The sequence below is a fragment of the Aestuariibaculum scopimerae genome (genome assembly GCF_059428085.1).
Window position 1 is genome coordinate 2220200 of sequence record NZ_CM182089.1, and the last position, 57671, is coordinate 2277870.

40 protein-coding genes (2 of these 40 running past the window's edge) are annotated in these 57671 nt (G+C 36.5%); 29 read left to right on the forward strand and 11 right to left on the reverse strand.

Translation table 11 applies throughout. From position 1 onward, the window contains the following. Together AC5SR4_RS09630 and ric are read left to right on the forward strand one after the other, a co-directional pair. Nucleotides 1-449, forward strand: partial view of an ABC transporter permease gene (locus tag AC5SR4_RS09630; RefSeq protein ID WP_495356034.1) — the 3' portion only. The gene continues 334 nt to the left of window position 1, outside the view; 449 of the gene's 783 nt are visible here — the last part of the coding sequence; the start codon falls outside the window, past its left edge; it ends in the stop codon at nt 447-449. 66 nt (nt 450-515) lie between these two features. Then, complete coding sequence (gene ric / locus AC5SR4_RS09635; RefSeq protein ID WP_495356035.1) at nt 516-1238, forward strand: iron-sulfur cluster repair di-iron protein; 723 nt, start codon at nt 516-518, stop codon at nt 1236-1238. A 38-nt stretch (nt 1239-1276) separates the two neighbouring features. Here ric and AC5SR4_RS09640 read toward each other — a convergent pair whose 3' ends face one another. Then, complete coding sequence (locus AC5SR4_RS09640) at nt 1277-1864, reverse strand: RNA polymerase sigma factor (protein ID WP_495356036.1); 588 nt, start codon at nt 1862-1864, stop codon at nt 1277-1279. Nucleotides 1865-1975: 111 nt separating this feature from the next. Between AC5SR4_RS09640 and AC5SR4_RS09645 the strand changes: the two genes are divergently transcribed. The 11 genes from AC5SR4_RS09645 (at nt 1976) to AC5SR4_RS09695 (ending at nt 20682) form a co-directional block, all read left to right on the forward strand. After that, complete coding sequence (locus AC5SR4_RS09645) at nt 1976-3274, forward strand: FecR family protein (RefSeq protein ID WP_495356037.1); 1299 nt, start codon at nt 1976-1978, stop codon at nt 3272-3274. 297 nt (nt 3275-3571) lie between these two features. After that, nucleotides 3572-6892 carry a SusC/RagA family TonB-linked outer membrane protein gene (locus AC5SR4_RS09650; protein ID WP_495356038.1) on the forward strand — a complete coding sequence of 1107 codons (3321 nt, stop codon included), beginning with the start codon at nt 3572-3574 and terminating at the stop codon, nt 6890-6892. Nucleotides 6893-6904: 12 nt separating this feature from the next. Further along, nucleotides 6905-8278 carry a RagB/SusD family nutrient uptake outer membrane protein gene (locus AC5SR4_RS09655; protein ID WP_495356039.1) on the forward strand — a complete coding sequence of 458 codons (1374 nt, stop codon included), beginning with the start codon at nt 6905-6907 and terminating at the stop codon, nt 8276-8278. Between the two features lie 83 nt (nt 8279-8361). Further along, nucleotides 8362-11241 carry a M16 family metallopeptidase gene (locus AC5SR4_RS09660; RefSeq protein WP_495356040.1) on the forward strand — a complete coding sequence of 960 codons (2880 nt, stop codon included), beginning with the start codon at nt 8362-8364 and terminating at the stop codon, nt 11239-11241. A gap of 138 nt (nt 11242-11379) precedes the next feature. Continuing rightward, a complete protein-coding gene (locus AC5SR4_RS09665; RefSeq protein ID WP_495356041.1) occupies nt 11380-11718 on the forward strand; it encodes a cupin domain-containing protein in 339 nt (112 codons plus the stop codon). Between the two features lie 681 nt (nt 11719-12399). Further along, a complete protein-coding gene (locus tag AC5SR4_RS09670; RefSeq protein ID WP_495356042.1) occupies nt 12400-14187 on the forward strand; it encodes a DUF6119 family protein in 1788 nt (595 codons plus the stop codon). Between the two features lie 149 nt (nt 14188-14336). Then, nucleotides 14337-15608 carry a DUF6161 domain-containing protein gene (locus AC5SR4_RS09675; RefSeq protein ID WP_495356043.1) on the forward strand — a complete coding sequence of 424 codons (1272 nt, stop codon included), beginning with the start codon at nt 14337-14339 and terminating at the stop codon, nt 15606-15608. Nucleotides 15609-15977: 369 nt separating this feature from the next. Beyond that, nucleotides 15978-16709, forward strand: coding sequence for a hypothetical protein (locus AC5SR4_RS09680; protein WP_495356044.1), 732 nt, complete (start codon nt 15978-15980; stop codon nt 16707-16709). Between the two features lie 266 nt (nt 16710-16975). Further along, nucleotides 16976-17593: a hypothetical protein gene (locus tag AC5SR4_RS09685; RefSeq protein WP_495356045.1), complete on the forward strand. Its 618-nt coding sequence runs from the start codon at nt 16976-16978 to the stop codon at nt 17591-17593. A 457-nt stretch (nt 17594-18050) separates the two neighbouring features. Continuing rightward, entirely contained in the window at nt 18051-19175 is a 1125-nt protein-coding gene (locus AC5SR4_RS09690; RefSeq protein ID WP_495356046.1) for a Fic family protein, read from the forward strand. 682 nt (nt 19176-19857) lie between these two features. Then, on the forward strand, nt 19858-20682 hold the full coding sequence (locus tag AC5SR4_RS09695) for an RteC domain-containing protein (RefSeq protein ID WP_495356047.1): 825 nt from the start codon (nt 19858-19860) through the stop codon (nt 20680-20682). Nucleotides 20683-20784: 102 nt separating this feature from the next. On the opposite strand, the gene AC5SR4_RS09700 is transcribed toward AC5SR4_RS09695, so the two are convergent. Then, nucleotides 20785-21147, reverse strand: a complete 363-nt coding sequence (locus AC5SR4_RS09700; RefSeq protein WP_495356048.1) for an endonuclease domain-containing protein — start codon at nt 21145-21147, stop codon at nt 20785-20787. Nucleotides 21148-22240: 1093 nt separating this feature from the next. Between AC5SR4_RS09700 and AC5SR4_RS09705 the strand changes: the two genes are divergently transcribed. Continuing rightward, a complete protein-coding gene (locus AC5SR4_RS09705; RefSeq protein ID WP_495356049.1) occupies nt 22241-22942 on the forward strand; it encodes a DNA-binding domain-containing protein in 702 nt (233 codons plus the stop codon). Nucleotides 22943-23404: 462 nt separating this feature from the next. On the opposite strand, the gene AC5SR4_RS09710 is transcribed toward AC5SR4_RS09705, so the two are convergent. Further along, complete coding sequence (locus AC5SR4_RS09710) at nt 23405-25600, reverse strand: DUF3858 domain-containing protein (protein ID WP_495356050.1); 2196 nt, start codon at nt 25598-25600, stop codon at nt 23405-23407. 50 nt (nt 25601-25650) lie between these two features. Further along, entirely contained in the window at nt 25651-27573 is a 1923-nt protein-coding gene (locus tag AC5SR4_RS09715; RefSeq protein ID WP_495356051.1) for a transglutaminase-like domain-containing protein, read from the reverse strand. Between the two features lie 298 nt (nt 27574-27871). Here AC5SR4_RS09715 and AC5SR4_RS09720 point away from each other — a divergent pair, with 298 nt between their 5' ends. Continuing rightward, on the forward strand, nt 27872-28516 hold the full coding sequence (locus AC5SR4_RS09720; protein WP_495356052.1) for a sugar-binding protein: 645 nt from the start codon (nt 27872-27874) through the stop codon (nt 28514-28516). Here the strand turns inward: AC5SR4_RS09720 and AC5SR4_RS09725 are convergent. After that, nucleotides 28513-29550: a substrate-binding domain-containing protein gene (locus AC5SR4_RS09725; protein ID WP_495356053.1), complete on the reverse strand. Its 1038-nt coding sequence runs from the start codon at nt 29548-29550 to the stop codon at nt 28513-28515. The genes AC5SR4_RS09720 and AC5SR4_RS09725 overlap by 4 nt on opposite strands. A 212-nt stretch (nt 29551-29762) precedes the next feature. Here AC5SR4_RS09725 and AC5SR4_RS09730 point away from each other — a divergent pair, with 212 nt between their 5' ends. From AC5SR4_RS09730 to AC5SR4_RS09765, 8 genes are all read left to right on the forward strand, one after another. Further along, complete coding sequence (locus AC5SR4_RS09730) at nt 29763-30863, forward strand: mevalonate kinase family protein (protein WP_495356054.1); 1101 nt, start codon at nt 29763-29765, stop codon at nt 30861-30863. A 163-nt stretch (nt 30864-31026) separates the two neighbouring features. After that, entirely contained in the window at nt 31027-34338 is a 3312-nt protein-coding gene (locus AC5SR4_RS09735) for a SusC/RagA family TonB-linked outer membrane protein (RefSeq protein WP_495356055.1), read from the forward strand. Nucleotides 34339-34352: 14 nt separating this feature from the next. Continuing rightward, nucleotides 34353-35825 (forward strand): RagB/SusD family nutrient uptake outer membrane protein, encoded by a 1473-nt coding sequence (locus AC5SR4_RS09740; RefSeq protein ID WP_495356056.1) that lies wholly within the window; start codon nt 34353-34355, stop codon nt 35823-35825. A gap of 107 nt (nt 35826-35932) precedes the next feature. Next, nucleotides 35933-37285, forward strand: a complete 1353-nt coding sequence (locus AC5SR4_RS09745) for a Gfo/Idh/MocA family protein (protein ID WP_495356057.1) — start codon at nt 35933-35935, stop codon at nt 37283-37285. Between the two features lie 40 nt (nt 37286-37325). Continuing rightward, the gene (locus tag AC5SR4_RS09750) at nt 37326-38684 is read left to right on the forward strand and encodes a DUF4832 domain-containing protein (RefSeq protein ID WP_495356058.1); all 1359 of its coding nucleotides are present in this window, start codon (nt 37326-37328) and stop codon (nt 38682-38684) included. A 25-nt stretch (nt 38685-38709) separates the two neighbouring features. After that, nucleotides 38710-39606: a PKD domain-containing protein gene (locus tag AC5SR4_RS09755; RefSeq protein ID WP_495356059.1), complete on the forward strand. Its 897-nt coding sequence runs from the start codon at nt 38710-38712 to the stop codon at nt 39604-39606. A 108-nt stretch (nt 39607-39714) separates the two neighbouring features. After that, nucleotides 39715-40803 (forward strand): acyltransferase family protein, encoded by a 1089-nt coding sequence (locus AC5SR4_RS09760; RefSeq protein ID WP_495356060.1) that lies wholly within the window; start codon nt 39715-39717, stop codon nt 40801-40803. Between the two features lie 10 nt (nt 40804-40813). Further along, complete coding sequence (locus AC5SR4_RS09765) at nt 40814-41152, forward strand: hypothetical protein (protein ID WP_495356061.1); 339 nt, start codon at nt 40814-40816, stop codon at nt 41150-41152. Here the strand turns inward: AC5SR4_RS09765 and glmM are convergent. The 6 genes from glmM to AC5SR4_RS09795 all read right to left on the reverse strand — a co-directional run bounded on the left by glmM (nt 41126) and on the right by AC5SR4_RS09795 (nt 49936). Next, the gene (gene glmM / locus AC5SR4_RS09770) at nt 41126-42529 is read right to left on the reverse strand and encodes a phosphoglucosamine mutase (protein ID WP_495356062.1); all 1404 of its coding nucleotides are present in this window, start codon (nt 42527-42529) and stop codon (nt 41126-41128) included. The genes AC5SR4_RS09765 and glmM overlap by 27 nt on opposite strands. Nucleotides 42530-42624: 95 nt before the next feature. Then, on the reverse strand, nt 42625-44553 hold the full coding sequence (nagB, locus tag AC5SR4_RS09775) for a glucosamine-6-phosphate deaminase (protein WP_495356063.1): 1929 nt from the start codon (nt 44551-44553) through the stop codon (nt 42625-42627). A gap of 29 nt (nt 44554-44582) precedes the next feature. Beyond that, nucleotides 44583-46397, reverse strand: coding sequence for a sodium:solute symporter family protein (locus AC5SR4_RS09780; protein ID WP_495356064.1), 1815 nt, complete (start codon nt 46395-46397; stop codon nt 44583-44585). Nucleotides 46398-46401: 4 nt separating this feature from the next. Then, nucleotides 46402-47331, reverse strand: a complete 930-nt coding sequence (locus tag AC5SR4_RS09785) for an SDR family NAD(P)-dependent oxidoreductase (RefSeq protein ID WP_495356065.1) — start codon at nt 47329-47331, stop codon at nt 46402-46404. Between the two features lie 42 nt (nt 47332-47373). Beyond that, nucleotides 47374-48996: a glycoside hydrolase family 31 protein gene (locus AC5SR4_RS09790; RefSeq protein ID WP_495356066.1), complete on the reverse strand. Its 1623-nt coding sequence runs from the start codon at nt 48994-48996 to the stop codon at nt 47374-47376. Nucleotides 48997-49009: 13 nt separating this feature from the next. Beyond that, nucleotides 49010-49936 (reverse strand): sugar phosphate nucleotidyltransferase, encoded by a 927-nt coding sequence (locus tag AC5SR4_RS09795; RefSeq protein ID WP_495356067.1) that lies wholly within the window; start codon nt 49934-49936, stop codon nt 49010-49012. 364 nt (nt 49937-50300) lie between these two features. Between AC5SR4_RS09795 and AC5SR4_RS09800 the strand changes: the two genes are divergently transcribed. From AC5SR4_RS09800 to AC5SR4_RS09825, 6 genes are all read left to right on the forward strand, one after another. Next, on the forward strand, nt 50301-51611 hold the full coding sequence (locus AC5SR4_RS09800; protein WP_495356068.1) for a TolC family protein: 1311 nt from the start codon (nt 50301-50303) through the stop codon (nt 51609-51611). Continuing rightward, nucleotides 51608-52687, forward strand: coding sequence for an efflux RND transporter periplasmic adaptor subunit (locus AC5SR4_RS09805; RefSeq protein ID WP_495356069.1), 1080 nt, complete (start codon nt 51608-51610; stop codon nt 52685-52687). The genes AC5SR4_RS09800 and AC5SR4_RS09805 overlap by 4 nt, the downstream gene beginning before the upstream one ends. 19 nt (nt 52688-52706) lie before the next feature. Further along, on the forward strand, nt 52707-55901 hold the full coding sequence (locus AC5SR4_RS09810) for an efflux RND transporter permease subunit (RefSeq protein WP_495356070.1): 3195 nt from the start codon (nt 52707-52709) through the stop codon (nt 55899-55901). Between the two features lie 11 nt (nt 55902-55912). After that, nucleotides 55913-56218, forward strand: a complete 306-nt coding sequence (locus AC5SR4_RS09815; protein WP_495356071.1) for a hypothetical protein — start codon at nt 55913-55915, stop codon at nt 56216-56218. Nucleotides 56219-57023: 805 nt separating this feature from the next. Further along, complete coding sequence (locus AC5SR4_RS09820) at nt 57024-57209, forward strand: YgaP family membrane protein (RefSeq protein WP_495356072.1); 186 nt, start codon at nt 57024-57026, stop codon at nt 57207-57209. A gap of 166 nt (nt 57210-57375) precedes the next feature. Then, nucleotides 57376-57671 carry the 5' portion of an endonuclease/exonuclease/phosphatase family protein gene (locus AC5SR4_RS09825; protein WP_495356073.1) on the forward strand. The gene runs 646 nt beyond the window's last position, so 296 of the gene's 942 nt are visible here — the first part of the coding sequence; its start codon is at nt 57376-57378; its stop codon lies off the right edge, out of view.

Here is a 57671-nt window from a genome sequence, read left to right on the forward strand (position 1 = left end):
TTTATGGATTATTTAAGTCTAATGCCATTTGGGACTTTTCACTATTAATCACCACAGGCACCTTCCTTACATTTATTTTTACGGCACTGGCATTTAACATAGCCTTATCAAATGAAAATAAAATTAAAGGGTTTGGCTATGCTATCTTGTTATGGTTGTTTTTAGCCATTATATATGACGGTATATTTTTATTGTCGCTTATATTTTTTGAAGACTATCCTTTAGATAAACTGTCGTTAATAGGTACAATGCTAAACCCCATAGACTTATCAAGAACACTCATTCTGTTAAAGTTGGATATTTCAGCATTATTGGGTTACACGGGGGCTGTTTTTAAACAGTTTTTTGGAACAAGTTTAGGACTCATTGTGTCCTTTATAATGTTAACACTTTGGGTTATTTTTCCCATTTTCAGAATTGTTTACAAAGCAAAAAGAAAAGATTTTTAAAATCGTCCATTTAATAATTCAATAAAAATCAAAATAAAACAGTAAATCATTTAAAATAAATTAATTATGAATACAATAGATAACAAAACTGTAGCAGAAGTCGTTGCCGAAAACATTAAAACCGCCCATATTTTCAAAAAGTTTGGAATAGATTTTTGTTGTGGGGGAGGTATCACCATAGAAAAAGCTTGCCAAAAAAAGCAGCTAGATTATTCCCAAATTAAAGCAGCCTTATTAAATGTAGAAGAAGCTCCTAAAGCCTATAATTACAATTCATGGAAGCTTGATTTTTTAATCGATCATATTATAAACATCCATCATAGCTATGTAGAAGAATCAATTCCGTTAATTTTACAATATTCAAATAGAGTAGCCGAAGTTCATGGGCATCATTATACTGAAGTTATTGAAATTAATAAACTTTTTAGTGAAGTAGCAAACGAGCTAGCGGCTCATTTAAAAAAAGAAGAGCATGTTTTGTTTCCCTATATAAAAACACTACTATCGCATAAAGCCGAAGGAAAACCATTAAACACCCCGCCATTTGGAAACATTAATAACCCCATAGCTATGATGGAACACGAACATGAGTCTGCCGGAGCCATATTTAAGGAAATAGCCAGGTTAACCAATAATTATACACCACCGCAGGACGCATGCAATACATTTAGAGCGCTATATTCAAAATTAGAAGAGTTTGAGCAAGACTTGCACCAGCACATTCATTTAGAGAATAATATTTTACACCCAAAAGCTAAAAAGCTAGAACAAGAGCTTGGTATTATTTAAAAATGTTACTTAAGGATAGCGGTTGTAGCTTAAACCAATTATAGAGGCTTCTTCCCAAAAAGCAAAAACAAGATGGCATCCATGCGGTCACCTACGCGGCTACGTAAGGCCGCAAAGGCCCTGCCCATGTGCACCTCAACGGTATTAACAGAAATACCCAAATGTTTGGCCGCTTCAGGATAGGTAAGGCCTTCCTGCTTGCACAATAAAAACGTTGCCTTGCATTTTTTGGGCAAATTGTCTATTTCCTCCTTTACCAAGGCAATAAGGCGTTCTAAGTCATAATCGCTATCCTCATGGAACAGGCTGTCCAAATCGGCAATATATTTTTGTTCCAGGGCCGAGGTGGCCGTATCTTTTCGATACTGATCTATAAATTCGTTGTAAACCGACCGAAATAAAAACTTATTAAGCGCCATATTGGGGTTTAAAGTGGCGCGTTTTTCCCAAATGCGTACCATAACGTTCTGCACAATATCTTCCGACTTAAAGGTGTCGTGCGACAAACTATTGGCATAGCCACAAAGCCTATTGTAATAGGTCTTTACCAAGTAGTCATAGGCTTTCTCATCACCTTTAATAAGATGTTCAATAAGCGTTTTAGGGGTGGCAAATGCATTTTCCAAAAGAGCTTTTTTTAAGGGATTTCGAAAACAAAGATATATTTTTTTACAAAAAAATTAGTGGTGTTGCATTTTGGCTTCGTTATTAGGGTAAAAGTGTTTTAAATTTATAAGATGGATTCAAACATCGAACCAATAATAATAAAATTCCTTACCCGCAACATTTCTGGTGCGGAGCTTAAGCAGTTAGAGCATTGGCTGGAAACCCCGGCCAACGAGGCTCAATTTAAAAAATACTGTCGGGTTAACGCCTTAATTAATATGAATATAGGGCAGTACCAAACCGAGCAGGCCAGCAAAAATATATTACAGCGCATCCGCGAGCAAAAAAGTGTGTTCTACAAGCGCCGTATGCAGCGTCTTTACAAGTACACAGCCGCCGCTGCCGCCATTTTGCTAATAGCAGCAATCACCATTCTCTTAATTCAGAATTCAGAATTCAGAATTCAGAATTTGGAACCCATCATAGTAAATAACCAAATAAAAACAGGCAGTGATAAAGCCACGTTAACGTTAGAAGACGGCACCATAGTGCCTTTGGAAAAAGGCATCTCATACCAAACAGCATATGCCAGCAGCAATGGCGAAGCCATCACCTACACAGCTAACCGCAACAGTGAGCAACAAACGACTAACCGACAAACAACAAACACCTTAACAATACCAAGAGGCGGCCAATACCAACTAGCTTTGGCTGATGGCACCAAAGTCTGGCTAAACTCCGAAACCCAATTAAAATACCCGGTAGCCTTTATGGACGGCCAACCCCGCGAAGTCACCCTAGTATACGGCGAAGCCTATTTCGACGTCTCCCCAAGCACAGAAAACGGTGGCTCTAAATTTAGAGTATTGTCACCCCAGCCGAATGTCACTTCGAGCAGGTCTAATGTCAATGCAAGTGGAATGTCATCTCGAGCGCAGTCGAGAGATCTCACACAGATTGTTGAGGTACTAGGAACCGAATTTAATATAAAGGCTTACAAAGACGAACCCCACATATACACCACCCTTGTAGAAGGAAAAGTAGCCATTACGCCAATGGCCAATGGCCAAAACCCAACACCTAACACCCAACACCCAACACCCAACACCCAACACCTAACACCCAATACCCAATCCACCCTAAACAAAACCACCAATACCCTAAGCATAGCCACCGTAAACGTACGCAACGCCACTGCCTGGAAGGACGGCGTATTCTATTTTGAGGACAAACCCCTTAAAGACATCATGAAAGTACTAGAGCGCTGGTACAATATGGAAGTCGTATTTAAAACCCCGGCCTTAAAAGACGAGCAGTTTGTAGGTATTTTAAAAAAGAACCATAACATTAAAAACATATTAGATATTATAAAAGCCACCAAGGTTATAAATAATTATGAAATACATGAAAGCACTATATATCTGGAGTAGCTGTCATTGCGATGAGGAACGAAGAAGCAATCTCTTTAACAAAAGAACGTCTTTTTATGGGTGAGACTGCTTCGCCCTTATGGGGCTCAGTGACGAGATTAAAAACTAAAATAAAAACAATTAAAGCAAACATTAACCACTAAAACCACAACATATGAAAGATAAATAACTTAGAAGAGATTCCTGCTTCCGCAGGAATAAAAAAGGAACAATGTTTAAACCCGCAAAAGTTACAAAACACTGTCCCTATAGATTATCAGTCAATTTTTAATAAACTAACCAATAACATGTAAATTTATGGAAATAAAATTAACCAAAAGCCTTTTTCGCCCTATAAGTATGGGGATTGGAAAAAAGCTTATAATAGTTATCATGCGAACCACACTATTTTTGTTCTGTATGTCGGTGTTTAGTCTCTCACCTGGCAATTTAGTGTCCCAAAACACTAAAATAACCATTACTGAAGACAAAACCGTTACCGTTGATGAGGTATTTAAAATCATTATGGCGCAAACCAGCGACTATATGTTTATATACCATAAAGATGTTTTTAAAAACCTTCCCAAGGTACAACTTAAAAAAGGCAAAATAAGGCTTAACACCCTACTTAACCAAAGCCTTTCGGGGGGGCATTTAAACGTGGTACTTACCCAAGATAATACCATCCTTATTAAAGATGCCAATACTAGGCAGCAAATACAGGTATCGGGTAAAGTTACCGACGAAAACGGTATGGGCATTCCCGGCGCTACCATACTAATAAAAGGCACCACTAAAGGCACGGCGGCCAATATGGATGGGAATTATAGTATTGTGGTGCCTAATCCTGAGAATGTTTTGGTGTTTTCTGCTGTGGGGTTTGGAACGGTTGAAATTACTGTTGGGAATCAAAGTGCCATTAATGTGACCCTAAAAGAAGAAGTTGGGCAGTTGGATGAAGTGATATTGAATGCAGGGTATTATAAGACGACTGATAGAACTAAAACAAGTAATATTTCTAAAGTTATAGCCAAGGAGATTGAAAAACAACCAGTAACATCCCCTATTATGGCATTACAAGGTAGAGTTCCTGGTTTAGATATAGTTCCTACTAATGGGGCTGCTAGTAGTGCACCCCAAATACAAATTCGTGGAAATAATAGTTTGAGATTTGACGGTAGTTACCCTCTTTACATAGTTGATGGTATTCCCATTGAATCTAAACCTTTAACTGGAAATTCAGAATTTCTCAATTTCCTTGACCCACTTGTAGCCCTAGACCCTAGTAATATTGAAAGCATTGAAGTTCTTAAAGATGCTGATGGTACAGCTATTTATGGTTCCAGAGGCGCAAATGGTGTCATACTGGTAACCACTAAAAAATCATCAAGAAAAGGTAAAGTTCAAGTAGATTTAAATCTTTATCAAGGCGTTGGCCGTCTTACACAAAAACTAGATGTGTTAAATCGCGAACAGTATCTTGAAATGCGTATGGAGGCACTAGCAAATGACAACAATAGACAACCAAATTCAACTGATTATGATCTTAACGGAGTATGGGATAATACTCGTGAAACAGATTGGCAAGAATTATTTTTGGGGGAATCAGCAAGGATCAGTCAAAGCTCATTAAGTATTTCCGCTGGTGGGGATAATACTACTTTCCGTTTAGGAGGTAGTTATTATAAAGAAAATACTATTTTCCCTGGTAATTTTGGTTTTGAACGAATAAATGGATTCTATAATATGAACCATACTTCTTCAGACCAAAAATTTAAAGCGACTCTCAATATTACTTATGGACATAATAAAAGTCACTTATTTGACGATGCTGCTCTATTTGGTAATTTATTAAGACTTCCTCCTGTTGCACCACCGCTATATGACGAAAACGGAGAATTAAATTGGCAACCACGTTCTAATGGACGTAGTTCATGGATAAATCCTTTGTCTGTAATGCGTAAAACAGATGATGTTAGTAGTAATGCTCTAAATGTAAATGCTGTTTTAAATTATGCCATACTTCCCCCACTTAATTTAAACTTAAATTTAGGATATCAGGATCTTGATATGGAGCAACTAACCAAAGAGCCATTAAGTTCTATGGATCCCAACAGCTTCTTTTTTGCAAATGCAACAGGATCAAATTCTTTAGGTACATCTAAACGAAGCTCTTGGATTATAGAACCTCAATTAAATTTTATCAAATCATGGGGGTCACATAATTTAAATATGCTCTTTGGAGCAACTTTTCAAGAAAATATTGATAGGTTTAGAAGAACAGATGGAACAGGATATACTTCTGATTTATTGTTAGGATCCTTGCTTGGAGCCGCCAATGTAGTTTATGATGAAGATTTAGACTCTAAATACCGCTATGCTGCTCTCTTTGCCCGCATTGGTTATAATTATAAAGAGAAGTACTTAATAAACCTTACTGGTAGGAGAGATGGATCATCACGATTTGGACCAGGTAACCGATTTGGTAACTTTGGAGCTGTAGGATTGGCTTGGATATTCTCCGAAGAAAATTGGTTAAAAGATTCAAAAATAATAAGTTTTGGTAAGCTGCGCTCTAGTTTTGGATTAACGGGTAATGACCAGATTGGAGATTACATGTACTATGATATTTACTCTCCAACTTCACAGGTTTATCAAGAAGTTAAAGGCTTAAGCCCACTACAATTATTTAATCCTGATTATGCTTGGGAGGAGACTAAAAAGCTTGAGGTAGCTTTAGAAATGGGTTTCTTGAAGGATAGGATTTCTATGTCTTCAAGTTGGTATCGCCATAGGTCTTCAAACCAGTTGGTAGACTACAGATTACCAGCAACATCTGGTTTTCTTTCAGTAAATTCTAATTTTAACGCTACGGTTGAGAATTCTGGATGGGAATTGTTATTAAATACTGTCAATATAAATAGTGATAATTTTCGATGGACAACTTCTGTAAATTATACAATACCTAAAAATAAGTTAATAAGATTTGACGACATAGAAAATTCTACTTATGCAACTCTTTATAAAGTAGGAGAACCGCTTACTGTGGGAAGATATTATACCTATACAGGAGTTGACCCAATAACAGGACTTTACACCGTTGAGGACCTTAATGGAGATGGTAATATTACTGAAAATGACGATCAGCAGTTCATGAGTTTATTAAAACGGGAATATGGTGGAATACTAAATACTTTCAACTTTAAAGGATTGGAACTCTCATTTCTATTTCAATATGTTAATCAAACTCGATCAAGATCGGATATCTTTCCCACCCATCCACCAGGACGCATTCAAACGAATACAACGGTGAGTGTCTTGGACAGATGGCAAGAAGAAGGTGATATTACCGATACACAGAAAGTTTTAGCTAATTTTTCAATTTTCACACCTTGGGGATATTATATCAATAGTAATGAAAATATTCAGGACGCTTCATTCCTTCGTTTAAAAACCTTATCACTTTCATATTCTTTACCAGACTCTTTTCTGGATGTAACGAAGCTTAAACAGGCTAAAATTTATCTACAGGCACAAAACTTATTTACAATTACAAACTATATAGGCCTAGATCCTGAAACTGGAAATGAACTACCACCTCTTAAGATGATTACAGGAGGAGTTGAATTAAAATTTTAAAAATTAAAGATTATGAAAATTAAATATATTATATCTGTGTCACTTATTTTAAGTTGTTTGTTTTCCTGTGAAGATTTCATTGAAGTTGATCTAGCCGATAAATATGTGTCAAAAGACCAAGTGTTTAATAATGATCAAACTGCTGAAGCCGCTATTATAGGCATTTATCATGATATCGTATTAGATGGAGAATTTATTAATGGTACCGAAGCCAGTACTACTGTATTATGTGGGTTATTGGCAGATGAATTGAATTATATTGGTACTAATGATAGTTATTCTCAATTTGAAGCAAATGTATTGATGCCTAATAATTTAAGAGTGTTTCAATCTTGGCAATCGGCTTATCAGACAGTTTATGCGGCAAATGCAGCATTGGAAGGATTAGCAATATCTACTGAAGTCTCTTCAGACATTAAATCCCAGTTAACAGGTGAGGTATATTTCATCCGAGCCTTTACCTATTTTTATTTAGTTAATTTATTTGGTGATGTACCCCTTATAACAACTACAGATTATAGAACAAATTCAGTTTCAGAACGTCAGCCAGAAAATAAAGTATACAACCTCATAATAGATGATTTACTTAAAGCTATTGATAATTTAAGTGAAGATTATATTGCAGGAGATAAAGCGAGACCAAATAGAGCTACAGCAAATGCCTTACTAGCAAGGGTTTATCTATATCAAAAAAATTGGGGGCTTGCTGAGCAATTAGCAACAGAAGTAATAAATGATTCTCGATATGAATTATTAGACAATTTAAATGAAGTTTTCTTAGCAAATAGCCAAGAAGCCATTTGGCAATTACCATCTGTTTTAAGTTATATTAATACATACGAAGGAATTCATTTTGGTGATGGAAATTCTGAAAATGTATTAACAAATGATTTGATAGATTCTTTCGAAGGAAATGATCAACGATTACTTAACTGGACTAAAAGTTATGATAACGGTGGTGATATTGTACACGTACCGTTTAAATATAAAGTATTCATGTATAGTCAACCAATAACCGAGTATTCCATGGTATTTCGTTTGGCAGAGATGTATTTGATCCGTGCTGAAGCAAGAGCGCAAGGGGGTGCTTTAAATAATGCAATTGAAGATTTGGATATGATCCGGGAAAGAGCGGGTTTACCTTTAATTAGTGATACAAATCCATCTATTGATCAACAGGCTTTATTACTTGCCATTGAACAAGAAAGACGTGTTGAACTTTTTACAGAAAAAGGGCACCGTTGGTTTGACTTAAAACGTACTGGTCGTGCACAGTCTGTATTAGAAAATATCAAGACTGGTTTCACTATAGAAGATTTTCTTTATCCAATACCACAAGATGAATTGGATTACAATCCAAACCTTGAACAAAATACTGGATATTAGCTTGCTATCTTAAATTATTCATAAATGCCACAGCCATGCATGGCTGTGGCATCAATTATTTCAATTTTACAACCTAAATTATTATGACAATAAAGTTTATCACTACACAATTAAGAAATATTGTTAGTTTATTTTTTATACTTATCAGTATTTGTTTATGTACAGAGACCAATGGGCAAATAAAAAAAGAACAACTTTCTATGGACCCACAGTTACGTTATGGCAAATTAAAAAATGGTCTCACCTATTATATTCGCTATAGCAGCGAAGAAAAAAATAAAATAAACTATAGTCTAATAGTGAATACTCCCAATACTGATAGTACTTATGCCGAGTTTGCACATCTAATTGAGCATATGGCCTTTATTAATACCAAAGACATTTCTTCTTTAAAAGAATTTGTTGAAGAAAAGTATAGTTTAAGATTAGGGAAAGGTATTAATGCAGGAACAAATTTGTACAATACTTTTTACTACATCAATGGATTGCCTAATACTAATGAAGCCATTAAAGACGGCTTATTGATTCTTAAAAATTGGGCGTATGCCTTAAAACTCGATTCTAACGAAATTGCACGGGAGAGCATGGTAGTAATAGAAGAATTAAAAAATGGCAATTCTGACCTCAATACATTGCCCACTACCCATCAATATTATAAAAAAATAAAATTGAACTCGATTTATCAAAATATATCAACCAAACGCAATAGAATTAATAGTATAAGTTCTGTTAACCAACAAGAATTAATTGATTTTTATAAATATTATTACAGACCTAATGGACAGGCTATCATTATTGTTGGGGACATAAATGTCAACCAAATGGAACAGCAAGTTAAAGAGTTTTTTTACGATCTTAAAAAAGCTAAAAAATGGACTAAACAACAAAAATATATCAATCCAAGACTTGATGGTAAGAACAGATTTGTTGTTACAAGAGCAGATAATAATAAACCAACATATAATCTAAATGTTATTACTAAATGGCCTATCACAAAAATAAAGACAAGAAGTGATATTAAACGCTTGGAAGTATATGATCTATATAATGAGATGGTTAATAACAGATTTAAAAAAATAAACCAAAAAGGTAAGTCAATTATTGCTTCCCATAGTTTATTTTCAGGAGCTATACCTGGATTGGATACTTTTACTACCTCATTATATAGGGTTGATAGTTTGGAATCGTTGAAATCTTCATTTCAAGAATTAGTACGTAGAGTTGAACAAATCGTACGGTATGGTTTTACAGATGTAGAATTACAGTATGCAAAGGAAAATCTACTTGAAAAACTAAAAAAATCTAAAGAGAAAAGAGGTGTCAAATCTTTGATAGAAAATTACAAAAATCATTTTACCAACAATAATATACCTTTAGACCCAGAACAGGAGTTTATAATCAAGGATAGTCTTATAAACCATATCACATTGAAGGAGGTAAATGACATGGCTCAAAAGTGGATAGCCAATAAAAATAGGGATATTGTTTTGGAGGGGCCTAACCAAGAAAATATTCCAGACGAAGCCACAATACTAGAATGGATTAAAGAAGTTCAAAGTGATGAAATAAAACCATATGTTCAACAAACTTATGAAATAGAGCCGATTATTAGTAATGAAAAGTTAGAGGAAATATACAAAGGTAAATATTACTTGGTTACAGTTCACAAGGAGGAGGCTGGTATTACCATAATCAAATTAGAAAATCATGTGAAAATTATACTCAAACCAGTTGTACATGATGGATCGGATACTATAACTAAAGATATTATATTTAAAGGCTTTTTCTCTAATAGAAGTCTTATTGTTAATGATAGTTTATATTGGTTGGCAAAACATGCTCCTTCTGTAATTGATAGAAGCGGGGTAAATGGATTAAGCAATGCAGACATTGATTATTTTAAGAGCCAAAAAAAGATTTCAGTATCCCCATTCTTTAATGAAGATTCAAGAGGCATTCTTGGATCTGGCCCTATAGATCAATTAGAGTCTATGATGCAGTTGTTCCACCAATATATGGTTAGTCCCAATAAGGACATAGCCGTTCTTGAAGATTGGAAAAAAGAACAAATTAATAGAATAAATAATATGGATAAGCTTTATTCTTTAAGTGCTTATCGTGATTCGTTAAATATTATTCAAGATGGTTTCAAAAGGTACTCATCTAGGGTGCCAGCAATAGAAGATATGGAACTGGAACAAGTTTATCGAGCATATGAAGAGTTATATCAGAGACCTGAAGGGATGACTTTTGTTCTGACGGGCAACTTTAATGTAAAAAAAGTCACTTCTATACTTGTAAGATATTTAGGGTCTTTGCCTAATAAACCTACTGACAAGGATAATCTTAAGAATTTATTTGGAGGTAATGATTATAACGAAAAGGACTTAAAGAAAAGTATAAATAAAACATATTTTATAGGAGATCAAAATCAAGCAAAAATAGATTTATATTTTTATGGAATAATGAATCCCATTTCTGATAAAGAAAAGCTGAAATTTCAGATTTTAAGGAATGTATTATACGAAGTATTACTTAATCGGTTACGATTTGATGAAGGGTCAGTCTACACTCCAATGACATTGTACAACATTTCCGCTTCAACAGGAGAAACGAGGTTATTAGCATCTTTTAATTGTGCTTTTGAAAATGCAAACCATTTAGCTCAACTTACAAAAGAAGAAGTAATTCTGTTACAGAAAAAAGGTCCTGATGCAGTTTTATTGGAAAAGGTTAAAAATTACATGATCAATGAGGTTTCATCCTATTCCAATATGCAAGAGTGGAGGGATTATTTAACTGAACAAATTTTATTTGGACTCAAACCTGAAGCCATTGCGGAATATCCTAATATTATAGAAGCAATTAAGGTTAAAGATATACAAGAAGCTGCCCAAAAGTATTTGAAAGAAGAACATTTGATGGAGTTTATCTTATTACCAGAGAAGCTTAAGCCTATGTAAAAACAATGTACGGCACTTTACCCCGCTAGCACTCGTTGCAACGAGGGCCATCAACAGTGAGACACAGCATAAATGACTAAGAACCCCTGAGGCCCTCCCAATAAACATGGGTCTCAGGGTTTAAAAAAACACCCTACTATGCCAATAACCAAAACAAACCTATACCACCAACTATATCTAATAAAAGACCCCCAAAGCCCCAAAACCATAGCAAGCCTAAACGGGCAACACCTAAAACTGGTAAAATTAATGGGGGTATCTGCATGGCAAAAACACGACACCCACGACACCCTAGTTTTGGTTATAGAGGGCCGTTTTGTATTGCAGTTGCGTGATAAGGATATACAGTTAATGGAAAATGATTTTATTGTTATACCTAAAGGTGTGGCGTATTGTACGATAGCGGATAAAGAGGCTTGTGTAATACTTTTTGGGGAGGAAAGCTTGCCGCCACGCGGCAAGCGTGTTTTTGTTTAAAATTTCACTACCCCGAAATAATACAGGGACATGTTTAAAAAACTATTAGACCTTATAAAAGGGCTTCTTATTATAATTGGTTTGGCCCTATTAGGCGATTTGCTAACCTGGTTGTTTTTGTATTTGGTTTTTGGGTAGGGGGAGTTTTAATGTGATGATTTGTTAATGTTTCAATATGGAAATGTGTTGACTAGTCGATTTGGAGATGAGTTGATTAGCTGATTAGTTAATTTGGAGATGTGTCAGTTGGATGGTCTGATATGGGGGGATTTTAAAGTTGCCCTATTTTTTTGCCGCTTTACGGTTTTCCGTAAAGAACATTCATTGGTATGGATTAGCTTTGTAAGTAGCTCAGTAATTTAAGAAGCGACATTTAAACCCAAGTTATGGGTAATGGTTACTGACAGCATGCTCTAATGTGTTGGGGAATGCGGCAACTAGCAGGCAGGGAAAGAGATGTGCTTTTTGTTTTTTTGGGGCTTTGTGACGTTTGTGACTTTACAGGGCTGAACTTGAACTTTGATTTGTGCTTTTGTTTTGTATAAAAGTTTACTTTTTTTTGTATGAAAAGTGTTAGATGTTATGAGTTTTTTTTTATATTTGAGGTGTGTATATAATAGAAATAAACACACTAGTGTGTTTGTTTAGTTGTTGGCAGCAATTTAACCAAACCAAGAAACAATGATTGCAGGACAGACCAAATTCAACCTGAAAATCTTTCAAATCGATAAATCATATTATGAATTTAAAGATGCGTCTGACAAAGAAATCATTAAAATTATCCAAAACAATCACGAAAAAAAATTAAGACATAAATTTCAAGATTCAACTCTCATAAAACCTGAAGTTAAATATGAAAACGATGGAAAGTTCAAATTCTGGTCTTACTGCTATAATCAGCCAAAAGAAAAATATTATTGGAAATTATTCTTGCCCGAAAGTTTAACGGAAAATCAAAATTTTGAAATTATAGAATTTTCCTTCGTACTCTTCATTAAATACAAGTCCGAAATTTACTGTGTAATTAGCGGAAGTGGAATGAGCGTAATTAGGAAATTTATAAATCCGAGTTTTGGAATCGACTTATATCAAAGAATTGCCAAACCCAAAGAGGATATAATTCAAGAATTGGAAATCCGAGGAGTTGCCAATAATATTTCTCAAAAGAAACAAATTTTCAATTTCAATCAAACTATTGCTGAGACATTGGAATATTCGGAAGTTCCAACTAAAATTAAGCTTCAAATAAGAGATGAGCTTAAACTAAATGAGTTCAAAAAGTATTCGTTAAATGACGACGTTGCCTTACTAGAAGTTGGCTCATATTTTAGTATTAGAAAGAAGCTAAACTTCGATGAACTCAAAGTTTTAATTAAGGATATTCAAAAAATTAGAAAAAACAACAAGCCTGTTCAACTAACATTATTTTTCAAGATTAATGAGCCCGAACTAGTTGACGAACTAGACGAAACACTAAAGGAAATAATAGTCGATGATATTTTATTACACAATACACCTGATAAAGTAAAATATAATCAAAGTGATGTTATAGAAGTTGTACACCCATCAAAATTAGAATTGTTTTACGAATGCAACAGCTTTTTAATTCGAGCAAAATTTTCAAGAGGTAAAACCGATGTCACAGTTAAGAAAAGAGAACAACTATATTTTGAATGTACAAAACACATTTTTGACAACTTAGAAGATGTTAGAGATAGGTTCAAAATAAAAAGGAAATTATTTAAACTTAACATTGTTGGTCTGATAAATAATTCAGAGAAAACATATGGGCATTTTTTCTCGCATATAACGGCAGAAATTGACTATTTAGGACAGAAATATTTTAAGATTGACGGTCATTGGTATTTACTTGATGATGAGTTTTTAGAATTAATGAATAACGATGCCAAAGAGTTTTATACCAAATATAGAATGGTAGAAGAACTCTTATTAAAATGGCCAAAAAAGAAAGACGAGGATTTTTATAACAAGAGTCATAATCACCTTAAAAATTATTTTGTCTTAGATAAGGTAATTAATGATAACATAGAACTTTGCGACTTAATGGTTATAAATGACAAAAAAGTTTATTTCATTCACGTAAAGAATGGTTTTAATACAAAAATGAGAGACTTGTATATTCAAGTTGTCTTATCAGCTAAAAGGTTGTCAAATGACTTAAAAGACAGTAAAAAAAGTATCTATTTCCAGAAAACATTAAAACTTTACAATGAACGAAATCCGACTAAAAAAGTAAATGTTACGGAATTAATTGATAGGTTGAGAAAAGACCCGTCACAAGCGACTTTTGTAATGGCATTTAAAAATAATCATTATGAAGGAAAACCTATTTTGGAAAGGATTGATTTGTGTAAATCTAATATTGCTAAGTACGCATTAGTACAAGTAGTAAAAGAAATGCAACAATTCAAGTTCGGAATTGAATTAATAGATATATCGGACAGATAAAAACTGCTGCCAGCAACGTATATAAAAAATGGCGGTTTAGTCGCTTAAACAAACGAAATTTAATAAATTAAAGGTCTTTACAAAATCGAAAAATTAGTGAGTGAAATTCGCTACTTTTCATATACAAGACCGTTATCCATAAACTGAAAATGACAACAACTGAATTAAGAAAGAAAATTGCAGAATCGGAATTACCAGAATGGTTCAATTCAACTACTGCGAATATAAGTTATCCACATATCAACTTTTCTATTCAGTTAGAAGGTTTGAGTTCAATACATAAATGGATTACACAACAAATTAAGGGATGGGAAGATTATGGTTCACTACCTAACGAATTTGAGCAGTCAAAAAGACATTTCAATAAGTTAAAGTTAAGAATTGAAAGTTTCATTAATTCTTATCACAATCAAACGAATTCAGTGAATTTAGATAGTTATTGGAGGGAAGAATCAGGGCAGTTATCGAGTAATTCATATTTTTTCACTTCTGACGCACCACTTACTGCATTCCTGATCGACATACATCAGAACAAACCGGCTTACTTTCAAGGAGCTTACAACTACATTGTTGACTCATTTCGTATGAGTAACAGAAATGATTTTGTCGGCTCTTTATTAGCTTATGAGTTTGAGTCAAAGGACTATTCGGAAATCATAAACAGACGGAACAAAGAAAAAAGCTCAATAAGCAAACTACGCAATAGTTTTCAAGAACAACTTAATGAGTCTGAAAAAGATTTAACAGAACACCTAACCAATGCTAATACTGATTACGAAAATTATGTAGAAGCAATAGATACTTTAAAACAAGATAAAGAAGCCCTAATTAATAATTGGTTTGAAGGTAATGAAGAAAATGAAGGAATAAAAAAAGAACTAATTAAATTTTTTGAGGAATCTAAAGAGAGAAGGAAAAATCTAGAAATTGCTTACGACAAAAAACTTGAATTATCGAAACCAGCAAGATACTGGCAAACTAAAGCAAATACTTATTTTAAAAATTATAAGGCAGCTAGAACCATTCTAATGGTTTTAATTGGTTTTTGTACATTATTACTGGGAGCTATTTTAATAGTAGCACCTGATTATATTTTCAAACAAGTATTTAAAGGTAACGAAGTAACTGTTGTTCGTTGGTCTTTAATATTTATAGCATTTTTAGCATTAATGGCATTTGCTATAAGAGCAGTTAACAAAGTTATGTTTAGTTCTCTTCATTTATCAAGAGATGCGGAGGAAAGACATGCTTTAACTTTCGTGTACTTATCATTATTAAATGAGCAAGGAACGTCAATGGATGCTGAAGATAGAAAACTGATTTTACAATCCTTATTTAGTCGTTCAGATACAGGGCTCTTAAAAGAAGATTCAGGTCCAACAATGCCGAATGATTTCATAAGTAAAATAATTAATAAATAATCTCAAAAGAAAACCCCTGCTGCTGCACGAAACCGATAGGTTCGACGTAGTCAAACCGTTAGGTTTAACGCAGTCAATCCTTTCGCGTGGTAGATTAGAATCAAGATATCCACACCTGCTATAAAAAATCCTCCAGACTTGTAAGTATTTGTTATTTATGTATATTTGAGTGTATTCAATAAAAATAAACACCCTGGTATGTTTATCCGGTTGTTATAAATAATTATGAAGAGAGCCAAGAAAGTTTTAATTAGCCTAGTTCTTTTTTTCTTATTCATTGCAATTTTATGCTCTTGTAATATAATTTGGAAATCCCCATCGTTTTATAATGTTAAGGAAAATAGAGAACTGATTGCACCGATAATGGATATGGAAGCATACAAAGAAATTTGGCAATCACATAGAAGGCCATATTGCTACACTATTAGGTCGAAATCAAAAGGTGAAGTGCATATTCTTGGTGTCGAGCATACCACAGACCCAAATCATTCCCAGTTTGATACGATTCGTAATTTGTGGGATCAAGCAAAGCCTACCTTTGCCCTTGTAGAAGGAAGGTTAGGTTTCTTATTTACTTGGTTTCAAGACCCCATTGACAAATATGGTGAGGGTGGATTGGTTTCTGAATTAGCAAAAAAGGATGGAGTTAATTTATATACTTGGGAACCTACTCGAGATGACGAAATTGAAATCTTGATGAAACAGTTTCCTGTTGAACAAATAGCGATGTTTTATACGTTCCGTCCTTATTTCAGTAATATGCGACACGGCAAGCCTGAAAATCCAGAAGAAAAATTACAGGAATATTTAAAAAGTAGAACCAATTATAAACATATTAAAGGTATATACCAGTCTTGGGAAGCGCTTGATAGCATTTGGCAGAAAGATTACCCTGAAATTGATTGGAGAGACTACTCTGATGAACAAGGGTGGCCCAAGGGGTATCTATACGATATATGGAATGCATCCAATTTATCCAGAGATTTTCACCTGGTGCAAATAATCGCTGAACTAGTTGAAAAAGAAGAAATTGTTTTTGTTACTATGGGAGCTAGTCATGCGCCTCGAATTGAAAACACTTTAAGAAGCATGATAAAATAACTATTTATAACACTGGTAACCGTTGCTCAAGCCCATAATTTATATAAACAAGATATATTTAAGTCCTGCTACCGTACAAAACCTTAAGGTTCAACGCAGTCAATCCGTTCGTGTGGTAGATTAGAACCAAGATGCCTACACCTGTGCAAAAAATCCTCTAGACGTATAAGTATTTGTTGTTTATGTATATTTGAGTGTATTCAATAAAAATAAACACCCTTGTATGTTTTTTAGTTGTTGTGGGTATATATAAACAAAGCTCTAAAATGAAATTAAACTTCGCCAAATATTTAATAATAATTCTGCTTTTGGCAAGTTGTGGCAACAAGAAAAAGGAAATTAAAGAATATGGCGTTAGACAAAAAGATTCGGACAGTTTAAATGTTTCTATTCGAATATCGGAATTTGACAATTATAAAAATTTTCTTGACCGACTTAAAGAAATTGTCTGTTATGACAGTATTCCTAAAATTGTCTTAGAAACGGAAAACAAAGTACGGAATATCTATCCTATTGAATACTGTGAAAACCCAATGTTTCTTCCAAGATTTCGAAACACGTTTTTCATTCAAAAAGATAGTATTATCAAAAATAAAAGAAAAGTAGAGTTTTCTGAATTGGGTGTTTTAATGAAACAAAACTTTGAGAATATGGGAGAAAAAGCTGATTTTGCGGACAGTCCAGAAATGGTTTTGTTTATTTTTGAATACTACGAAAATAAAGGTGTCGACGGAATTGAAAAATATTTAGAGGCAATTACAGAGTCTTATGACTATATTCAAGCTGAAGACGAACTAAAAATTGCTTTTTGGACAAAAATGGATGTTATACCTGAATCCGTAAATGGAGAATTACGATATAGAACATATAGAACAACTGAATAAATACCCGCTGCCGGGGCGAAACCTTTCTCGTGGCAGGTCGCTTCGACTCCCGTCGAGTGCTACGATCTAAAACTAATTGTCTAAGCTGCCGGGATGTACTTTATAGTTTTCCAAAAAGTAATCAATATATTCAGGAATTTTGGTTCCCAAATAATAAGGCAAATTCATTAACAAATAAGGCGTGCCTTGCGGCGTCTTTGCTTCAACCACTGAAAACGCACCGGCATAAGGGTGGTTTCTTAAAATTTTGTAACAAAGTAAATGCAGATTGGGTGGTAACCGATGCTGTAACAGGTTACATCATGTGTAAATATTTTAGATGTTATTTTACTTTTTAATCAAAAAATACAATAACAATGATTCTTATTGTAGTTTTTGTTAAAAAACGAAAATAAGAGGTTTTGCTATTTTACTTTTTGGTAGATTTGTAAAATAGTAATTATTTAATTTACAGTTTATGCAAAATTTTAAAGCCGGAGGTTATGTAAATCAAGGCTATTATAAAAGTTTTCAACCTACACTTGTGGATCGCGTGTGGCAATTAGAAAATATGGACGTTATACAACTTTTGAGTAAAGCCGACAGACAATTGGGTCGATTGGATATGTATTCGGAATATGTTAATATTGATATGTTCATTCAAATGCATATTGCCAAGGAGGCCACACAATCTTCAAAAATTGAGGGGACTCAAACAAATATTGAGGAAGCTTTCCTTTCCAAAGAAGATGTGAAAACAGAGAAAAGAAATGATTGGGAGGAGGTTCAAAATTACATCATGGCCATGAATGAAGCTGTTAAAATGTTACATACATTACCATTCTCATCTCGTCTTATCAGGCAAACTCACAAAATCTTATTACAAGGTGTTAGGGGAGAGCATAAAATTCCCGGAGAATATAGAAAAAGTCAGAATTGGATTGGGGGAGCATCTATAAGCGATGCCATTTTTATTCCGCCTGTGGACACTAGTTTACCTGAATTAATATCAGATTTAGAGAAATTTGCCAATAATGATACCAATCCGCTTCCGGATTTAATCAAGGCTGCTATAATCCATTATCAATTTGAAACGATACATCCTTTTCTAGATGGTAATGGGCGGGTAGGACGCCTTTTAATTACTTTATATTTGGTGAGTGCAGGCATTTTAAAACAACCCATTTTATATTTATCTGATTTTTTTGAACGACACAGAATGCTATATTATGATAATTTAATGCGTGTTAGATTTCAAAACGATATGGAGCAATGGCTAAAATTCTTTTTAACAGGCATTATAGAAACAGCACAAAAAGGGGTAAAAACATTCGATGGTATATTGCAGCTCCAAAGGAATATAGATTTGAAACTTAAAGAATTGGGAACACGCAGTGGAGATGCTTACAAAGTAGTGAACTACTTATACAATAAACCCATTGTTGATGCACAAACTATTAGTATCATTATTGAAAAATCCCTTAAAACGGCTTACGCATTAATTACGGATTTAGAAAAACTTAAAATTTTAAAAGAAGTTACCGGTGCTAACCGTGGTAGGTTGTATTTATTTGAAGATTACATGGAACTTTTTAAAAAGTAATCAATATATTCAGGAATTTTAGTTCCCAAATAATAAGGCAAATTCATTAACAAATAAGGCGTGCCTTGCGGCGTCTTTGCTTCAACCACTGAAAACGCGCCGGCATAAATTCTAACGGCATAAGGGTGGTTTCTTAAAATTTTGTAACAAAATAAGGGCAGTTTTTTCGAATTCTTGTAACAAAGTAAAGACAGATTGGGTGATAACCGATAAAGAATATCAATTCTCACTAAACCCACCGGCTGCCGCGGCGAATCCCTTCGCGTGGCGGGTCGAATAGCTTTAGCTATTATCTAACCACTCCAAATAACTATCTTTTGTAATACAGTCAAAAGAAGCTTCGGGATAGTTTGTAGCGAAGGACGCCAGAATTTTTATAGCTTTCTTGGGGGAGTATTTAAATTCATAAGCGCTAATAACACCATTTTTTAATTCTATTAAACCCATCCAAAAAAAAATAAAAAAAAATTAGTGGTATTAAATTTGGGCTTCGTTAATAGAACAAAACAATGTATAACCCTAAAACCCAAAGACCATGACCTAGAAACACACACACCACTCGAAATACATTTATTAAAAAAAGCTTGGCCCTAAAAAGGCCCAAAATATGATTAACCTAAAGAATTAATAGCAAACAAGATGAAAAGAAAGAAATACTAATACATAAAAAATTAAAGTACCAATGAATCAAACCTTTGAACAATTCGAAGCAGAGATAAAAACAATACAGACCAACACCCCAGACCTACTGGAACAATGCGAACAGGGCGCCCAGTGCAGCCAAAAGTACCTGTGCCAGATACAGGCCATGGCCCTAGGGGCCGACTTTGCCGCCAAGAATGACATACGGGCCTTCCGCAAGGAGCAACTGCCCCAGGTGCTGGGCCACTGGATCTTTTACCGCGAGCACTACACCGTACAGATAAACCTGCCCCTGGGCACGGTAAAAAAGCAGATCAAGTACCTGAACAGGGAAATCCAGAAAAGGCAGGACTATATAAACACCCACCAGGACCTGTACCGTGCCTACAAGCGTGGCGACACCACCCTGGAGACCATCTACCTAAACACAGAGAACAACACCCCCTGCCTAAACGCGGGACCCTATTGCCTGTTCAGCATCCCCGGCCTAACCACCGGGATCGACAACATCCTGGCCACCCTGATAGCTTACGAGCGACTGATAGAAACCCTAAGGGAGCAGATAGCGCTGTTGGACCTGGACACCACAGCACCCGAAGCAGGGCCGCAGAAAAACGCCCTGTTGCGATGGAAGGGTACCAAGCGCGAGCTGGTGGAATGGATCTACATTGTCTATACCTGTGGGTTTATCATCAGCAAGAACAAAAGCCTGGCCGAGACCATGCGCATCTTCGAGGAGCTGTTTGGCATGAGCCTGGAAGGCTACCGGAGCATCATACAGGAAATTAAAAACCGCAAGATGACCAAGGCCAAGTTCCTGAAAAAGCTCATAAAAATGTTCGTGAAGTATCTAGCGGTTGGGTGAGTGCTTTAACGCGGGCGAAGTGGCTCCCCGCTTCTTTTCCGAAGAGGGGACGATAATTGCTTTAGCAATTATCAGGGGAGTTAGATAGTCACTACAGGTTTTTTAGTCCTTAAAATGAGAGGCAATTTCATCCAAAACCTGTATCAGGGAATCAAAGACCATTTTGTTCTCAAACCGTAGAACCCTATAGCCAAAACTTTCCAGGTACTTGGTCCGTCTGGCATCATAGGCCTCTGCTAAGGGATTGTTGTGTACTTCCCCGTCCAATTCCACAATCAATCGTTCGGCAGCACAATAAAAATCGACAATAAAATAGCCTATGCTGTGCTGTTTTGTAAATCTTCTGCCTCTAAGCTGTCTGGCCTTTAAATGCTTCCAAAGGAACGCTTCGGCAGGTGTCAGGTTGTGGCGCAATTCCTTTCGGAAATTTTCAAGCTCTTTTTTGTTATGGACTTTCTGGGACATAAAGCGAATATAGATAAAACTTAAATAATTAAATAAGATATGTTTTAAATGTTGCTTTATGCTTTAAAAATGGCCTACTGTTGCTATAAAACTCCCCGGATTGTTGTTGCACAACAATCGTCCCCTCTTCGGAAAAGAAGAGGGGAGCCCATATCGCGTTCCATTTAAACTTAGAAAAGACTATTAGTATTTATTCGTGTATTCGTGGCTAATTTTCATAAGGCTTGATGTTTTTCAGTTTTAACATATTTAAAGCAATCAATTGATTTTAAATACCCGCTCTTGTCTATCAAAAACCTAAAATAATCTTTCGTACGCTTGAAAGATTAAGTATGTTTATTCCTATTATTTTTGACATATTTGCAACTGAAAAAATGACAAATAAAAACAAATATTGATAATTGTAAATACAATTGTATGTGAAAAGTTTTTGGATTATAGAGGAAATGGATTTAGAGTTTACGATATACGATTGTGTTGAAGTAGCTGTGGGTGCAAACCCTCCGTCCTGCGCTAGGGCGCAGGCCACCTCCCTTTAACTAAAGGGAGGAGCTGAGTGCAGACTTTTTAAAGAAAAACATTCGGCTAGCACGAGTGAAGAAAAAGAAAAAAGAAACGTTCATTGAAAATAAAGAAAAGAAAAGACGCTGAACTAATAATAAACCAACTAAAACACAAACATTATGAAAAAACAACATTCAACTTAGCAAGTTCAGAGTTCAGAGTTCAGAGTTCAGAGTTCAGAGTTTGCTTACTCAGACGAAATTAAAAAGCCAGACGAATCTGGCTCCCCTATTGTGCCGTTTACGGCGGCATAAGAGGGGGGACCGAGCGTGAGTAAACAGTCCAGTGGACTGTTTCAGCGAAGGTGCCTGGTGGCGCGCTGGAATTGCAAAGCAGCAATCCGGGGAGTTTAAAAGCAACAGTAAGCAAATCCGAGTAAGCAACAACTAACCGACTATACAACAACCAACTAAACAGTAACAAACAACTAACCAACTATACAACAAACAACTAAACAGTAAGCAACAACTAACCATTTAGAATAAGAATAGAAAATAATAAAAACGTTTAACCATTAAAAACAGAAATTATGGCAATTAAATTTTATTTACAGCTTAATGCAATAACCCCCGATCCGAACGACCATTCGGCCAAGGTACAACTAGCGGGCATCCGCTATACGGACGATATTATTGAACTGGCCCTAAAGCGTGGTACTACATTAACGCGAACCGACCTAAAGGCAGCCTCCAACCTATTGAACGAGGTAATAAGCGATGAGGTGGTTAACGGCTATTCTGTGGTAACGCCCTTGTTTAGTATGCGCCCGGGCATTAAGGGGGTGTTTATTAATGCGGCCGATACCTTTGATGCAACGCGCCATGCCAAAAAGGCCAGCGTATCGGCAGGCGATTTGGTAAACAAAAAACTGCGTGAGGCGAAGGCAGAAAGAGTGGCATCTAGTGCACCATCGCCAACCCTCTTAGAGTACACCGATGTAAATTCTAACACCACCAACAGTTTGCTTACGCCTGGTGGTATTGGTAAGATTATAGGTGAAGAACTGAAGTTTAATCCCGATAACGCCTTAGAAGGTCTGTACTTTGTGCCTACCGATGGCAGTGCAGAGACCAAGGCCAATATTATTGCCAAACGTACCGAGGGGCAATTGATGTTTGCTGTACCAGCTACGCTGGTAGCGGGTACCTACGTCCTGGAGGTGCGTAAGGGGTATGGTAACAATGCCAACCTGCGCAGTGGCGTTCTGGACGATACGTTGGATGTTGTTTAAACAAACCAGTATTTAAAAGCGGTTAATTATGTAAAAACCATCGTGCTTTAGGCCTAAAGCACGATGGTTTTTCTTTTTAAACAGACAAACAAACTGTTTATCTATTTAAAACCAACTTGTTTGTCTACTACGAGCAAGTTGTTTATCTACTGTTAGTAACTTGTTTATCTATTATAAGCAAGTTGTTTGTCTACTATGAGTAAGTTGTTTACCTATTGTCAGTAACTTGTTTTTTTTCTTAGCTCTTAGCTCTTAGCTCTTAGCTGTTAGCTGTTAGCTGTTAGCTGTTAGCTGTTAGCCATTAGCCGTTAGCTGTTAGCCGTTAGCTTCTGTAAATGCTTTTAAGATTCCCCATTTCAGTATGAATACCTGTCAATACCCAATACCTAAAACCTAGCACCCAAAACCCAACACCAAACACCCAGCACCCAACACCCAAAACCCAACACCCAAAACCCAACACTATATTTTTTTCAACAAGATCTTCTCATTTGTAAATTGGTTGGCTGCATCCAAAAACGCAACCATCAGCTCCCAGTTGGAATTGGGTTCGTAATGGTGCTTGTATTGTTTAGAGGTGGTAATTACCAAGGTGTTTCCATCTAATGTTGCTTCACTAATAAATGCTCCCGTACTATTATCGACAGACCTATTTAATTTATCTAAACCAGTAGCGGTATAGCCGCTTGGCAGGTTAAAGGTTATTTTGTTGTTATAGCATCTGGGGTGGGACATATGGATGTTCTCGGTACGTGTGCGTTGTTTATCTGTTAAATCGATTTGTTCGGTAATAAGCTTTCCTATTTCAACAATGTAATTAGGTCCCGCTTTTTTAACAAAGGCATTTTTAACTTTAAAAGATTCGGTGTACGTAAAATAAGTATCCAAACCATAACGCCCTGTTTCTTTAATTTCAAATGTATAGTCTTCCACATCATCAAGTCCGAACTCCGCTTCAATGGCTTTTTTAAAGCGTTCCTGTTGGTTGTCCTTAAGTTTTGTAATGATGGCATCCAATTCTTTTTGAAACTTGGCCTTATCTTTTTTTCGCCTTACATGGTCTACAAACGATTGGCTTTGGTATTTTTCGTAATCTTCATACACATAATCTGTAAAGAGTAAACGATCGTATTGTTGGTCGCTTTTTTGGTGGCCCTTAAAGCTATTGGTTGCAGTAATGGTAGCAACTGTCATATCTTCGTTAAGTGTAAAGCTAATGTCCTTTTTAGATTCGTTTTGCGCATAGGTACTCTTAGGCAATTGGCCATCTTTAATACCGTCAATTTTATTTTTAGAACTTGTTAATAGATAAATATCGGTACCTTCAACCAATGGCGGAAATTCGTTAACAGAGGTGTGTGGCCCAAAGTACTCTAAATACAAGGGCGTTTCTGTTATAACCTTTAAAAATACATTAACATTCTTTTCAATCAACAAATCGTCTATAGTGCCATCAAATCGTTTTTTGGCCACGACAATTTCATAAGCGATTTTTTCGCGTTTTAAAAATTCTGTAAAATGCCTGATAAAATGTTTTTGGTCATTTAAGAATATAGACCTCGAACTGTAGTACTGAAATGGGTAATAAATAGAGTTGGCCTCTTTAAGGTACATGGCCTCTACATACCGTGTTAAATAATGGTGCCTCATGTAATAATAGGCAGCGGTAACTTTTTCACTATCGCTTTGAAAGCTTATATCTTCTAGAAAATTGCTAACTTCCATAACCTCGCCATCGGGTTTAAAACGCTTGTCGTATAAATCAAGCACTTCTTCTTTACTAACACTTTTTTTAATGATGGTTTCTTTTTCTGGTAGGAATGCCATGGCCTGGTCTTCAAACTTACCCGAACGCGCAAAGTACACTTGAAATTTATAAGTGGGCAGTTCTACAAGCGGGAAAAACCACCTATTGGGCTCGTACTTGTTAATATTGGAAGCTTCTAAGCTGTAGCGCCTTAGGTTGTTCTTATCGGTTTCAAGTTCCTTGAGCTCGGGCGCACCGTTAAAAGAGTTAAAGTTTATAAAAAAATCATTTTCAGTTTCAAAAAACAGCTTGTAATCAATAATAGGGTAATTGTCTGATAAGGTTGTTTCAACAGGATCAAACCCAAATGCATAATGCGACTTAAAAGGGTCTTCTTTATAGATGTAATAATCGATAATATCGCCAACCTCTAGATTGGAAATTGCAATTTTAGTTTCATTATCTACCTGTACAGATTCCTTTTCAATATCGATTTCAATTTCGTTGCCATTGGGTTTTATGATCTTGATACCAGCATAGCTCCCTGTTTTTTGTTTTACATTGAATGCAATTGGTATGGGAAATACAATAACTTTGGCCGGCTCTTTAAATAGGTCTTTAAATGAAAATTCAGAAAAGGTTTTTATGGCCGATTTATCCAATAGTTTAATACGTTTTCTTATAGAGGTGGTATAGGTAACATTTTTTGCAAACTTGTGAAAATCATAATTTTCGTTTTTGTAAAGAATAACGGCCGATTCGTTTTGCCATTTTTCGGGGACCTCATAGGCATTTTTGTGCGTATCGTGTTCGCCCCAGAAAAAATCTTTAATTTTAAGTTCTTCTTTTGTTTGTGCTGTTCCACAAAGAGAAAACACCACTAAAACGGTGCATAGGATTTTAATCTTCATCAGTTTGTTTTATATTTTGGTTGTTGCTTGCCTTAGAATGATACATGTACTTATAACTTGGTTAATACAATTTGTTCGTTGTAAACATGTTTTAATTTGGAAATAAAAGCGTTCCAAGCTTCAAAATCTGAAGTTTCTATTTTAGCATTTTTAAGGTTAAAGGATTTTTTATATGTAATAATGTTATTGGTTTTGGTAAACGTTACGGCCATATCAAAATTTTTATGGGAAACACTTATGCTTTCGGGTATTTGTGTAATGGTGTAACCAGAAGGTATTTTTAAAGTGGTGGTCGATTCTAAAAAGCGTTTAAAATCAAAAACATAATCGGTTTCTCTTTTTTCCAATAAAAAGTTGTCCAATTCCTTGTCAAAATCAATATCAATATAGACCGTATTATCAAAAGCGGACACCGCATTTTTAATACTCATAGTATAGGATATGTTTAGGCTTATATCGCGATCTAATAAATTGGTTGTTTTAATATCAGATACTTTTATGTTGGTACTGCCATTGCTAAGATAAAAGTCTAAAAATTCTTCTTTTTTATCGCGTTTCAAATTATCGAAATTATATAGCAAATGGGTTCTGCTTTCACCGTGAAAGCTTTTAGAGCCGGTGCCCTTAAGAAGATTATCGTGTAATGTTAGTGAATAATTAAAAACTTCCTTGTTAAAGTTTGATGCCACTTCAGGAACCGTTTCCAGTATAAAGCCCTCGCCATTTTCTATAAGTGCCTGTTTGCCTTGAATGCGATTGGCATATTCCCCAAAGGCATTGAATTTTTCGGTGCCGTCTAAAAACAGTATGTTGTCATCTTTTAGTAGGGCGCAGATCATGTGGTTATCAACCGCTAGGTTGGGTATGGAATAATCGTAAACAATACGGTTGGTGCCAATCCAGGTCAGCCGGGCATCAAAACCAGCCTCAATAAGCATTTGTTTGGTTAAGTTTGCCATGCCCTTACAATCGCCGTACCGTTTGTTGAAAACACTAGAAGCCTCATCGGGTTTAAAGCCTGCAATACCGTCTTCAAAAGCAATATAACGAATATTGTCCTGCACCCAGTAATAGATGTTTTTTATCTTTTCTTCATCGTTTTGGGCATTTTGAATTAATGATGCGACTTTTTCCTTAATTGTAGAGTTGTCATTTTCAAGGCTATTAACCAAAGATTTATACCAGTTGTACAAATCTTGGGTGGTATTGAATATGGTTTTTTTGTCACCATTCAAGGTGTAAGACTTCGCTATAATTAAAATGTGCGGATAGATATAAGTGGGGCCGGGGGTATTGGGTTCCTTATAGGCGGCCGGGATATTCTCTAAGGTAAATGTATAGGTTTTAGTACCGCTATTGGGGTTGGTGGTTTGGTGCTTAGTAATGGCATGGCCATCAAAATTCATCTCTTTAAGCTCTAGTTCTAACCAACTGGGCACCTCAAAGGTGATGGTTTTTTTTAAGATGGGATAGGCATCATTAAAAAAAAGTTTGGTAAAGTATTTAATATCGTGATATTCCTTTTCTATATGTGTGTTGACTTTATAGCCTAAAAGCGGAAAGTTAATGTTGGTGAATTTTACGCGGGCATCATTATAAAATAAATCATCACTGGTATAAGCTTCATCCTTTATATAGGGGTGCATGCTCTTGTTTTTTATGTTGGTAACCTCAAAATCACTAATAGAGGTTTGCTCGTCATAAAACGAATGCTTTTGAATTTTTGTCCAAGAATCTATATTGATCATAGATTCGGTAGACTCTTGGTTGGCGGTTACTTTTTGCTCCTTTTTATTAAAATCAAACACAATATAATCGGTACTCTCTTGTAATACAATGGCATCGTCTGGATACTGTTCTTTTAGTAATTTGGCAGTTTTGATGTCATTTTCGGTAGGCTCTATTTTTTTTTGGGAAAAACAGTTAATGGAAACTAATAAAGCAACAAAGAGGAAATAAATGGTTTTTGGCATTGTAAATAATAAATTATAAAAAGCTAATATATAGTTTAATATTAAGTGGGAAAAATCATTTTTTAAAAAAATTATGCAATTCTTTAATCAATTTATAAGTTCTTAAAGATTTTTTAGCCTATTGTAAAGGACTCACAAAATTATTCATTGCTTAATTAAAATTTTTGGCTATTATTGGGGCGGGAGTGAAGTGGGGGTCTCTCAGTAGACGGTCTCGGTTTGCAGTCTCAGTGGACGGTCTCAGTGGACAGTCTCAGTCTCAGGGAACAATTAAAAGTTAAAAAACAAAACGCCAGTTATGAAAACATACAAAGTCAATCACATTCCAAAGCAGCAGTTGCTAATTACTGGTAAGGCTGATGATTTGTTATGGGAAAGCGCCAATAGGATAATCGATTTTCAATCGCCCTGGGAGCATACTATAGATACCAAAACCGAATTTAGGGCCTTATGGGATGGGGCCCATTTATTTTTTGTATTTAAAGTATGGGATGATACGATACATATAGATAAAACGGACGATAGTTTTAAGAGCATCAATGTATCTGATCGGGTTGAGTTGTTTTTTAGACAGGACGCAACGTTGAATCCGTATTACTGCCTGGAAATAGACCCTACACCAAGAATTATGGACTTTAAGGCATTGCCCAATAAGGTATTTGATTTTGAATGGAATTGGCCCAAAACAGGTTTAATAGTGAAGTCTTATACCCATGATAAAGGGTTTAGTGTAGAAGGCAAAATAAGCATCGCCTCTTTAAAAAGCCTGAATTTAATACACAATAATAAGATAGAAACAGGCATTTTTAGGGCCAAATACTGTAAAGTAAAAGCATTGGGGTACGAACCGGTTTGGTTAACTTGGGTAGACCCTAAAACAGAAACGCCAAACTTTCATATAGCCAGCTCCTTTGGTGTTCTGGAATTACAACAGCTTAATTAATGTTCTATATAAGAACTCAAATTTTCAGAATTTACAATATCTATAGGAAGTAATTTTAAATCGGGGATGTCTTTATTAAACAAAAAGTGTTCAGCCAAATACGTCAACCCAAGATAGGTTTGCATTTTAGGGCTTTGGTGTATTAAAAACGCTATGGATTCATTTTTTAAGAAACCAATATTTTCTTCCAATAAATCGTAACCAATAACCTTAATGTTTTTAATGTTATTGTCCTTTAAAAGCTCAACAACATTAAATGCCTTAGAAGTGGTAACAAAAATTCCAGAAACACGCTCGTGCGCTTTTAAAGTTTCCTTAATTAACTTGTTTAAGTTCTTTTGGTTGGCATTAATGGTAAAAATATTATAGTCCTTTAAGGTGCTAAAGTAATTTCTAAAGCCCTTTTCTTTTTGCTGCATGTGCAAGGCGTTGCTAAAGCTCTCATCAATATGGCAAATAATAATATCAGATTTCGCTGCGGCTATCATGTGCATTAATCTGGCCGCAACCCTGCCACTTTGGTACAGGTCTTGCCCAACAAAGCTCACGATCTCATCAGAATCTATTTGGTTGTTAAAAGTACTAACAATAATACCCGCCGATTTGTAATTCTTTGAAACATTAATACTCTCCTTAAAAAATAAAGGCGTAAGCAATACGGCATCTGGAGCTAAGTTTAAAACCTCTTTATTTACATCTTTAAAGGATTTTGTGCTGTTAGGGCTAAAGAAAAACAATTTAATGGCAATGCCAAAAGACTTAAATTCTTCAATGGCCTGGTTAACACCTTTTGTACAGGGCTCCCAAAAACTGTCTTCGGCCGGATTGGGTAATACCACACATATTTGATAAATTTTATTGTTTTTTAAATTTCGAGCAATAGGATTGGGTTGATAATCAATTTCCTCAAGCAACTTGGTAACTTTTTCTAATGCTTTTTGGGATACTTTACCTCTTTTATGTATAACGCGGTCTACAGTTCCTTTAGAAACACCTGCTAGTTTAGCTATATCTTTAATGGTATACTTCTTCATGGTAACAAATATATGAAAAGTAAAGGTTAATATTACAAAAAATGTGCTCGATAACACTTTTTTTATGTGTTCGAGCACATTTTTGGATCATTTTCTTTTTTTATTAAAAATAAATAAATACATTCGCTAAAATCATAATGGAAAATTGATGTTTTTGTAACAAAAAATTAACATCAAATCTTATCAAAAAAATAGGATAGTAAGTATTGAAAATGAAGAGAATTATATCATTAGCACCAGGGAGAACATGTTTGTTTGGAGATCATCAAGATTATTTGGGCTTACCTGTAATAGCATGTGCCATTAACAGAAACATTAAGTTAACGGCCATAGAAAATGAAGAACGTGTTTTTAACATTAATAAACCAAACATAAACCAAAAAAGGGTTATTGATATAGATGCCGAAATAGGTGTTATTGAAAAAGGGGATCATTTATTGTATGCCCTAAAAGTATTAAGGCGATATGGTTGTGTACCCACAACAGGGTATGATATCGAAATTGTTGGCAATTTACCAATCAATGCAGGTACCTCAAGTTCATCGGCAGTGGTTGTTGCTTGGGTGCATTTTTTGGTTAAGGCGTTTGGGGTAGATGCAGAAGTATCATCAGAATTCATTTCGCAAGTCGCATATGAATCTGAAGTATTGGAACAAGGCGCACCTGGAGGTAAAATGGACCAATATAGTATTGGACTGGGGAATATTGTTTATTTAGAAACGGGGCATGATTTCTCATATGAAATAATCAATGCCAATTTAAAAGGTATTATTATTGGCGAATCTGGCATACCAAAGGAAACCGTTGGCCTTTTAAGCGAACTAAGGGGAAAGGCCCTTTTGGCAATTAATAAAGTGAAGAGCGAGCTGCGCGATTTTGACATAAAAAAAGCAAAGCGGGAAGATTTAAAATATTATTTGAATTATGTGCCCGATGATTTGCAAAGTTATTTATACGCTGCAATTGTAAACCATGATATTACCCAAAAAGCGTTGGTTGCATTTAAAAGAGATACGCCAGATTTTAAGGAAATTGGCAATTTAATGAACGCGCACCATACTATTTTAAAAGACATTTTAAAAATAACAGTGCCTAGAATTGACGATATGATTTCAGGGGCTTTAAATGCTGGGGCGTTAGGGGCTAAGATTGTTGGTTCTGGTGGCGGAGGCAGCATAGTGGTTTTGGCGCCAGAAGGAAAAGAAGATCAGGTAATACAGGGGATAAAAAACGCAGGGGCTATTGATGCTTACCAAGTTGAGGTAGATCCAGGAGCCAGAATACTTGAGACCTCAAAAAAAATAAAAGTATAGAGAATTACTAACACCAAAATAATTAATTAAAACTAACTGGAATGAAACACGAAATAACAACACGAACAGCTATTAAACTTAAAAACCGAAAAATGTTGGAGCACTTTTCGGTTATAATAAGTGACTTAATTTAATCTCTAAATACTAAATCACAAGTAAAAATATGAAAAAATTAAAGAAGCTACTCAGCATAATGAGTAATGAGTTGAAATTTGATTTAAGAATAAAACTAACTCTAGCAATATTGTTAGTTACTTTTATGCAAATTAATGTGAAAGTTTATTCACATACATTAGGTTCTTCTTTAGATGTTAAAGAGGCGAATGTGCAACAAACCATTGTTACTGGAAAAGTTACAGATGCATCGGGTATTCCTTTACCTGGAGCTTCTGTACAAGTAAAGGGAACTACAGTGGGTGCTGCAACAGATTTTGATGGCGCTTATAGTATAAGCGTTCCCGAAAATGGTACAACACTGGTGTTTACGTATTTAGGTTTTGTGTCCAAAGAAATTTTAATTGATGGGCAATCTACAATAAATGTTACCATGACAGAGGACAATACAAGTTTAGATGAAGTGGTGGTTGTAGGGTATGGTACGCAGCGAAAAAAAGATATAGCAGGAGCCATTTCAACTGTTGAAACCGAAGAGTTAGTACTGTCATCCTCATCTTCTATAGGTGATGTGCTTAGAGGTAAAGTGTCGGGTTTACAAATTACCCAAAACAGTGCACAACCAGGGGGTGGTTTAGATTTTCAAATTAGAGGTGCAGGGTCTATCAATGCCAGTAACCAACCTTTAATAGTTGTTGATGGTTTCCCAATTACCGACTTTCAACAACCGGGAACGGGTAATAGATATAATGGCGGTACACAAAGTATTTTAAACTCTTTTAACCCCAATGATATTGAAGCTATATCTGTTTTGAAGGACGCAAGTGCTACATCCATATATGGAGCCAGAGCAGCCAATGGTGTTATTTTAATCACCACCAAAAAAGGGGTTTCAGGAAAAGTTCAAGTAAGTTATTCGTCGTCTTTTTCACTACAGGCTTATAATGATGATTTTGATGTATTGAGCTTGCAAGAGTGGATGAAATTGAGAAATGATGCTGCTTACGAAAATTGGTTGTTTCAAAATAGGGTAGAGCCATACAGTAGTGGCAATACAAGTAGCAGAACTTTGGAAGAAGCTATTGCCAACCCCGTTAATGGTGTGGCGTTTACTAGATTTTATTCAGACGGTCAAATAAATAATGCAGGACAAAGCACAGATTGGTTGGGCCTAGTGACAAGAGATGGTAGTGCACAACAGCACAACCTGTCTTTAAGAGGCGGTACACAATCTACAAAATACTTTTTGTCTGGTAACTTATTCGAACAAAAAGGGGTTTTAAAAAATTCAGCATTTGATAGAGCATCGCTAAGATTTAACTTAGACCAAAAACTGAATGACTTTTTAGCGGTTGGTATGAACCTAACCATGAGTAGAATTAATAATGATAACAGCCAATTAGGAGGCGATCGTTACGAAAATTCAGGACTTCTTAGGTCTGCATTACAGTATGGCCCACACATACAGGCCATAGATGAATTTGGGAATTACCCAATAAATCCAGATAACTCACAAGAACCAAACCCTTATTCTTTACTTACTATTACAGATAAAGGGGTGATAGATAGAACGCTTACAAACTTTTTTATGGAAATAAGACCGCTAACAGGGTTAGTGGCCAGATTACAAGCGGGTATAGACCAAGGTTACACAAGTAGAAATACCTACTTGCCTAGAACAACCCTTTACGGAGCATTAGAAAATGGTAGGGCTACCATAGCAAATGAAAAGAAGAATGATGCCCTTTTTGATTTTACCTTAAATTACTCTAAAATTATTGATAATGACCATAGTTTTAATTTCCTAGTTGGGTATTCAAGACAAAAATACCGATCTGAAAGCGCTTCCTCTGGAAACAGTGATTTTTTAACGGATGCTTTTTTATGGAATAATATTAATGCGGGCGCAGGAACCAAAGTATTGGCATCGGCCAAATACGAAAACAATTTAGTGTCTTATTTTGGTAGGTTAAACTATACCTATAAAGAACGCTATATATTGTCATCAACCATTCGTAGAGATGGTTCCAGTGTTTTTTCTAAAAACAACCGATTTGCTATTTTCCCATCAGTTGCTTTGGGATGGGATATTGCTAATGAACCTTTTATGGGAAGCTCAAACGGCAACATATCGCAGTTAAAGCTTAGAGTAGGATATGGACAAACAGGAAATGCCGACATTGGGTCCAATGCCTTTGCAGCCTATTATGCACAGCCAGCTTATCTAAACCCTGATGAGTCTATTTTAGTTGGTGTATTTCCATCTAGATTGGAAAATCCAGACCTAAAATGGGAAACCACTGAAGAAATAAATATTGGTCTTGACTTTGAATTTTTTAAAGGCAGATTATCAGGATCCGTTGAGGTTTACAATAAGGAGATTTCAGATTTATTACAAATAAAGCCTATCAACTCCTATAACGAAATAAATCAAGTTTGGGCCAACGTAGGGTCTACACAAAGTAAAGGTATTGAAGTAACATTGAATACAGTGAATGTGGATACGGAAGATTTTAAATGGAAAAGTACCCTAACATTCTCTAAATTCAAGGACCGCTGGAAAGAGCGAGCGCCTGATTGGAAACCCAGTATTTATCAAAGTGTAGATGATCCTATTCGTGCACGCTACACCTACCTGTCTGATGGTATTATGCAAGTAGGAGAGGTTGTTCCAGCACAACCAGATTTATTTCCTGGACAAATAAAGATTAAAGACATCAACGGTTTTTCTAGAGACAATTTAGGCAACCCCGTAGTTGATGAAAACGGACGGTTTATAGCTACAGGAGAACCAGATGGTATTATAGATGAGGCCGACATTGTGCTAACAGGGTCTACAGATCCTGATTTTATAGCTGGTTTTAGTAACAGTTTAAGCTATAAGAACTTTGAACTTAACTTCCATTTTAATGGAATGTTTGGTAGACAAATAGTAGATGCTACCGATTTGGCATTGGGTGTTTCAGCCGATGGTGTTTGGCAAAATGGCCGTAACGCTTTAAGAAATATTTACAATAGATGGACACCAAATAATCCAACCAATAGCAGGCCGGCATCGCATTATGGCTATACACAATACAGTGCTGGGGATTTCTTTTTACAAGATGCTTGGTTTATACGTTTGCAAAATCTATCATTATCTTATAGTCTGCCCTCCAAGCTAATTGGTAAAATACTGGACAGTGCAGCTATTAGGTTTGACGCTCAAAATTTATTTCTTATTACACCATTTGATGGTGTAGATCCTGAAACAAATGGATATGACAGTAGGTTACAAGGAACAGATCAAGACCCTACTAACTTAGTAGCAGCATATCCTAATGTTAAGACTTACACATTAGGTATAGATTTGAAATTTTAAAAAAATAAATGATTATGAAAGAATTAAAATTAATAACGCTGGGGTTTTTGTTAACCGTAACATTTGGGTGCAACCCCGAGCTCGAATCAATTAACTATGATGAAATTAACCCAGCTATTTTCCCAGCTTCTGAAGCAGATGTAGAAGCTCTGGTTGTAGCGGCGTATTACCCACTAAGAGGCTCTTGGTGGAATGGTATCCATACAACATCAGAACGTGGAATCATGTTTGTTAATGATGCCACTACCGAGATACTTCAAGGAAATTTTGGTGTGCAACAATTGGCAACACTAACCAGTTATGTGCCAACAAGTGCCGGGGTTACGAGATTCTATGACGATTTTTACAATAGAATTAGTTCTAATACATTAAGTATAGACCGATTGGAAAAATCTTCTGTAAATGAGAATATTAAAAAGCGAGGCATTGCAGAACTTAAGTGTGCCAGAGCTTTTTTAAGCTATGAACTTTTTGATATGTATGGCCCTATTGTAGTGGCGCCTTTGGAAGTTTTGGAAAACCCATTAATTGAAACACCATTAGCTAGATTGAGTCATACAGAAATGGTAAACTTTATTGAAAAAGATTTATTGGATGCTGCCGAAGACTTACCGAGTCCAGAAGATGCTGCTTATGGTAGATTTAGCCAAGGCTTTGCAAGAATGTTGCTAATTAGGTTATACCTGCATGAAAAAAGATGGGCAGATGTAGAGGCACAGGCCAACGCCATTATGGCTATGAACTATTACGAGTTAGCAGACGACTATGTAGACATGTTCAGCAAAGAATCCCAAGCCGATAATAAAGAGGTTATGTTTGCAGTTCCTGCAGATTATGCCGGTACCAGTGAAAACCAATGGCAAATGATGGTATTGCCATCCAATTATCCAGTAAGAGGTGGTTGGGCAACCATTCAAAGCTCATGGATGTTTTATGATTCATTTGAACCCAATGATGTTAGAAAAACAAATTTAATAGCCGAATATACAGGTACCGATGGGGTAACCTACAACAGATCCAATCCAGGAAATGTTATGCAAATGGGACCCCTACCATTAAAAATTGATGAAGATGCTGCTAGAAATACAGCATTGACCACAGTTGATATCATTTTATACAGATATGCCGATGTTATTTTATCAAAAGCAGAAGCCATAGCAAATAAAAATGGTGCTCCCACCCAAGAGGCCATAGACTTGGTGAACGCCATAAGGGATCGTGCTGGCCTAGACGATATATTATTGGCGAATTATTCAGATTTAGATGCATTTAACGAGATGATTCTTTTAGAAAGATCTCACGAATATTGGTGTGAGAATGGACAGTATAGATCTGATTTAATAAGGCACAATAAGTTTGTAGAGCATGCCATAGAATTAAACGGTAGTGCCAGTCAAGCAGCACCTTATAAAGTACTATATCCCTTTTCGCTGGATAGGATTAGTGAAGGTAAAGGGGTGTTTATACAAAACCCTGGATATAATTAATATTAGTTTAGTTGGATAAAAGGGTTGGTTTAAGATGTACTGTTTTGAATTAGTTTATAGTAACTCAACCCTTTTTAAAATTAAGAATAAAACTTAAACACATAATAATGGACTCTAGAAGAGATTTTATAAAAAAAGCAACTATTGCAGGTACAGGTTTAGCGTTAATGCCAGGTTTTACATTTGGAGCAAGCCCAACTTTTGAAAAGCTTAAAATAGGTATGATTGGGGTTGGACTTAGAGGCACCAATCATTTAAACAACCTCTTGTCAAGAGACGATGTTACTGTTACAGCTATCTGCGATATAGATTCTAGTAGAACAAAACTTGCCGTAGAAAAAATAACAAGCAAAGGGGGTAAAAAGCCCTTGGTTTTTGGGAAAGATGATTACGACTACAGAAACCTCCTGGCATTGGACAATGTAGATGCTGTTATAATTTCAACACCTTGGTTATGGCATACACGTATGGCCAAAGATACTATGAGGGCTGGTAAATATACAGGTTTAGAGGTGTCTGCAGCAAATACCCTTGAAGAATGTTGGGATTTAGTGAATGTACATGAAGAAACCGGAACCCATTTAATGATTTTAGAAAATGTAAACTACCGCAGAGATATTATGGCCGTTTTAAATATGGTACGGCAAAATGTTTTTGGGGAATTGATTCATTTTAGATGTGGGTACCAACACGATTTGCGTGAAGTTAAATTCAACAACGGTAAACAGCCTTACGGTGGGGGTGTGGAATTTGGAGAAAAAGCAATGTCTGAAGCCAAATGGCGAACCCAACACTCTGTATTAAGAAATGCTGATTTATACCCAACCCATGGAGTAGGCCCAATAGCTGCCATGTGCGACATCAATAGAGGTAACAGATTTGTGTCCTTAACGTCCCACGCAACCAAAAGTGTTGGTTTGCATAATTATATTGTTGAAAATGGGGGTGAAAACCACCCCAATGCAAAAGTTAAGTTTAAGTTGGGCGATATTGTAACTACCACAATACAAACCGCTAATGATGAGACTATTATAGTAACCCACGATACCAATTTGCCAAGGCCCTACTCACTAGGCTTTAGGGTACAAGGCGCCAACGGTTTGTGGGAAGTAGACGGAAACAGAATCCATATAGCTGGCGTTACAGAAGCCCACCACTGGGATGTTGCTGATAAGTGGCTGGAAAAATATGACCACCCCTTATGGCAAAAGTATGGCGAAAAAGCTAATGGTGCGGGACATGGAGGCATGGACTTTTTTGTAATACATGCTTTTGTAGAATCTGCCAAGCGAAACGTAGCACCTCCTTTAGATGCTTACGATGCTGCTGCCTGGAGTGCCGTTACGCCATTATCGGAAGCTTCAATAGATAATAACGGAGAACCCCAAGACTTCCCTGATTTTACAAGGGGGAATTGGGTTAAAAGACAACCCTATAATTGGATAAAAGATGATTATTAATATGGGTGACATAAAAAAAATAACTATTAAAAAAACAACTATGGAGTATAAATTAATAATAGTATTGCTTTTTAACATCATGCTAGGTTGTGGTGGTAGCAGTGTTGAAGACGAAGACCCAGTAGATGATTCAATAAGCAATATAACATATAATGCCTCTAGCGAGGTTATTTCTAACCCAGAGCGTGGCTTCATGCATTTATGGAAGGTGTATTCAGAAGGGACGCCACTTAGTGTGGCAACACTACAAAATTTAAAGAACGAGCATGTTACCATAATCAATCGGCTTTATTATTTAGAAGCCTTTAAGGATTCCGATTTAAGTACAGCCGAGCTGGATTTGATAAAAACAGACTTAGAAAGATTAAGAGATGCAGGTGTTAAATGTGTGTTGCGTTTTGCTTATACAGACGATATAGATGGAACAGATGCCCCTCTTAATATTATAGAATCCCATTTAGATCAATTAAAACCAATAGTTACAGCGCATGCCGATGTTATAGCATTTGTACAGGCAGGGTTTATTGGAGCTTGGGGGGAATGGTACTTTTCAAGTAACGGACTGGCTACAACGCCCAATAGAAAAGCGGTTGTAATGAAAATGCTGGAAGTATTTCCAAAGGAAATTAAGTTGCAGGTAAGAACCCCATTATACAAGCAAAATATTTTTGATTATACAACAGCAATAGGAAGTGATGTTGGTTATGGTACATCCAATCTTGCACGTGTTGGATTCCACAACGATTGTTTTTTGGCCAGTGCAGACGATTATGGAACCTATCAAAATATTAGTGCCGAGAAAAATTACATAAGCCAAGAAGCCTTCTTTGTACCTACAGGAGGCGAAACCTGTCCGCCAACCGATGTACCCATTGCCAGTTGTACAAAAGCAGAAACAGAAATGAAATTGTTAAAATGGACGTATTTAAATCTTGATTATTACGGACCAGTACTACAGGAATGGAAAAACAATAATTGTTTTACAGACTTTCAACGAAAATTGGGCTACAGGCTTTTATTAAAATCGGCAGCACTAAAAAAAGAAGCTACTGTAAACAGTAACTTTCAATTAAATGCAACCCTACAAAATGTAGGCTTTGCCCCAGTTTATAATGTTAAAAACACGCTTTTAATATTTAAGGCCACCAATGGTACCCTATATGAGAAAGCTTTAAACTTTGATGTTAGGAAAGTAACACCAGATTCTGATTATGAATTAAAAGAAACCGTTAGTCTGTCTGGTATACCGGCAGGCAATTACGATCTCTACTTAAAAATAGAAGATCAATCGGAATCATTAAAAGATAGACCAGAATATACCATTCGTTTAGCGAATACAGATACTTGGGATGCTTCCACTGGACTCAATAAGTTGTTGCATACACTAACAATTAATTAAAATTTAATCTCTAATAAAATAAATCATGAAAAAAATAAAACATTTATTCTATTTTATCGCCTTTCTGCTCTTAGCAGGGTGCGGATCGGACGATTCAGTTGATTCAGGAAACAACAATATTGTAGCAGATTTTTCTTTTACAAGTGATGGCAGCATATTTACATTTACAAACCTGTCTGAAGGAGCAACCAGCTATAGATGGGATTTTGGAGATTTAAGCTTTTACTGTGAAAAAGAAAACCCAACATATCGATATGTTACTGTTGGGGGAGATATAGATGTTACCCTAACGGCCATGAATGAATCGGGCGGGGAAGCATACATAACTAAGACCATAACCGCACCAGAGGTTCTAAACATAGATATAGATATTGACGGTGATTTTGATGATTGGCAACAAATAGACTACTTGTATGAAGAGGCCGATGGTGTGTCTATGAAAAGAATTAAAATATGGGGCAAAGGCGACTATATCAGTGTATATTTAGAAGGTAATACAACCATGCAAATGGAATTAGTGGATATGTATATTAATTCTGATGGTAATGCCACTACAGGTCTTTTAAGCTGGCAATGGCCTAATGGATCGGGTGCAGACTATCTGTTTGAAGGACCTTTGTTAAGCAACTCCTGGGGTGCTTTTTACCAACATGCCGACCCAAATGGGGGATGGGCTTGGAATTGGTTAGGGGGTAGTCAAAACATGATTTCTTCTGGAATTGTTAATGTAGATGCCCAAACCAATGCCATTGAGTTTAGTATCCCTAAAACACAATTAGGATCGCTTAGTAATTCCATTAGTTTTGGTTTTTCTGAATTAACCAGTGGTTGGGCCAGTGTGGGTAACTTTCCAAAGGTAACCGCCACAAGTAGTTTTGTTACTTACGAGCTTCCTTTGGAAGAACTGCGTCTTTGTGAATAATTTATAAATGTATTCTACGATTTAACAGCAATTATATCTTTCCAGGTGTTTTTAAATACTAAAACATCTGGAAATGTTTTAAAAATACAGAACCTAAAAAAACATACTATGCAAAAAAATCGTTTAACGTCCATTGATGCATTAAGGGGCTTTGATATGCTCATGATTATTTTTGCAGATCGTTTTTTTTATAGTCTTAATGAAGGTGCCCAAACTGATTTTACAAATGCTTTAGCCAATCAATTTTTACATCCAGAGTGGTTTGGCTTTCATTTTTATGATATTATCATGCCATTGTTTCTCTTTGTTGTTGGTGTGGTGATTCCCTTTTCATTAGAAAGGCGGGTAAAGGATATTGATAATAAATTTAAATTATATCCGCACCTTATTAAGCGCTTTATAATATTGTTTATTTTGGGGTGGATTGTACAGGGCAACCTACTTCATTTAGATATTAATAAGTTTCAGGTTTTTAGCAATACACTTCAGGCCATAGCTGTAGGATACTTATTTTCATGCATAGCGTATATCCATTTTAGCAAAAAAGCCAGATATCTGTTTTTTGTAGCTTGTTTGGTTGTTTACGCCCTATTATTAGAATATGCAATAGTACCTGGGATGGGCAAAAGTCAGTTATTGCCAGATAAAAATATAGCCTTATATATAGACCATTATGTTTTTGGACGTTTTGATGATGGCTACCAATATACTTGGTTGTTAAGCGGACTTGGATTTATTGCAACTACATTGTCGGGGCTATTTGCTGGTGAATTGCTTCGTTCTAGTATGCCAAGAGTTAAAGTAGCTAAATATTTAATAGTTATTGGAGGTATTGCCATGGCTTTGGCCTTGGTATGCAATATGTGGCACCCCATAGTTAAAAAGATATGGACAAGTACATTTGTCCTTTGGTCATCAGGAATATCATTTATTTTATTGGCTGTATTTTATTGGGTTATAGATATTAAAGGCTACATAACATGGTCTTTGCCCTTAAAAGTTATCGGTATCAATGCCATTACAGCCTATGTGCTATCCCATGTTATAGATTTTCCATCAATTGCCAAGCAAGTGCTTTTTGGTTTTGAGCAGTTTATAGGACCATACTATGATGCTTTTGCAACAATAGGCGGATTTGCCATCTTATATTTATTATTGTGGTATATGAACAAAAACAAGACCTACATAAAGATTTAAATGCTATGGTATGAACCAAAAGCAAACCAGTATAACAGCCTTTAAGGTGGTAGATAATCACCAATTGGAAAGCCTAAGCGCCTTCAATAAGTTTGTTAATTGGCTTAGTGGCGAGTTTACTTTATACCTGCAAGAGCCATTGGAACCACATGGATTAATCATTTATTTCCCCACGGGGCATTTTAGTATTTCTAAATTAAAAACCAATTGCACAGGGGTTGAATTTAAAATGGAAGTTTTAAGCAAAAACCTTATGGTTGGACAAGCCATTCATGAAAAAGTGGTTAAGGTTTTAAATCATGTTAAGTTATTGTGCATGCCATTAAGTACAAACAGTACTGCTAATTAGCAGTTTTATCTCTTCTATAAAACGTTCGGCCAAAGCATCGGCTTTTTTTTGTGAGGTACTTTCTGTATAAATTCTAATAATAGGTTCTGTGTTTGATGTTCTTAAGTGTACCCATTCCTCTTCAAAATCTATTTTTACCCCATCTATAGTGGTTACTTGCGCATCATTTTTATAAGTAGATGCCACCTGGTTTAAAATGGCGTCTACATGAATTTGTGGAGTAAGTTCTATTTTATTTTTACTCATAAAATAGTTGGGATAACAATCTCTTAGCGTTTTGCAAGACATTTTGCTGTGTGCTAAATGAGATAGAAATAAAGCAACCCCTACCAGGGCATCCCTGCCATAATGTGATGCAGGGTAAATAATACCGCCATTTCCTTCGCCGCCAATAATGGCATTGGTTTCTTTCATTAAGGCCACCACATTTACTTCACCTACCGCGCTGGCTTGATAACTACTTTGGTGTTTTTTTGCAATATCGCGTAATGCTCTAGATGATGATAGGTTAGAAACCGTATTTCCCCGGTTATTTTTCAGTACATAATCGGCACAAGCTACGAGTGTGTATTCTTCTCCAAACATCGATCCGTCTTCACAAATAAGGGCAAGCCTATCCACATCTGGATCTACTACAATCCCTAAATCGGCTTGTTCTTTAACAACAAGGCTTGAAATATCGGTAAGATGCGCTTTCAAGGGTTCCGGGTTATGTGGAAAGTGTCCGTTGGGCTCGCAATACAATTCAATGCAGCTAACACCTAATCTTTTCAATAAGGCAGGAATAGCAATGCCACCTGTAGAATTTACAGCATCTAAAACCACTTTAAAGTTGGCTCTTTTTATGGCTTCGGCATCAACCAATTCTAAATTCAGAATGGTATCTATATGCTTGTCTATATAACCTGTTTTTTCCTGATAAATTCCCAAATCATCTACTTCGGCAAATAAGTAATCTTCACATTCAGCAATCTTTAAAATAGCCGCTCCATCTTGAGCGCTTAAAAATTCGCCTTTTCCGTTTAAAAGTTTTAGGGCATTCCACTGCTTTGGGTTGTGGCTTGCGGTGATGATAAGGCCACCATCAAGCTGATCTAAAACCACGGCAACTTCTACGGTTGGTGTGGTGGATAAGCCTATATCAATTACGTTAATGCCTAAACCTACTAAGGTGTTACAAACCAAGTTACTTATCATCTTACCTGATATTCTTGCATCTCTTCCTACAATAACAGTGAGGGTTTTTTTAGAAGATTGGTTTTTAAGCCACATACCATAAGCTGCAGCAAACCTTACGGCGTCAATAGGAGTTAAGTTATCATCTACCTTGCCCCCAATAGTACCTCTAATACCTGAAATGGATTTTATTAATGTCATGTTATTCTATCATTCAAAATATAAGGCTACCATAGTTTAAACATTATAAAAACTATAAGTAGCCCTAATCAATTTAACCAAAAACTAATTCTTTATTAATAGTCCCATCTCACAAAGGCCTCCATGGCAGCATAGTGGGATAATCCTAATTCATCATATAAATTGGCTGTTTCCTTGTTCCTGTCTTCAGCCCGTTGCCAAAATTCCCGACTGTCTGAACCCTGAAAAACAACACCATCTTTTTGCGATTGGTGTTTAAAAATACCTTTGCGTTTTTCCAATACTTGGTCGGGCCCCATGGGAACGGCCATTTCAATCTCATCAATACCCCATTCCTGCCAGGCGCCACGATATAGCCATAGCCAGCAATCTTTCATAAACCTTTTTGGTTTCAATCGTTTTACGGCTTCAAAAATGGCATCCAAACAGACTTTGTGGGTGCCGTGTGGGTCTGCCAAATCACCTGCAGCATAAATTTGATGGGGTTTTATACGCTCAATTAAATCCATGGTTAGTTTGATATCTGTTTCACCCAAGGGTTTTTTCTCAATAGTTCCGGTTTCATAAAAAGGTAGCTCCAAAAAATGTATTTGCTCATCTGGCACCCCTACATAGTGGCAGGTAGATCGTGCCTCGCCCTTTCTAATAAGACCTTTAATATGCCTTACTTCGGGAATGTCTATTTCACTGGATTTTTTATTTTTTAGGAACGTGCGGGCCTTTTTAAAAATACGATTGGCTTCTTTGTTGTCTATTCCAAATTTCTCATTGTAATCGCATACAAAACTTGCAAACCTAAGAGCCTCATCGTCGGCCACTGCAATATTGCCAGAGGTTTGGTAGCCTACGTGTACTTCATGTCCCTGTTCTTGAAGCCGCTTAAAGGTACCGCCCATACTTATGATGTCGTCATCGGGGTGCGGACTAAAAATAAGTACGCGTTTACGGGCAGGCTCGGCTCTCTCTGGGCGTTTGCTGTCGTCGGCATTGGGTTTGCCACCTGGCCACCCAGTAATGGTGTTTTGTAGTTTGTTGAATATCTTGATGTTGATGTCGTATGCAGGACCAGAATCTGCTAACAGGTCACTCATTCCATTTTCGATGTAATCGGCATCAGTAAGCATTAAAATGGGTTTCTTTAAATGCAGAGCAAGCCCCAGGACTGCTTTTCTAATAAGCTTATCCGTCCAAACAACCTTTTCAACCAACCAGGGGGTATTTATACGTGTTAACTTGGAAGCCGCAGCAACGTCCAGAACAAATGTGGCGTTGTTGTGCTCTTGTAAAAAGGATGCGGGCACTTGGTTGGTTACAGGACCTTCAACTGAGGCCTTAATGATATTTGATTTTCTTTCGCCCCAAGCCAATAAAATAACACGTTTAGCTTCCATAATCTTTTTTACACCTAAGGTAATAGCTGTTCTGGGTGTATTGCCCAGTCCAGAAAAATCATTGCTGGCTGCAACTCTGGTGATATGGTCTAGAGCTACCAAACGCGTTTTTGAATTTTGTAACGACCCAGACTCATTAAAACCAATATGGCCATTTCCACCAATACCCAGTATCTGTAGGTCGATGCCTCCCAAAGCTTCTATTTTTGCTTCATAGGTATTGCAATAATCGGCAATGGCTTCTTTGGATAATGTACCATCAGGAATGTGATAGTTCTCGGGTAAGATGTCTACATGGTTAAACAGCAGTTCTTTCATAAACCTAACATAACTGTTCACAGAATCTGGCTCCATAGGGTAGTATTCATCCAAATTAAAGGAGACTACATTTTTAAAACTCAAGCCTTCTTCTTTGTGTAAACGAACCAATTCAGCATACAGCCCTTTGGGAGAGGATCCTGTGGCCAGCCCTAAAATGCAGGGTTGTCTTTGTGCTTGTTTGACCTTGATGAGATCAGCTATTTCTCTAGCAACAGCCTTAGATGCTAAGGTAGAGTTCTCAAAAACGGTGGTTCCTATGTTTTCAAAACGCTTTTCAAACCCGGTTGCTTTATCTATACTGCTCTTTAACATTGTTATTGATTTATTTTTGATAATTGATTTTATAAAATAATGGTTTTGATTTTTTTCCAAACGCGGGTTAATAAATACCCAGAAACGATGGCCACTACAGTTATTATAATGGCAGTTTTATAATTTCCATAAATCCAATAGCCTGTTGCAAACATGCAACTGTAAATAAGAATACAACCTAAAAGCATGGCCAGGATTCCTGAAGGCACGCTCCACGTTTCCTCATTGTCTTTTAAGTTTATGTTTTCCAATTTAGCATCGTTTACAACTTTGGCCCATCCGGGACCACCAGGCTGTATTTTTTTATAGAAGCTTTGTAATACGGTTTTAGATTCTGGTTGGGTTATAAAGGTGGCTGCTAACCAAATAATGGTGGTAACTAGTACTAGTAAGGGAAATTCTGCCCAAGATGGAAATATCCCATCGGTGCTGTTAAATAGAATCACACCTATTGGGGTTAATTTCAACACAATGGAAATAATACCAGAAGCAAACATAGCGGTAATTTCACTCCACGCATTAATACGCCACCAAAACCACCTTAATATAAATATAAGTCCAGTGCCTGCACCAAATGCCAGTAACAATTCAAATAATTGTAATGCGTTTTGCAAAGCCAGTGCAAGTAAGGCACTTAAAACCATTAGTACAATGGTAGAAATGCGTCCTACGGCAACCAATCGCTTTTCAGAAGCTTCAGGATTGATTTGCTGTTTATAAAAATCATATACAATATACGATGACCCCCAGTTTAACTGTGTTGAAATGGTACTCATATATGCAGCAGCCAATGAGGCCAATACAATGCCCAAAAGGCCACTGGGTAACTTGGTTAGCATGGCAGAGTAAGCCAAATCGTGCCCCAATTTATCATTGGCAATATTTGGGAAGGCTTCATGAATACTTGCTAAATCTGGAAATACAACCAAAGAAGCCAAAGCAACCAAAATCCAAGGCCAAGGACGTAAGGCATAATGCATAATGTTGAAGAAAAATGTAGCACCAATGGCATGGTTTTCATCTTTGGCAGCTAGCATACGCTGTGCTATATAACCACCACCACCAGGTTCGGCTCCAGGATACCAAGAGCTCCACCATTGAACAGCTAACGGAATAATAAGCAAGGTAATAAGAGCACCTTTATCATTAAAATCAGGTAGTAACGATAATTTGTCTGCAACATGTTCATTGGCCAATAATGTTTGAATACCTCCAACTTCTGGAATATTAACTAAGTAGTAGGCTGCTCCTATGGCACCTCCCATAGCTACAAAAAACAATACAAAGTCGGTATAAACAACACCTTTAAAACCACCTAAGGCGCTAAAAGTTACAGTAATCAACCCAGCGCTAATAACCGTTTGCCAAGGCTGTAAGTCTAACATAATACCACCAATTTTAATGGCGGCCAATGTTACTGCCGACATGGTAATGATATTAAAAAATACCCCTAAATAAATGGCCCTAAACTTTCTTAAAAATTTAGCAGGAGCCCCACCATATCGAAATTCATAAAATTCGATATCGGTATTTACATTCGATTTCCGCCACAGCTTAGCATATACAAATACAGTAAGCATACCGGTTAACAAAAAGGCCCACCAAACCCAGTTACCAGATACCCCATGTGTTCTCACAATATCGGTAACCAAATTAGGGGTGTCTGTAGAAAAAGTTGTAGCTACCATAGAAAGTCCCAATAACCACCAAGGCATGGTTCTTCCTGAAAGAAAGAACTCAGAAGTGTTTTTGCCTGATTTTTTTGAAACATATACGCCTATAGAGAGTGTAATGGTAAAAAAGAGTATTATTAACAGATAATCAAGGGTACTTAAGGAAATCATATGTTTAGTTTTTTATTAATAATTGGTTGTGGTAATATACAATAGTTTCCTTTATGGCGTCATCAATACTGTATTTAGATTTAAAACCCAGGTTGTTGAATTTTTCTGGATTAGCTTTAGAGTGTTTAATATCCCCAGGGCGTTCATCTAGAAAACGTATCTTGGATTTTGAGTTGGTGATGTCAATAATTTTTTCGGCCAATTCCAAAATAGAGGTGCTTTCACCCAAGGCAACATTATAGGTGCCATGACCTTTAGAAGCAGCCAAAATATTGGCATTTACCACATCTTTAACATAAATAAAATCGCGTGTTTGTAAGCCATCACCATAAATGGTGAGCGGTTCATTTTTCAAGGCTTTATTAATAAAGATGGGTACAGCAGCAGCATAAGCAGATTTAGGGTTTTGTCGGGGCCCGAATACATTAAAATAACGTAATGAAACCGTTCCAATACCATATTGGTCTGCATACATGTTTAAATAATACTCTCCATCCAATTTGGTAATGGCATAAGGAGTCATGGGTTCTGGAATCATGGTTTCTACTTTGGGTAGAACAAGATTGTTGCCATAGTTGGCAGCAGAACTGGAAAGTACTACTTTGCAGTTGCCCTGTTTTTCGGCGGCATTTAAAATGTTAATAGTGCCTATAGTATTAATGTCAATACACTCCTTTGTTTTTAATAACGACTCTGGAACACTCACTAAGGCTGCTAAGTGAAATATGGCATGGGTATCTTTAGCTAAAGTCTCTACAAGCTCCTTGTTACGTATATCACCTTCTACAAATGTTACATTTAAATGCTCTAGGTTGTGTTTAAAACCCGTTCGTAAACTGTCCAGCACACACACCTCATGACCTTCTTTGCTAAGTTGCTCAGCAATATGGCTTCCAATAAAACCAGCGCCTCCTGTTATTAAATATTTTTTCATGTTCTCTATATGCATTTGTTAGCTATGTTCTCTACCCAACTACTATTCAACCTTTGTAAAATAAGGTATTCTATATAATGGCACATCTATTTCAATGGTTGTATGGCCTTTAACAATTTTACCATCATCGGCTTGCCATTTGCCTTTGGGCAATACAACCGTGCGCTTATAAGTACCTTTAGTTACAACTGGCGCAACAATAATATTATTACCTAATACAAACTGATCTTTTATGAGTTCATAGTTATTGTCTGGAAAAGCCAATGCCATAGGTTTTACGATAGGTTCGCCAGTTATAGAGGCTGCTTTGGCAAGCTCTAGAAATAGCGGTCCCATTTTAGTATGTAATTGGGCTGCTTCTAAACAATACTGGGCATTTTCTTTTGATAAAACCCGCCAAGGTGCCACCGAAAATTGCATCATGGGCATTAAAGCGTGCACTTGTGCAGACCGCACAACAAGCTCTTGGTCTATAGCATCAAGATTAATAAAGGACCCATATTCACCGCCACCAATCATATCGGGGCAGGTATAAGCATATCCCATTAAACTTTGAGACATCTGGTCGGGTATTAACTTCTGTAAATCTTCCCAATTATGCCCTTTGTCTCTTAGGCGTTGGGCTAGGGGCAATCCTGCCATTTTCCATGAAGCGCGGTATTCATTTAAAGGATAATCTAATCCTATCTCGGCAAATAGTGCAGTATGGTCGTTAGGTACAACAGTTTTATAAGATACAATGTCGTGTTCGTAAAAATAGGCATCCCCTGCATCAAATTTAAATCCGTCTACACCGTAAGCATCCACTAAATAATCCAGTTTATCTTTAAACCATGCTTTGGTCTTGGGGTTGCTTAAGTCTAAACAAGCACTGGCGCCATTCCACCAACGTATAATGGCGGCTTTATTTTGAGTGTTAGCCCAAAGCACCTCTTGGGTTTCATCAGTATCTAGTAACAACATGCCCTCTTTAGCCAAATAGCGAAATACTTCGGAGTCTGGACTTACAAATGGACAAACCCATAGCATAACCTGAAAGCCCATATTGTGTAACTTTTCAATCATACCTTTAGGGTCTTGGAACCTCTTTGTAGAAAACTCCCAAACACCGTAATTTTCTTGCCAATTATCATCAATCATCAAAACCCCCGGCGCATAGCCATTATCTATAATGCCTTGCGCATAGTTTAGAATATCTGTTTCATTTTGGTTATATATTAACTCAATCCAAGTATTGTATTGGGGGTGTGTAAATAATGTTTCCTCGGGGATTTTTCCGTTGGGTGGAAAGAAATGCTTTGAGGCATATGCGTAAGCATCTCTTAAGTTCTTGCCGGCATCTCCAAAAACAATCTTGCTGGTTCTGGAAGTAACCGCAATATGCCCGTTGTTAAGAGAATATTTAATAGGGTTTTCGCTCCAAATATACCGACCTTTATTTGATAGTAGTAGGGGTTGTGCTTGATTACCCTCATTATTGGCCCACAAATCGTGGGTGGTTTTAGAAGTTGCACTGTATGGGGTTTTGTGACCTTCCGTACTCAGGCCACCCCACCAGTATTCTCCAGTAATCATTTCAATGGCTAGGGTATCGGCTTTTTGGCCAAATAGGTTCATGCCGATAAGTAATAGCAGCCCTGTAATAATAATGGATTTTGTTTTCATAGTGTGGTTGTAGTTAATTGTTAACATGTTGCCAAAGTTTGTCAGGATAAACATGGTTTTTGTTTAATGCTTCAATAGCGTTTTGAACGCGTACTTTATCTTCCTTATAGGTAACCCCAAACCATTTGGCATCCGATTTTAAAACCTTTACGGTCGCTATCTGGGAGTGTAACATTTCGTTAACAATGGAAGGCATATAAAACTCTGCCTTTAAATTGTTTTTGTTTTCTTCTAAAAATGTTTCAAAAAGTGTATTGCCAAATTCAAAACATTTAGGCGTAAAGCCAAAGAAATTCATAGATACAATGGTGTTTTTATCAATGGGAATAAATTGACCATCATCATCTTTCCGCATTAATTGGCCGTTAATTTTTTCAATATGGGTACGTTCAATAATATCTGTTAAATAACCGGCTTCGTTAACCTGACATTCCCCTCTGGAAACAAATCCATAATCCGATATCGTATTTTTTAACAAGTAGGCCATTGTGTAAAAATTATAAGAGTTTTTATCTTCTAAAGCTAATGCTTCTGCCATAATCTTAAAGGCTTCCCTACCGTAAAAATCGTCCGCATTTATAATAGCAAAATTTTCATCTATAGCATTCTTGGCCATTAAAAGGGCATGCCCCGTACCCCAAGGTTTGGTTCTTTGAGGGTTTACGTATTTTTCAGGCACACTATCAAGCTCTTGGTAAACATAAACCACTTCGGCTTTGCCTTCCAGTTTTTCATTAAAAATGGCCTTAAACTCCTTTTCAAAACTCTTACGGATGATAAACACAAATTTGTTAAAACCAGATTGTAAGGCATCATAAATTGAAAAATCAATAATAGTATCACCCTCAGGTGTAAACGTGTCAATTTGTTTTAGCCCCCCATAGCGGCTTCCCATACCAGCAGCTAAAATGACAAGTGTGAGTTTTTTTGTTTTTTGCATGGTGTAACGTTTCGTTTATTAAAATGATTTTCCTGTCTTGCTTTTGAGTTAATTACTTGAAAATCAACTATATATTTGTATTTGGTTTCAATAATGTCAAATCGATTTGTAGCAAATCTACATATTATTTATACAAGAAAAAAGAAAAATCAAATAAAATGTGCTCGAACACACTAAATAAATGTTTTCGAGCACATTTTGGATTGTGTGTGCGTTTTAGGCATATAAACAGGATCATCCAAAAAAAGACAATTGTTCAAGTAATTCTCATTGTGTAACCTATGTTACTAAGCTGGGTAACATAAGTTGCTAAAGAATAATAATTATCCCCCTAATTTTGGTTTTTTAAATAACAATGAACACCATGATTCATAAAACATATATATTACTATTTAGTTTGTTTAATTTCGTTCTAGTATTGAATAGCCAAGAAACCATTCAGTTATCCAAAGCTGAAGTTTTAGAACGCGTTTCAAACCAGAATACAGCTATTAAAATTTCCCAAGAAGAATTCAATAAAGCTAGGGCCAACTATAGGCAAACCCATGCGGTATTTTTACCAAACATCACGGCCAGTCATACGGCAATGGCAACAACAAATCCTTTAATGGCATTTGGTTCTAAATTAAACCAAGAAATTTTAACAGCATCAGATTTTAATCCTGCATTACTAAACAACCCTTCTAAAACTCAAAACGTTGCAACAACATTTGAAATACAGCAACCATTAATAAATGTAGATGGGGTGTACCAGCGTAAAGCTGCAAAATCTCAAATGGAGGCAGTGTCTTTACAAGCCCAGCGCACTGCAGACTATTTGGCTTTAGAGGTTGATAAAGCATATATGCAATTGCAATTGGCCTATAAGGCTGTAGATGTTATAGAAAAAGCTTTGAAAACGGCTATGGCAAATAAACAATTGGCCGATAACAGTTATAAACAGGGCTACTTGCAACGAGCAGATGTTTTAAATGTAGACGTTAGGGTTGGTGAAGTGCAAAGCGAACTTCAAAACGCCAAGAGCCATGTTCAAAATGCATCAAATTATTTGTCTTATTTAATGAATGATGACACGTTTGTAGTATACCAACCTACCGATAGTTTAGTGTTAAACACACTGGCGCATCATAATAAAACCATTTCTGAAAACCGGAGCGATATAAAGGCCATGGCATTGGTGAGCAATGCCTATAGAGCCATGAATAAAGCAGATAATATGACATTTTTACCACGGCTAAATGCTTTTGGAAGTTACCAACTGTACGATGATAAACTTTTTCAAGCCAATGCCAATGGGTACGTTATAGGCGCACAATTAAGCTGGGATATTTTTAAAGGTTCCGAGCGCTTTGGCAAATCCCAAAAAAGTAAAGCCGAATACGAAAAATCCAAACTAGAATATAATCAATACCTATCGCAAAGTAAACTAGAGCTCAATCGGGTAAAGCGTATGTTAATGGATGCAGAAACGAAATTGCATGTTACCAAGCTTGCGTTGGAACAATCGGAAGAATCCTTGAGAATTAGAACCAACAGATTTAAAGAGGGCTTAGAAAAAACAGCTGATTTGTTGCGTTCTGAAACACAATTTGCACAAAAACAATTAGAATACTATCAAACTATTTTTGAATATAACTATGCACAGGCATACCTAAAATTTTTAACAAAAGAATGAAAAAAACATATATACTAGCAACACTTTCCATAGCTACATTGTTAATGGGTTGTGGCAGCGACACTAAAAAAGGAGACACTCAGCAATTACAAGCAATTCCTGTAACCATAAGTCAGGTATCTGCAAATAGCAAAACACCCTTTTTAGCCGTTAGCGGAAAAGTTCAAGCAGAAAACAGTGCCAATTTAAGCACTAGAACCATGGGCTATATTACCAGTGTACCTGTTACTGTTGGCGATACAGTACATAAGGGGCAACTATTGGTAGCCATAAACAATACGGATTTGCAAGCAAAAAAAGCTCAGGTAAATGCCAGTGTTATAGAGGCTACAGCTGCTTTTAATAATGCCGAGAAAGATTATAACCGCTTTTTAAGCTTATTTACAGATAATAGTGTGTCGCAAAAAGAATTAGACGATGCCACAACGCGGTACCAAATGGCCAAAGCCCGTTTAGAAGCTGCAAAGCAAATGGAAAACGAGGTCAATGCACAATTTGCCTATACCAATATTACAGCACCTTTTAATGGTGTAATTACCAGCAAAAGCATAGATAAAGGCGACATGGCCAATCCGGGACAGCCATTAATATCTATAGAAGCTCCTGGAGCGTTCAATGTTATGGCCATGGTGCCAGAAAGCGAAATCCCTGAAATTAAAACAGGAACCACAGTACATGTTCTAGTAAAGGCCATTAACCAAACCTTAAAAGGCAAAGTAACAGAAGTTAGTACATCTGCAAGCCAAACAGGCGGGCAATATTTAGTGAAGGTCGTTTTAGAAAAAGCGAAAGCCAAAATATTCTCGGGGATGTTTGCTACTGTTCAATTTCCTGTTGAAAGACATTCAAAAACCCCTAATATGGTTTTAATTCCAACAGAAGCCATTGTAACCAATGGTCAATTATCCGGAGTGTATACAGTAAGCCAGAGTAACACAGCTATATTGCGTTGGTTGCGTTTGGGAAGGACTTTTGGTGATCAGGTAGAAGTGTTATCGGGTTTGTCAGCTAATGAATCATATATCATCACTGCAGAAGGAAAACTGTATAACGGTGTAAAGATTACTATTCAATAACTATAAATTACAATTCAACATGAAAGAAGGTTTAGCAGGAAAAATAGCCAAGCTTTTTATAAGTTCTAAGCTTACTGTACTTCTAATGATCGTTTTTATGGTTATTGGGGTTTATAGTTCATTTTTAATACCCAGAGAGGAAGAACCACAGATAGACGTGCCCATGGCAGATATTTTTGTGGGATATCCAGGCGCTAGCCCAACCGAGGTGGAGTCCAGGGTTGTAAAACCATTAGAACAGCTTATTTCAAACATTAAGGGTGTAGAATATGTCTATGCAACCTCTATGAAAGAAAAAGCGATGGTAATAGTTCAGTTTTATGTAGGCGAAGATATTGAACGCTCCTTTGTAAAACTGTACAACGAAATCAATAAGCACATGGACCAAATGCCGGAAGGGGTTACCTTTCCTTTAATTAAAACCCGTGCTATTGACGATGTGCCTATGTTGGGTTTAACCCTTTGGAGTGAAAACTACGATGACTACCAATTAGGGCGTATAGCCCAAGAATTAGAAACCGAAATAAAAAAAGTACACGATGTAGCCATAACACATAAAATAGGAGGTAGAAACCGCCAAGTGCGTGTGGTGTTGGATAAGGATAAATTGGCATCCAGTGGTTTAGACTTTTTGTCAGTTTCAGAAATGATTAAAGCCAACAATGCACAGTTAAACTCAGGAACGTTTTATAAAAACGATACCGAGTTTGTGGTAAATACAGGTAAGTTTTTAGAAAGTACCAGCGATGTAGAAAACCTCGTGGTTGGGGTACAGCAAAACAAACCCATTTATTTAAAGCAAATAGCCAGTATAATTGATGGTCCAGAAATACCCCTAAACTATGTAAGTTTAGGATTTGGTCAGGGCAGTGGCAAGGCCAGTAGCTACCCATCAGAATACCCAGCCGTAACCATTTCCATAGCAAAGCGAAAAGGGGCCGATGCCATGAAAATAGCCGAAGTAATCATAGATAGGGTAGCACATTTGCGTACACAGTTAATACCAGACGATGTACATGTAGAAGTTACCAGAAACTATGGCGAAACAGCGTCGCACAAAGTATCAGAATTATTATTGCACCTTATAGGGTCTATCATAGCCGTTACCTTTGTAGTTATGTTGGCCATGGGCTGGCGTGGTGGTTTAGTGGTGTTCTTATCGGTACCCATCACTTTCGCATTAACCCTGTTAAGTTATTATATGTTAGATTATACACTTAACAGAATCACCTTATTTGCCTTGGTTTTTGTAACGGGTATAGTTGTAGACGATTCCATTATTATTGCAGAAAACATGCATCGGCATTTTAAAATGAAACGTTTGCCCTTTAAACAAGCGGCCCTATATGCCATTAATGAAGTAGGTAATCCAACCATTTTAGCAACCTTTACAGTCATTGCTTCCGTACTTCCAATGGCATTCGTGTCTGGTTTAATGGGGCCATACATGGCACCCATGCCCATTGGGGCCTCCATAGCCATGATATTGTCCCTGTTCGTAGCCTTAACCATAACGCCGTATTTGGGTTACATTTTTTTACGTGAAAAAAACAAAAAAGGAACAGTAGAAAAACCTGAGAAACAATTAGAGACAACATATATTTATAAAATTTATGAAACGTTTGAACGGCCGTTAATAGAAAATCGTAAAAAGCGTTGGTTGTTCCTGGGTGCTACCTTCCTGCTTTTAATGGGATCTATGGTGTTGTTTTTTACCAAATCGGTGGCCGTTAAAATGTTGCCTTTTGATAACAAGAACGAGTTCCAAGTGGTTATCGATATGCCAGAAGGCACTACACTAGAGCGTACCGCATTAGTGGCCCAAGAAATTTCACAATATTTAGCAACACGCCCAGAAGTTGTAAACTATCAAAACTATATAGGAACTTCAGCCCCCATTACATTTAATGGATTAGTACGACATTACGATTTGCGTGGCGGGAGCAATATGGCCGATATTCAAGTAAATTTATTAGACAAAAAAGAACGCTCGGCCCAAAGTCATGATATAGCCAAGTTGCTGCGTCCAGATATTCAAAAAATAGCCTCAAAGTACCAAGCCAATGTAAAATTAGTAGAAGTACCACCAGGCCCTCCCGTATTATCCACCATAGTGGCCGAGGTTTATGGTCCAGATTACAACAAGCAAATAGCCATTGCCAATCATGTACAAGACATTTTAAAAAACACCGAAGATGTTGTAGATATTGACTGGATGGTAGAAGCCGATCAAGTAGAATACCAATTCACCGTTAATAAAGAAAAAGCCATGCTTTATGGGGTAGCACCAAAACAGGTCGTGTACACCATGAATATGGCGCTGTCTAACAGGCCAGTAACAACTCTGTATGATGAAGATGCAGTAAACCAAATAGGCGTTGTGTTGGCTTTAGATGAAAAAGAAAAATCCACACTACAAGACATCTCACAATTAAAAGTAAAATCGCAACAAGGCCATTTAGTGCCCATTGCTGATATAGTAGATATAGAAACCGTTACAACAGCAAAAAGTATCTATAGAAAAAACCAAAAACGTGTGGTGTATGTATTGGCCGATATGGCAGGAGAACTGGAAAGCCCCGCTTATGCTATCTTAGGTATGGAGGAGCAGCTAAAAACCATACCATTGCCACCAGGGTATCAAATTAGTGACCAGTATTTAGGGCAGCCCGATTATGAAGATAATTATACCGTAAAATGGGACGGTGAATGGCAAATTACACTCGAAGTTTTTAGAGATTTAGGCATGGCGTTTCTAGGGGCCATCATATTAATTTACATTCTAATTGTAGGATGGTTTCAAAACTTTAAAGCACCAGTGGTCATGATGGTAGCCATTCCACTATCATTAATAGGCATAATTTTAGGGCACTGGATCATGAATGCCTTTTTTACTGCCACTTCATTTATAGGAATGATTGCATTGGCAGGTATCATGGTGCGCAATTCGGTACTGCTTATAGATTTTATCAACCTGCGTTTAAAAGATGGCGTTCCCCTAAAGCAAGCCACTATCGAGGCAGGAGCCGTACGAACAACGCCCATTTTATTAACCGCAGGAACTGTGGTTATTGGGGCCTTTGTCATTCTTTTTGATCCCATATTCCAAGGTTTGGCCATTTCGTTAATGGGAGGTACTATAGTCTCCACCATATTAACCTTATTGGTTGTGCCCTTAGTGTATTATATGATAGAACGAAAAAAATATAAATAATAATAAAAAAGATGCAATTAGTAATAGTAACCGCCGTAGAAGCTTTTCATAAAGATGTTATAAAACTCTTTAGACAAGCAGGTATAGAAAGCTTTAGCGAGTCTGAAATAGATGGGCATAAGCATTCCAATGCTTTAATAATGTCTTCCAATTGGTTTGGAACCCAACATGGAGGCAATGAATCCAATATGTTTTTTTCGTTTACCGATGAAGCAAGTATAGATGCCTTATTCAACCTAATAAAAGCATATAACAATCATTTAGAAACCAATAATCCCGTTAGGGCCATTGTGCTTCCTATTTTAAAATTCATTTAATCATTTCTGGAATTCTGAATCCTGAATCCTGAATCCTGAATTAGGACAATGTCATTCAGAGTGAGCATGCGAGCGAAGCATCTAAAAACTAAAAGTGAAAAACTAAAACAAGTTCAGAGTTCAGAGTTCGAAGTTCAGAGGTGGCAGTCACAGTCGCAGTCGCAGTTAAAGACCAAGGCGTCTAATAATCGAAAAATCTAGTAATCTAAAACTAAAAGTGAAAAACTAACAGTGAAAAATACCGCGTAGCGGTTTAAGTATTGTAGAAATGTAGAAATGTAGAAATTGTAGAAAAAAATAAGATAAAGCACCGATTCCTCGTAGAGGATAAACTCAAACGAAATTAAAAAGCCAGACGAATCTAGCTCCCCTCTCGAGAGGGCTGCTACCGGGTGTACACAAATATGTTAAAACTAAAAAATATCAAGCTTTATGAAAATTAGCCACGAATACACGAATAAATAGGTGCTCACGGTTGCGTAAAGTAGCAGAGACTAGTCATGGCACGAATCATTTTCCGCCTTTGGCGGAAACACCAAAGCCTGAAAGGCTTAAAATTAGTGTGATGTCTAGCTTTTATTACGCCATGCTTACGTCTTTATTGATGACACATTCGTGTATTTGTGGCGTTTTAGAGACGTGTACACACGGTAGCTTCTTTTGAAGAGGGAACGATTGCTGCAAAGCAGTAATCAGGGGAGTTTAACAAGCAAGAGTAAACACATAAGAGTAAGAAAAACAACTAACCGACTAAACAACAACCAACCAAACATTAAAACATTTAAAACAATCTAATACAAAAAAAATGAAAAACAGAATAGTAAGAGGAATAGCAGGAACATTTATCCTAGCAAGTTTATTATTGGCCATATATGTCAATCAAAATTGGCTATGGTTCACAGCCTTTGTAGGAGCCAATTTATTACAGTCGTCAATAACAAAGTGGTGTTTAATGGATACCATTTTAGAAAAGTTAGGTGTAAAAGATTAGCTTATAGATTGTGTCTGGCGTTTGGCAGTTGCTAAAAAATAAATGCTAAATGTAAGTGCTTATAAAATATATTTTAGATTGATTAATTTCCCAAAAAAATAGTATCTTTATACCACTTCCCTAAAGCACTAATTGTTTGTATAAATAACATTTAAAACAATTAAACATGCCAGCATTTGAAAAACCACAATTTACATTCAACTTTAATCTTAATGATGAATTACAGCACCTAAAGACCCATAAAGCCACACGGCATATTCCTGAAAAAACCGACGATAAACTATTAATAGCCTCATGGAACATTGCCAATTTAGGCTTGCAGGATCGGTGGCAAGCCCACTACCAGCTTATCGCAGAAGTAATAAGTTGGTTTGATATTATAGCCGTTCAAGAAGTGAATGACAAGTTAGAAGGATTAAGGGCCGTAGAATCTGAACTGCCATCACACTACGATTTAGTGTT

Bases quoted from the DNA above. Each gene is read 5' to 3' on its own strand.
- ric (WP_495356035.1), top strand. From the start codon at position 516: ATGAATACAATAGATAACAAAACTGTAGCAGAAGTCGTTGCCGAAAAC.
- AC5SR4_RS09645 (WP_495356037.1), top strand. From the start codon at position 1,976: ATGGATTCAAACATCGAACCAATAATAATAAAATTCCTTACCCGCAAC.
- AC5SR4_RS09650 (WP_495356038.1), top strand. From the start codon at position 3,572: ATGGAAATAAAATTAACCAAAAGCCTTTTTCGCCCTATAAGTATGGGG.
- AC5SR4_RS09655 (WP_495356039.1), top strand. From the start codon at position 6,905: ATGAAAATTAAATATATTATATCTGTGTCACTTATTTTAAGTTGTTTG.
- AC5SR4_RS09660 (WP_495356040.1), top strand. From the start codon at position 8,362: ATGACAATAAAGTTTATCACTACACAATTAAGAAATATTGTTAGTTTA.
- AC5SR4_RS09665 (WP_495356041.1), top strand. From the start codon at position 11,380: ATGCCAATAACCAAAACAAACCTATACCACCAACTATATCTAATAAAA.
- AC5SR4_RS09670 (WP_495356042.1), top strand. From the start codon at position 12,400: ATGATTGCAGGACAGACCAAATTCAACCTGAAAATCTTTCAAATCGAT.
- AC5SR4_RS09675 (WP_495356043.1), top strand. From the start codon at position 14,337: ATGACAACAACTGAATTAAGAAAGAAAATTGCAGAATCGGAATTACCA.
- AC5SR4_RS09680 (WP_495356044.1), top strand. From the start codon at position 15,978: ATGGAAGCATACAAAGAAATTTGGCAATCACATAGAAGGCCATATTGC.
- AC5SR4_RS09685 (WP_495356045.1), top strand. From the start codon at position 16,976: ATGAAATTAAACTTCGCCAAATATTTAATAATAATTCTGCTTTTGGCA.
- AC5SR4_RS09690 (WP_495356046.1), top strand. From the start codon at position 18,051: ATGCAAAATTTTAAAGCCGGAGGTTATGTAAATCAAGGCTATTATAAA.
- AC5SR4_RS09695 (WP_495356047.1), top strand. From the start codon at position 19,858: ATGAATCAAACCTTTGAACAATTCGAAGCAGAGATAAAAACAATACAG.
- AC5SR4_RS09700 (WP_495356048.1), bottom strand. From the start codon at position 21,147: ATGTCCCAGAAAGTCCATAACAAAAAAGAGCTTGAAAATTTCCGAAAG.
- AC5SR4_RS09705 (WP_495356049.1), top strand. From the start codon at position 22,241: ATGGCAATTAAATTTTATTTACAGCTTAATGCAATAACCCCCGATCCG.
- AC5SR4_RS09710 (WP_495356050.1), bottom strand. From the start codon at position 25,600: ATGAAGATTAAAATCCTATGCACCGTTTTAGTGGTGTTTTCTCTTTGT.
- AC5SR4_RS09715 (WP_495356051.1), bottom strand. From the start codon at position 27,573: ATGCCAAAAACCATTTATTTCCTCTTTGTTGCTTTATTAGTTTCCATT.
- AC5SR4_RS09720 (WP_495356052.1), top strand. From the start codon at position 27,872: ATGAAAACATACAAAGTCAATCACATTCCAAAGCAGCAGTTGCTAATT.
- AC5SR4_RS09725 (WP_495356053.1), bottom strand. From the start codon at position 29,550: ATGAAGAAGTATACCATTAAAGATATAGCTAAACTAGCAGGTGTTTCT.
- AC5SR4_RS09730 (WP_495356054.1), top strand. From the start codon at position 29,763: ATGAAGAGAATTATATCATTAGCACCAGGGAGAACATGTTTGTTTGGA.
- AC5SR4_RS09735 (WP_495356055.1), top strand. From the start codon at position 31,027: ATGAAAAAATTAAAGAAGCTACTCAGCATAATGAGTAATGAGTTGAAA.
- AC5SR4_RS09740 (WP_495356056.1), top strand. From the start codon at position 34,353: ATGAAAGAATTAAAATTAATAACGCTGGGGTTTTTGTTAACCGTAACA.
- AC5SR4_RS09745 (WP_495356057.1), top strand. From the start codon at position 35,933: ATGGACTCTAGAAGAGATTTTATAAAAAAAGCAACTATTGCAGGTACA.
- AC5SR4_RS09750 (WP_495356058.1), top strand. From the start codon at position 37,326: ATGGAGTATAAATTAATAATAGTATTGCTTTTTAACATCATGCTAGGT.
- AC5SR4_RS09755 (WP_495356059.1), top strand. From the start codon at position 38,710: ATGAAAAAAATAAAACATTTATTCTATTTTATCGCCTTTCTGCTCTTA.
- AC5SR4_RS09760 (WP_495356060.1), top strand. From the start codon at position 39,715: ATGCAAAAAAATCGTTTAACGTCCATTGATGCATTAAGGGGCTTTGAT.
- AC5SR4_RS09765 (WP_495356061.1), top strand. From the start codon at position 40,814: ATGAACCAAAAGCAAACCAGTATAACAGCCTTTAAGGTGGTAGATAAT.
- glmM (WP_495356062.1), bottom strand. From the start codon at position 42,529: ATGACATTAATAAAATCCATTTCAGGTATTAGAGGTACTATTGGGGGC.
- nagB (WP_495356063.1), bottom strand. From the start codon at position 44,553: ATGTTAAAGAGCAGTATAGATAAAGCAACCGGGTTTGAAAAGCGTTTT.
- AC5SR4_RS09780 (WP_495356064.1), bottom strand. From the start codon at position 46,397: ATGATTTCCTTAAGTACCCTTGATTATCTGTTAATAATACTCTTTTTT.
- AC5SR4_RS09785 (WP_495356065.1), bottom strand. From the start codon at position 47,331: ATGAAAAAATATTTAATAACAGGAGGCGCTGGTTTTATTGGAAGCCAT.
- AC5SR4_RS09790 (WP_495356066.1), bottom strand. From the start codon at position 48,996: ATGAAAACAAAATCCATTATTATTACAGGGCTGCTATTACTTATCGGC.
- AC5SR4_RS09795 (WP_495356067.1), bottom strand. From the start codon at position 49,936: ATGCAAAAAACAAAAAAACTCACACTTGTCATTTTAGCTGCTGGTATG.
- AC5SR4_RS09800 (WP_495356068.1), top strand. From the start codon at position 50,301: ATGATTCATAAAACATATATATTACTATTTAGTTTGTTTAATTTCGTT.
- AC5SR4_RS09805 (WP_495356069.1), top strand. From the start codon at position 51,608: ATGAAAAAAACATATATACTAGCAACACTTTCCATAGCTACATTGTTA.
- AC5SR4_RS09810 (WP_495356070.1), top strand. From the start codon at position 52,707: ATGAAAGAAGGTTTAGCAGGAAAAATAGCCAAGCTTTTTATAAGTTCT.
- AC5SR4_RS09815 (WP_495356071.1), top strand. From the start codon at position 55,913: ATGCAATTAGTAATAGTAACCGCCGTAGAAGCTTTTCATAAAGATGTT.
- AC5SR4_RS09820 (WP_495356072.1), top strand. From the start codon at position 57,024: ATGAAAAACAGAATAGTAAGAGGAATAGCAGGAACATTTATCCTAGCA.